The 57,671-nt window shown below is 45.9% G+C and carries 60 protein-coding genes, 1 pseudogene and 1 riboswitch (1 of these 62 running past the window's edge); of the genes and pseudogenes, 27 read left to right on the top strand and 34 right to left on the bottom strand.

Translation table 11 applies throughout. From position 1 onward, the window contains the following. Positions 1-340 precede the first annotated feature (340 nt). Positions 341-856 carry a VanZ family protein gene (locus IV64_RS01685; RefSeq protein ID WP_057705435.1) on the top strand — a complete coding sequence of 172 codons (516 nt, stop codon included), beginning with the start codon at positions 341-343 and terminating at the stop codon, positions 854-856. A 241-nt stretch (positions 857-1,097) separates the two neighbouring features. On the opposite strand, the gene IV64_RS01690 is transcribed toward IV64_RS01685, so the two are convergent. After that, the gene (locus IV64_RS01690) at positions 1,098-2,081 is read right to left on the bottom strand and encodes a serine hydrolase domain-containing protein (protein WP_057705437.1); all 984 of its coding nucleotides are present in this window, start codon (positions 2,079-2,081) and stop codon (positions 1,098-1,100) included. Positions 2,082-2,485: 404 nt separating this feature from the next. Here IV64_RS01690 and pflB point away from each other — a divergent pair, with 404 nt between their 5' ends. Both pflB and pflA read left to right on the top strand, forming a co-directional pair. Beyond that, complete coding sequence (pflB, locus tag IV64_RS01695; protein WP_057705438.1) at positions 2,486-4,744, top strand: formate C-acetyltransferase; 2,259 nt, start codon at positions 2,486-2,488, stop codon at positions 4,742-4,744. Between the two features lie 28 nt (positions 4,745-4,772). Then, positions 4,773-5,594: a pyruvate formate-lyase-activating protein gene (gene pflA, locus IV64_RS01700; protein WP_057705439.1), complete on the top strand. Its 822-nt coding sequence runs from the start codon at positions 4,773-4,775 to the stop codon at positions 5,592-5,594. Between the two features lie 395 nt (positions 5,595-5,989). On the opposite strand, the gene IV64_RS01705 is transcribed toward pflA, so the two are convergent. Continuing rightward, positions 5,990-6,301: a metal-sulfur cluster assembly factor gene (locus IV64_RS01705; RefSeq protein ID WP_057705441.1), complete on the bottom strand. Its 312-nt coding sequence runs from the start codon at positions 6,299-6,301 to the stop codon at positions 5,990-5,992. An 859-nt stretch (positions 6,302-7,160) separates the two neighbouring features. On the opposite strand from IV64_RS01705, the gene IV64_RS01710 reads away from it, so the two are divergent. After that, positions 7,161-8,081 (top strand): aldo/keto reductase, encoded by a 921-nt coding sequence (locus IV64_RS01710; RefSeq protein ID WP_057705442.1) that lies wholly within the window; start codon positions 7,161-7,163, stop codon positions 8,079-8,081. 97 nt (positions 8,082-8,178) lie between these two features. On the opposite strand, the gene IV64_RS01715 is transcribed toward IV64_RS01710, so the two are convergent. Then, positions 8,179-8,475, bottom strand: coding sequence for a hypothetical protein (locus IV64_RS01715; protein ID WP_157060976.1), 297 nt, complete (start codon positions 8,473-8,475; stop codon positions 8,179-8,181). Between the two features lie 14 nt (positions 8,476-8,489). Continuing rightward, entirely contained in the window at positions 8,490-8,732 is a 243-nt protein-coding gene (locus tag IV64_RS01720; RefSeq protein ID WP_057705446.1) for a YdeI/OmpD-associated family protein, read from the bottom strand. A gap of 189 nt (positions 8,733-8,921) precedes the next feature. Between IV64_RS01720 and IV64_RS01725 the strand changes: the two genes are divergently transcribed. Then, on the top strand, positions 8,922-9,350 hold the full coding sequence (locus IV64_RS01725) for a hypothetical protein (RefSeq protein ID WP_057705447.1): 429 nt from the start codon (positions 8,922-8,924) through the stop codon (positions 9,348-9,350). Positions 9,351-9,424: 74 nt separating this feature from the next. Here IV64_RS01725 and IV64_RS01730 read toward each other — a convergent pair whose 3' ends face one another. After that, positions 9,425-9,754 (bottom strand): LPXTG cell wall anchor domain-containing protein, encoded by a 330-nt coding sequence (locus tag IV64_RS01730; protein WP_057705449.1) that lies wholly within the window; start codon positions 9,752-9,754, stop codon positions 9,425-9,427. A 417-nt stretch (positions 9,755-10,171) separates the two neighbouring features. Continuing rightward, entirely contained in the window at positions 10,172-11,839 is a 1,668-nt protein-coding gene (locus IV64_RS01735) for a BCCT family transporter (RefSeq protein ID WP_057705514.1), read from the bottom strand. Positions 11,840-12,657: 818 nt separating this feature from the next. On the opposite strand from IV64_RS01735, the gene IV64_RS01740 reads away from it, so the two are divergent. The 3 genes from IV64_RS01740 (at position 12,658) to IV64_RS14730 (ending at position 15,109) form a co-directional block, all read left to right on the top strand. Next, positions 12,658-14,496, top strand: coding sequence for a heavy metal translocating P-type ATPase (locus IV64_RS01740; RefSeq protein ID WP_057705450.1), 1,839 nt, complete (start codon positions 12,658-12,660; stop codon positions 14,494-14,496). Positions 14,497-14,517: 21 nt separating this feature from the next. Next, entirely contained in the window at positions 14,518-14,700 is a 183-nt protein-coding gene (locus IV64_RS01745) for a hypothetical protein (RefSeq protein ID WP_057705452.1), read from the top strand. Between the two features lie 286 nt (positions 14,701-14,986). Then, complete coding sequence (locus tag IV64_RS14730) at positions 14,987-15,109, top strand: hypothetical protein (RefSeq protein WP_272946834.1); 123 nt, start codon at positions 14,987-14,989, stop codon at positions 15,107-15,109. Positions 15,110-15,172: 63 nt separating this feature from the next. Here IV64_RS14730 and ade read toward each other — a convergent pair whose 3' ends face one another. Continuing rightward, positions 15,173-16,852, bottom strand: a complete 1,680-nt coding sequence (ade, locus tag IV64_RS01750) for an adenine deaminase (RefSeq protein ID WP_057705454.1) — start codon at positions 16,850-16,852, stop codon at positions 15,173-15,175. A 69-nt stretch (positions 16,853-16,921) separates the two neighbouring features. Continuing rightward, a riboswitch (purine riboswitch) is annotated at positions 16,922-17,020 on the bottom strand. A gap of 152 nt (positions 17,021-17,172) precedes the next feature. Between ade and IV64_RS14610 the strand changes: the two genes are divergently transcribed. Together IV64_RS14610 and IV64_RS01755 are read left to right on the top strand one after the other, a co-directional pair. Beyond that, complete coding sequence (locus IV64_RS14610) at positions 17,173-17,538, top strand: hypothetical protein (protein ID WP_237757295.1); 366 nt, start codon at positions 17,173-17,175, stop codon at positions 17,536-17,538. Continuing rightward, positions 17,484-18,275: a glutamine--fructose-6-phosphate aminotransferase gene (locus IV64_RS01755; RefSeq protein WP_237757296.1), complete on the top strand. Its 792-nt coding sequence runs from the start codon at positions 17,484-17,486 to the stop codon at positions 18,273-18,275. Before IV64_RS14610 ends, IV64_RS01755 begins: the two co-directional genes overlap by 55 nt. A 534-nt stretch (positions 18,276-18,809) precedes the next feature. Here the strand turns inward: IV64_RS01755 and nhaC are convergent. Both nhaC and IV64_RS01765 read right to left on the bottom strand, forming a co-directional pair. Further along, complete coding sequence (gene nhaC, locus IV64_RS01760) at positions 18,810-20,243, bottom strand: Na+/H+ antiporter NhaC (RefSeq protein ID WP_057705455.1); 1,434 nt, start codon at positions 20,241-20,243, stop codon at positions 18,810-18,812. A gap of 585 nt (positions 20,244-20,828) precedes the next feature. Continuing rightward, positions 20,829-21,725, bottom strand: coding sequence for an alpha/beta hydrolase (locus IV64_RS01765; protein WP_057705457.1), 897 nt, complete (start codon positions 21,723-21,725; stop codon positions 20,829-20,831). 223 nt (positions 21,726-21,948) lie between these two features. On the opposite strand from IV64_RS01765, the gene IV64_RS01770 reads away from it, so the two are divergent. Next, complete coding sequence (locus IV64_RS01770; protein ID WP_057705459.1) at positions 21,949-22,449, top strand: phosphatidylglycerophosphatase A family protein; 501 nt, start codon at positions 21,949-21,951, stop codon at positions 22,447-22,449. A 121-nt stretch (positions 22,450-22,570) separates the two neighbouring features. Here IV64_RS01770 and IV64_RS01775 read toward each other — a convergent pair whose 3' ends face one another. Further along, positions 22,571-22,975 carry a Spx/MgsR family RNA polymerase-binding regulatory protein gene (locus IV64_RS01775; RefSeq protein WP_057705461.1) on the bottom strand — a complete coding sequence of 135 codons (405 nt, stop codon included), beginning with the start codon at positions 22,973-22,975 and terminating at the stop codon, positions 22,571-22,573. A 211-nt stretch (positions 22,976-23,186) separates the two neighbouring features. Next, complete coding sequence (locus tag IV64_RS01780) at positions 23,187-23,561, bottom strand: DUF488 domain-containing protein (protein ID WP_057705463.1); 375 nt, start codon at positions 23,559-23,561, stop codon at positions 23,187-23,189. Between the two features lie 39 nt (positions 23,562-23,600). Between IV64_RS01780 and IV64_RS01785 the strand changes: the two genes are divergently transcribed. After that, the gene (locus IV64_RS01785; RefSeq protein ID WP_057705465.1) at positions 23,601-24,239 is read left to right on the top strand and encodes a DNA-3-methyladenine glycosylase; all 639 of its coding nucleotides are present in this window, start codon (positions 23,601-23,603) and stop codon (positions 24,237-24,239) included. A 129-nt stretch (positions 24,240-24,368) separates the two neighbouring features. On the opposite strand, the gene IV64_RS01790 is transcribed toward IV64_RS01785, so the two are convergent. The 7 genes from IV64_RS01790 to IV64_RS14530 all read right to left on the bottom strand — a co-directional run bounded on the left by IV64_RS01790 (position 24,369) and on the right by IV64_RS14530 (position 28,257). Then, positions 24,369-24,692: a hypothetical protein gene (locus IV64_RS01790; protein WP_057705467.1), complete on the bottom strand. Its 324-nt coding sequence runs from the start codon at positions 24,690-24,692 to the stop codon at positions 24,369-24,371. 90 nt (positions 24,693-24,782) lie between these two features. Then, positions 24,783-25,883, bottom strand: coding sequence for an A/G-specific adenine glycosylase (gene mutY / locus IV64_RS01795; protein WP_057705468.1), 1,101 nt, complete (start codon positions 25,881-25,883; stop codon positions 24,783-24,785). Between the two features lie 70 nt (positions 25,884-25,953). Then, complete coding sequence (locus tag IV64_RS01800) at positions 25,954-26,322, bottom strand: hypothetical protein (protein WP_057705469.1); 369 nt, start codon at positions 26,320-26,322, stop codon at positions 25,954-25,956. Positions 26,323-26,355: 33 nt separating this feature from the next. Next, complete coding sequence (locus IV64_RS01805; RefSeq protein ID WP_057705470.1) at positions 26,356-26,862, bottom strand: putative immunity protein; 507 nt, start codon at positions 26,860-26,862, stop codon at positions 26,356-26,358. Between the two features lie 230 nt (positions 26,863-27,092). Then, positions 27,093-27,536 (bottom strand): Hsp20/alpha crystallin family protein, encoded by a 444-nt coding sequence (locus IV64_RS01810; RefSeq protein ID WP_057705471.1) that lies wholly within the window; start codon positions 27,534-27,536, stop codon positions 27,093-27,095. A 99-nt stretch (positions 27,537-27,635) separates the two neighbouring features. After that, on the bottom strand, positions 27,636-27,974 hold the full coding sequence (locus IV64_RS01815) for a hypothetical protein (RefSeq protein WP_057705472.1): 339 nt from the start codon (positions 27,972-27,974) through the stop codon (positions 27,636-27,638). A gap of 139 nt (positions 27,975-28,113) precedes the next feature. Further along, the gene (locus tag IV64_RS14530; RefSeq protein ID WP_003642964.1) at positions 28,114-28,257 is read right to left on the bottom strand and encodes a hypothetical protein; all 144 of its coding nucleotides are present in this window, start codon (positions 28,255-28,257) and stop codon (positions 28,114-28,116) included. A gap of 167 nt (positions 28,258-28,424) precedes the next feature. Between IV64_RS14530 and IV64_RS01820 the strand changes: the two genes are divergently transcribed. Next, positions 28,425-29,063, top strand: coding sequence for an SDR family oxidoreductase (locus IV64_RS01820; RefSeq protein ID WP_057705473.1), 639 nt, complete (start codon positions 28,425-28,427; stop codon positions 29,061-29,063). Positions 29,064-29,277: 214 nt separating this feature from the next. Next, entirely contained in the window at positions 29,278-29,736 is a 459-nt protein-coding gene (locus IV64_RS01825; RefSeq protein ID WP_057705474.1) for a GNAT family N-acetyltransferase, read from the top strand. 74 nt (positions 29,737-29,810) lie between these two features. On the opposite strand, the gene IV64_RS01830 is transcribed toward IV64_RS01825, so the two are convergent. The 8 genes from IV64_RS01830 to IV64_RS01865 form a co-directional block, all read right to left on the bottom strand. Further along, on the bottom strand, positions 29,811-30,458 hold the full coding sequence (locus IV64_RS01830) for a uracil-DNA glycosylase (RefSeq protein ID WP_237757297.1): 648 nt from the start codon (positions 30,456-30,458) through the stop codon (positions 29,811-29,813). A 135-nt stretch (positions 30,459-30,593) separates the two neighbouring features. Then, a complete protein-coding gene (locus IV64_RS01835; RefSeq protein WP_157060982.1) occupies positions 30,594-31,502 on the bottom strand; it encodes a DMT family transporter in 909 nt (302 codons plus the stop codon). Between the two features lie 158 nt (positions 31,503-31,660). Next, complete coding sequence (locus tag IV64_RS01840) at positions 31,661-32,359, bottom strand: VIT1/CCC1 transporter family protein (protein ID WP_057705475.1); 699 nt, start codon at positions 32,357-32,359, stop codon at positions 31,661-31,663. Positions 32,360-32,386: 27 nt separating this feature from the next. Next, the gene (locus tag IV64_RS01845) at positions 32,387-33,064 is read right to left on the bottom strand and encodes a VIT1/CCC1 transporter family protein (RefSeq protein ID WP_057705476.1); all 678 of its coding nucleotides are present in this window, start codon (positions 33,062-33,064) and stop codon (positions 32,387-32,389) included. A gap of 297 nt (positions 33,065-33,361) precedes the next feature. Then, complete coding sequence (locus IV64_RS01850) at positions 33,362-34,348, bottom strand: choloylglycine hydrolase family protein (RefSeq protein WP_057705477.1); 987 nt, start codon at positions 34,346-34,348, stop codon at positions 33,362-33,364. A 647-nt stretch (positions 34,349-34,995) separates the two neighbouring features. Next, a complete protein-coding gene (locus IV64_RS01855; RefSeq protein ID WP_057705517.1) occupies positions 34,996-37,047 on the bottom strand; it encodes a heavy metal translocating P-type ATPase in 2,052 nt (683 codons plus the stop codon). A 193-nt stretch (positions 37,048-37,240) separates the two neighbouring features. Continuing rightward, the gene (locus IV64_RS01860) at positions 37,241-37,669 is read right to left on the bottom strand and encodes a CopY/TcrY family copper transport repressor (RefSeq protein WP_057705478.1); all 429 of its coding nucleotides are present in this window, start codon (positions 37,667-37,669) and stop codon (positions 37,241-37,243) included. A gap of 223 nt (positions 37,670-37,892) precedes the next feature. Then, a complete protein-coding gene (locus IV64_RS01865; RefSeq protein ID WP_057705479.1) occupies positions 37,893-38,168 on the bottom strand; it encodes a hypothetical protein in 276 nt (91 codons plus the stop codon). Between the two features lie 137 nt (positions 38,169-38,305). Between IV64_RS01865 and IV64_RS01870 the strand changes: the two genes are divergently transcribed. From IV64_RS01870 to IV64_RS01890, 5 genes are all read left to right on the top strand, one after another. Continuing rightward, on the top strand, positions 38,306-38,722 hold the full coding sequence (locus tag IV64_RS01870) for a zinc ribbon domain-containing protein (protein WP_057705480.1): 417 nt from the start codon (positions 38,306-38,308) through the stop codon (positions 38,720-38,722). A gap of 115 nt (positions 38,723-38,837) precedes the next feature. Further along, positions 38,838-40,280, top strand: coding sequence for a DHA2 family efflux MFS transporter permease subunit (locus IV64_RS01875; protein WP_057705481.1), 1,443 nt, complete (start codon positions 38,838-38,840; stop codon positions 40,278-40,280). 140 nt (positions 40,281-40,420) lie between these two features. Further along, positions 40,421-40,612: a hypothetical protein gene (locus IV64_RS01880; protein ID WP_057705482.1), complete on the top strand. Its 192-nt coding sequence runs from the start codon at positions 40,421-40,423 to the stop codon at positions 40,610-40,612. Between the two features lie 10 nt (positions 40,613-40,622). Beyond that, positions 40,623-40,916 carry a hypothetical protein gene (locus IV64_RS01885; RefSeq protein WP_057705483.1) on the top strand — a complete coding sequence of 98 codons (294 nt, stop codon included), beginning with the start codon at positions 40,623-40,625 and terminating at the stop codon, positions 40,914-40,916. 160 nt (positions 40,917-41,076) lie between these two features. Further along, positions 41,077-41,850, top strand: a complete 774-nt coding sequence (locus IV64_RS01890) for a CPBP family intramembrane glutamic endopeptidase (protein ID WP_057705484.1) — start codon at positions 41,077-41,079, stop codon at positions 41,848-41,850. A gap of 191 nt (positions 41,851-42,041) precedes the next feature. Here IV64_RS01890 and IV64_RS01895 read toward each other — a convergent pair whose 3' ends face one another. Continuing rightward, a complete protein-coding gene (locus IV64_RS01895) occupies positions 42,042-42,425 on the bottom strand; it encodes a DUF1398 family protein (protein ID WP_057705485.1) in 384 nt (127 codons plus the stop codon). A 51-nt stretch (positions 42,426-42,476) separates the two neighbouring features. Beyond that, a complete protein-coding gene (locus IV64_RS01900) occupies positions 42,477-43,844 on the bottom strand; it encodes a cytosine permease (RefSeq protein WP_057705486.1) in 1,368 nt (455 codons plus the stop codon). A gap of 146 nt (positions 43,845-43,990) precedes the next feature. Here IV64_RS01900 and IV64_RS01905 point away from each other — a divergent pair, with 146 nt between their 5' ends. Then, complete coding sequence (locus IV64_RS01905) at positions 43,991-45,208, top strand: MFS transporter (RefSeq protein ID WP_157060977.1); 1,218 nt, start codon at positions 43,991-43,993, stop codon at positions 45,206-45,208. A gap of 70 nt (positions 45,209-45,278) precedes the next feature. Here the strand turns inward: IV64_RS01905 and IV64_RS01910 are convergent, their stop codons facing one another. Both IV64_RS01910 and IV64_RS01915 read right to left on the bottom strand, forming a co-directional pair. Further along, positions 45,279-46,217, bottom strand: coding sequence for an alpha/beta hydrolase (locus tag IV64_RS01910; protein WP_057705488.1), 939 nt, complete (start codon positions 46,215-46,217; stop codon positions 45,279-45,281). Between the two features lie 26 nt (positions 46,218-46,243). Beyond that, positions 46,244-46,699: a DUF1836 domain-containing protein gene (locus tag IV64_RS01915; RefSeq protein ID WP_057705489.1), complete on the bottom strand. Its 456-nt coding sequence runs from the start codon at positions 46,697-46,699 to the stop codon at positions 46,244-46,246. Between the two features lie 201 nt (positions 46,700-46,900). Here IV64_RS01915 and IV64_RS01920 point away from each other — a divergent pair, with 201 nt between their 5' ends. The 4 genes and pseudogenes from IV64_RS01920 (at position 46,901) to IV64_RS01930 (ending at position 48,790) form a co-directional block, all read left to right on the top strand. Continuing rightward, positions 46,901-47,374, top strand: coding sequence for a nucleoside 2-deoxyribosyltransferase (locus tag IV64_RS01920; RefSeq protein WP_057705490.1), 474 nt, complete (start codon positions 46,901-46,903; stop codon positions 47,372-47,374). Between the two features lie 87 nt (positions 47,375-47,461). After that, positions 47,462-47,680 (top strand): annotated as a pseudogene (locus IV64_RS14825) (IS982 family transposase); the annotation flags it as partial. A gap of 38 nt (positions 47,681-47,718) precedes the next feature. Continuing rightward, complete coding sequence (locus tag IV64_RS01925; protein WP_057705491.1) at positions 47,719-48,036, top strand: AbrB/MazE/SpoVT family DNA-binding domain-containing protein; 318 nt, start codon at positions 47,719-47,721, stop codon at positions 48,034-48,036. A gap of 82 nt (positions 48,037-48,118) precedes the next feature. Next, positions 48,119-48,790, top strand: coding sequence for a Fic family protein (locus IV64_RS01930; protein ID WP_057705492.1), 672 nt, complete (start codon positions 48,119-48,121; stop codon positions 48,788-48,790). A 238-nt stretch (positions 48,791-49,028) separates the two neighbouring features. Here the strand turns inward: IV64_RS01930 and IV64_RS01935 are convergent, their stop codons facing one another. Beyond that, positions 49,029-51,635, bottom strand: a complete 2,607-nt coding sequence (locus tag IV64_RS01935) for a cation-translocating P-type ATPase (protein ID WP_057705493.1) — start codon at positions 51,633-51,635, stop codon at positions 49,029-49,031. Positions 51,636-51,876: 241 nt separating this feature from the next. Here IV64_RS01935 and IV64_RS01940 point away from each other — a divergent pair, with 241 nt between their 5' ends. After that, on the top strand, positions 51,877-53,427 hold the full coding sequence (locus IV64_RS01940; protein ID WP_057705494.1) for a bifunctional metallophosphatase/5'-nucleotidase: 1,551 nt from the start codon (positions 51,877-51,879) through the stop codon (positions 53,425-53,427). A gap of 460 nt (positions 53,428-53,887) precedes the next feature. On the opposite strand, the gene IV64_RS01945 is transcribed toward IV64_RS01940, so the two are convergent. Then, positions 53,888-54,748, bottom strand: a complete 861-nt coding sequence (locus IV64_RS01945; protein ID WP_057705495.1) for an aldo/keto reductase — start codon at positions 54,746-54,748, stop codon at positions 53,888-53,890. A gap of 190 nt (positions 54,749-54,938) precedes the next feature. On the opposite strand from IV64_RS01945, the gene IV64_RS01950 reads away from it, so the two are divergent. Continuing rightward, positions 54,939-55,691 carry a threonine/serine exporter family protein gene (locus tag IV64_RS01950; protein WP_157060978.1) on the top strand — a complete coding sequence of 251 codons (753 nt, stop codon included), beginning with the start codon at positions 54,939-54,941 and terminating at the stop codon, positions 55,689-55,691. A gap of 13 nt (positions 55,692-55,704) precedes the next feature. Continuing rightward, positions 55,705-56,169 carry a threonine/serine exporter family protein gene (locus IV64_RS01955; RefSeq protein WP_057705496.1) on the top strand — a complete coding sequence of 155 codons (465 nt, stop codon included), beginning with the start codon at positions 55,705-55,707 and terminating at the stop codon, positions 56,167-56,169. Between the two features lie 110 nt (positions 56,170-56,279). Here the strand turns inward: IV64_RS01955 and IV64_RS01960 are convergent, their stop codons facing one another. Both IV64_RS01960 and IV64_RS01965 read right to left on the bottom strand, forming a co-directional pair. Beyond that, the gene (locus tag IV64_RS01960; RefSeq protein ID WP_057705497.1) at positions 56,280-57,113 is read right to left on the bottom strand and encodes an undecaprenyl-diphosphate phosphatase; all 834 of its coding nucleotides are present in this window, start codon (positions 57,111-57,113) and stop codon (positions 56,280-56,282) included. 144 nt (positions 57,114-57,257) lie between these two features. Continuing rightward, positions 57,258-57,671 carry the 3' portion of an O-acetyl-ADP-ribose deacetylase gene (locus IV64_RS01965; protein WP_057705498.1) on the bottom strand. Its footprint extends 105 nt past the window's final position, so the window shows 414 of its 519 coding nt (coding positions 106-519); its start codon lies beyond the right edge, outside the window; the stop codon is at positions 57,258-57,260.

A 57,671-nucleotide genomic window follows, 5' to 3' on the forward strand; every position in this document is an offset into this window, starting at 1 on the left:
TTTGTTCAGTTTTCAAAGGTCTAATTCGTTACGTTAATTCCTTAACGCAACTTAATTATCATAACATCTCAAGTATTTCATGTCAACGATTAATTTCTCAACCGTGATTAACTTATTTGTTATGGCTGCCATTGCGACAACAGAATATATCATATCAATTTTCGAAATCATTTGCAACAACTTTTTAAATTAATTTGAATTGAAATTCCGTTCCCCGTAACAACAACGTTTACTAATATATCAATTCAAATTGAAAGTGTCAACGATTTTTTCACTCTTTTTTCAAACGTGACACACCCCTACACTTATTACTATAATATTAACCAAAGGAGTGATCTATTTGCTAGCTTGGCTACCCTTCATCCTAATCACCATTATCTGCGGTTACCTCGCCAACCGTCTATGGCGGTCAGCGTCTAACCCCTGGTTACGTTTCAAGCGACTAGGACTACTCGGATTCATCTGGGTTCTGACCGCCTTTTGCTATACACCAACCGCCTATAACTTCAGTGGCGACATCATTCTGCACTACATCCAATGGGGACCCGTTAAACTCAATCCCGTTCCGTTTCAGCAACTCGATACCGAATTCTGGTTAAACGTACTACTTACGGTGCCACTCGGTGCCTTGCTTGGCTGGAATTTCCCCCACTGGTCCTGGCGCCAGATTATCCTGGCCGGTCTACTCACCGGGCTCTGTCTTGAAAGCGGCCAATTCATTCTTGATTGGCTCGTCCATATCAGTCGCTGGGTCGAAACCGACGACGTCCTTACCAACTGGGCAGGTGTCCTCTTAGGATACACCGCCTATCGCCTGTTTCGTCACGTTCCAGGATTTAAATGGCTTCAAAATTAAAGGAGTTCTTTCTATATAGTATGTTTAGCCAATTGCAAAGCTAATGCTCATAGTCATCAGACTAATCTTTTCGGTATTATAAACATTGTTTCTAGCTAACATTCAGATTTCACTTGAAGCGCTTAAACTAAAAAACAACGGAAAGCTCAAAACGGCTGCCATAGCCGTTAAAGTTTTCCGTTGTTTTCGTTTTATCCGTGTAAGCTAACGCTTTGTTTCATCACTAACACGTGTCATTGAGTTACTTTTCAAAAAACAGGTCAAAAATGTGGCTCCGGTCCTGATTCCACACTTGATTATCGCTCGTTGGATAGACCCGGTTCGTCAACACGACCATCCCAACTTGCCGATCCAAGTCAAACGCAATCGCCGGACCAGTGTAGCCAGTATGAAAATACTGGTGCTGCCCATCACGTCGTTCCCAGCCTAACGTCCGACCATGCTCATCAAACTGGCCTAACCAATCAAACACATTCTCATCTAAAACTCGTTTACCTTGGTATTCGCCAAAGTTTAACATCATTTCAATAAAAACTGATAGGTCCGTTAACGTGGAGAACAGTCCCGCATGGCCACTTTCACCATTTAACAAGAACGCCTTGTAATCATGAACTTGGCCTTGAATTTGGCCTCGCCGGGGATCAAACTCTGTCGGTACAAACCGAACCTTGGGACGATTCAAGTTATAACCAGTATTGGTCATCGCAAGTGGATAACAAACGTGATCCTGAATACTCCTCGCTAACGAACCATCAACCGTCCGAATGATCCAGCCTAATAAAATATAGCCTAAATCAGAATAAAGATACTGTTCACCCGGCTTACTGAGTAATTTTGATTCATACACCGCCCGAATTAAATCTTCGCGGTTCATCTCCGACACATTTTCAATGTCAGCTGGTAAGCCACTATTATGTAGCAATAAGTTTTGAATCGTAATCTCAGGATGCGCAAAACCCGGTAAAAATCTTGCAACCGAATCTTCTAGCCGGACTGTGTGGTCTGAAAGCAGCTGAAAAATTCGTGTCGTCGTCGCAACGACCTTAGTGACTGAAGCCAAATCGTAGATCATCGACGCGTCCAGGCCAACCGCAAACTGGTCGTGGCCCTGCTTTCCGTGATAATACTGGTTAATTCCACGTGGCGTAATCAAGCTAAACGACGCACCATAGATGTCACCCGCCTCAATACAACTATCAATATACTGTTCAATTTTTTCGAGCATAGACGTGCCCCCTACCTTTCGTCATTGGACATCCCATAACGGGACGCTTACCGACTTTAGTACCCCTTAATGATAACGGACTTCCCCGTAAAATCAATAACTTGCCTTTAAATCGTTGAGTCGCTCACAGTATATCGTGTCAAATTAAGTTATGCACAATATGTCCGATATACGAATGGAATATCGCAATCATTTTGAGCCCTATTTTATTTAAGATACTTTACGTTCCGAATTCTATATCCTTCAAAGCTTACAAGTGCCTTGGTTCAGGCATTATGAGATTACTTCTCGTTTCTTAATCAAAAAATTATAATTAATCTTCGTGAAAACGTTTACATATTACGCGAATATTGGTATCATTTTAGACATACAAGGATTGCACATAAATTATGGAGGCGACTCAAATGATTACAGTTGATAAAACCGAAACTCCTAAAGCTTGGAAAGGTTTTAAGGGTGGCCATTGGCAGGAAGAAATCAATATCCGCGATTTCATTCAAAATAATTTTACGCAGTACAACGGGGACGAAAGTTTCTTAGCAGGTCCTACGGAAGCAACTAAGATTTTAAATGATAAAGTCTTGGCTTTGAAGAAGAAGGAACGTGAAGCCGGCGGTGTCCTTGACGCTGACACAAGTGTTGTTTCAACCATTACTTCTCATGCACCTGGTTATATTGACAAAGATTTGGAAAAAATCGTTGGTTTGCAAACTGATAAACCTTTGAAACGTGCATTCATGCCATTTGGTGGTATCCGGATGGCCGATGACGCTTTGAAGTCATACGGTTACAAACTTGATCCTGAACAGGACAAGATTTTTACTGAATACCGTAAAACTCATAACCAAGGGGTCTTCGATGTTTATACTCCTGAAATGCGTAAAGCACGTCACTACAAGATCATCACTGGTCTTCCAGATGCTTACGCACGTGGCCGGATTATTCCAGACCTCCCACGGGTTGCTGTTTATGGTATCGATCGTTTGATGAAAGACAAAGCTAACGACTTTGAACACATTGGCGACGGTGAATTAACTGATGAAGTTATCCGCCTCCGTGAAGAAGTTTCTGACCAATACAGAGCTTTGAAAGACATGAAAGACATGGCCGCAAGCTATGGCTACGACATCAGCCGTCCTGCTGAAACTGCTCAAGAAGCCGTTCAATGGATGTACTTTGGCTACTTAGCAGCTATCAAGACTCAAAACGGTGCCGCAATGTCCGTTGGTCGGATTGATACCACGATGGATATCTTCATCCAACGTGACTTGGACAACGGTGTTATTGACGAAGACCAAGCCCAAGAAATTATTGACCAATTCGTTATGAAACTACGGATGGTTCGCTTCATCCGTACTGAAGAATACAACTCACTGTTCTCTGGTGACCCAATCTGGGCAACCTTATCCATGTGTGGATTCGGCTTAGATGGCCGTCATCACGTTACCAAGACCGCTTTCCGGATCTTGAAGACCTTGGACAACATGGGTGCCGCACCAGAACCAAACATCACCATTTTATGGGGCGACCGTCTGCCAGAAGACTTCAAGCGTTATGCAACGCAAGTTTCTATCGACAGCTCAACGATCCAATACGAAAATGATGACTTAATGCGGGTACAATGGGGTACCGACTACTACGGCATTGCTTGCTGTGTTTCTGCACAACCAGTTGCTGATGGTATCCAGTACTTCGGTGCACGGGCAAACTTAGCCAAAGCAATCCTCTACGCCATCAACGGTGGCCGTGACGAAATTGCTGGCGATCAAGTTGGCCCTGCCTACGAACCAATTAAATCAGAATACATCGACTACGATGAATTCATGAAGAAATTTGACAAGCAAATGGACTGGTTAGCTGACACTTACGTTAACTCACTGAACGCTATCCACTACATGCATGACAAGTATTACTACGAAGCAGCTGAATTAGCTTTGAAGGACACCGATCTTAACCGGACCTTCGCTACTGGGATCTCTGGCTTATCACACGCCGCAGACTCACTTTCAGCAATCAAGTACGGCCATGTTAAAGTTATCCGTGACGAACGTGGTATCGCCGTTGACTTCAAAGCCGACAACGACTTCCCTCGCTACGGGAACAACGATGACCGTGCTGATGACATCGCAAAGTGGTTAGTCAAGGAACTCTACACGAAGATGAACACTCATCACCTATACCGTGGTGCTAAACTTTCAACTTCTGTTTTGACCATCACTTCAAACGTTGTTTATGGTAAGAACACTGGGACTACCCCTAACGGCCGTCAAAAAGGCGAACCATTCTCACCAGGTGCTAACCCAGCATACGGCGCTGAAAAGAGCGGTGCTTTAGCTTCACTTCTTTCAACTGCCAAATTACCATACCGTTACGCAACTGACGGGATTTCCAATACCTTTGGTGTAACACCAAACACGTTAGGCCATGATATGGAATCACGTAAGGATACGTTGGTTAACATGTTGGATGGTTACATGACCAATGATGGGATGCATTTGAACATCAACGTCTTCAATAAAGACACCTTAATTGATGCTCAAAAGCACCCAGAAAACTACCCAACCTTGACTGTTCGGGTTTCTGGCTACTGTGTATACTTCGCAGACTTAACCAAGGAACAACAAGACGACGTTATTTCACGTACGTTCTTCGACAAGATGTAATTAATTAGAAGTTAAGAGGCGAAGGCTCATGGCAAACAGCAAAGTTTCAACAACTGAACAATCGACAAAGGAGCCTTTGATTGGCTACGTCCATTCCATTGAAACGTTCGGGTCAGTTGATGGTCCTGGTATCCGCTACGTGGCATTCTTGCAAGGTTGCCATATGCGCTGTCAGTACTGTCACAACCCTGACACTTGGAAACTCAACGTCGGCGATCAAATGACGGCTGATGAGATTCTGGAAGACGCGCAGAAGTACCGGGCTTTCTGGGGCAAAACTGGTGGACTCACCGTTAGTGGTGGCGAATCACTAGTCCAGATCGACTTCATTCTGGAACTGTTTGAAAAGGCTAAGGCCATGGATATCAGTACTTGTTTGGACACTTCGGGACAACCGTTTACGCGGGAACAACCGTTTTTCGACAAGTTTGAACGTTTGATGGCCGTTACCGATATCTCACTTGTAGATATCAAGCACATCAACTCCGCAGAACATAAGAAGTTGACGCAATATGGTAACGAAAATATATTGGATATGATTCAATATATGGCCGCACACCATCACGACATGTGGATTCGTCACGTGCTCGTGCCGCAACGGACTGATAATGACAAATATTTAGCTGAACTTGGCGACTACATCGCTAAGATTCCTAATAACGTTGTCCAAAAAGTCGAAGTGCTACCGTACCATACTTTGGGTGTTAAAAAGTATCACGAAATGAAGATCAAGTATCGGCTTGAAGGAATCGAATCACCGACTCCCGACCGGGTTGCTAATGCTGAAAAGCTATTGCACACCAAAGACTATACTGGTTACAAGACGTGGATGCCACTTCCAAAGATTTAACTCAAGTCCTTTCATGACTGAGAAGTCGCTGACAATTGTCGGCGGCTTCTTTTTTGGTCCAAAAAAATACAATTTATACTTTCATCTGTTCCAGTGGACCCTGCTAACATGTGGTCGTGGGGCCGGGGCCAACTTCCGAGCAAATAACAATAGTAAAACAGTTTTAGCGAAGTCAGGCAGAGTTGGGAGATGCTGTGTCGGCAAGATTGGCAGATGTTCCTTAACTGCCAATCTTGCGGGGCAATTCAGAGACGCGGGTTATCGGCTTTGAATTGAGGTTCCAGACCGCACCATGGCTGGAACCGTCCCCCATAGCACCCCAGCTCTGCCTGACGAAGCGGTTTACAGCACAAAAAAAGGAGCCGTACGTTAAGTACCAGCTCCCATGCTTGATATTAATGCAAGCCTAACTGCAGCTTGGCTTCCCGGCTCATCATGCTTTCGTTCCAGGCCGGTTCAAACGTGATTTCAACTTCAATCGATTTGACCCCGGGTACCTTCATTAAGGCATCGTGGATGGATCCCGCTAACCATTCCGTTAAGGGACACCCGACAATCGTCAGGGTCATCGTCACGTTCGCAACCCCTTCAGGACTTAGTGTCACGTCATAAATCAATCCCAAGTTGACTAGATCCACCCCTAATTCTGGATCAATGACCGTCCCTAATGCTGCGAAGGCCTGTTCTTTAAACGATTGCTCACTCATATTTACCGTCCCCTCTAAGCGCTTTCAATTATTAGTTTAATTATACCGGTTGCTGACCTAAATTCAACACGTTTATCGCCCCCTTTCCCATTAAAAAGTCGCCTTACAAATTAATTTTAAAAAAACGACGTTTAGGGTTGCAAGCGCTTACAAAACCTGTTAGTATACTAAGTGAGGAAAGGAATTAATCCTCTTAGCAAAGCTTCTCAACGTAAAGGGGTTGCCGCTTGAAGTTAGGCAACTGGTTCCACCGTTTGGGTCGTTATCGAAACCGTTTTAAGCGTTGAAATGCGTTATCGGTCTAATGAATGTCGCGAGACACGCACTGGATGGCTGAACGTTAACCCTTGAATAAACGATAACCGCAACAGAATTAATTGGCATTAGCACGACTATCAGATTTTAGCTTCTTAGTTAGAAACAGGTGTCACCAATGACCAGTTGAAAGTTCCATTAGTACCAGTTCCATTGTAGACTCAGGTTCCAAATAGTTTAAACGGAGGTGCATGTCTGTTACGAAGACATTCCTAAGTTTTAAACGCGAGATCGACTTTCGTTAAAACCCGTTTGACGAGTCGCAATCAAGTAAATCTTTACTTTCGATCGACTAAAGCAGATAGATACAATAAATACGGGTTAGTCCGTTAGAAGTTGGACACGCGTAAAATTGAATAGCATGAAGGTGTAACGTATTAAAAACACTGAACAATTATTTCTTGCTAATCAGGATTATTCCTCATAAGTAGGACTCGAGTTGAGAAGCCTTGGGTCCTATTTTTTTGCGTTCTTTTTTGTAATCGTTTACACAGCTAGCTGGAACTCGTATACTTAAAGCATTCAAAACGAGGAGGTTTTTATTTTGAAAACCATTAATTTAGGTCACAGCGGCTTACAAGCTTCCGCCGTCGCCCTGGGCATCATGCGTATGGACGCCCTGAACGTCGATCAAGCCACGAAAGTCATCGAAACTGCCGTGAACTTGGGTATTAATTACGTCGACTCTGCCGATATTTATGGCGGTGGCAAATCATCTGAAATTTTCGGTGCGGCCCTAAAGCAATCTAGTGTTAGCCGCGATCAGCTTTACATTCAATCCAAGGGCGGCATCGTCCCTGGCAAACGCTATGATTTCTCCAAACAACATATTTTAGATGCCGTTGACGGTGAATTAAAGCGCCTAGGCGTCGACTACTTAGATAGCTTTCTCCTTCACCGCCCCGACGCTTTAATGGAACCAGAGGATGTCGCAGCTGCCTTTGACAAGCTTCAGGCTAGTGGCAAGGTCCGGCATTTTGGGGTCTCCAACTTCAACCCGGGTCAGGTGGACTTACTTCAAGCCGCGCTCAACCAGCGCCTGATGATCAACCAATTACAATTCGGTATCATGCATACTAACGCCATTGACTTCGGCTTACACACTAACATGCAAGATGACCGTAGCATCGATCATGATGGCGGCGTGATTGAATACGCCCGCTTACACAAGATGACGATCCAAGCATGGTCCCCTTATCAATACGGAAACTTCGCCGGGATCTTCTTAGATAATCCTAAGTTTCCTAAGTTAAACGCAGCTATGCAGGACCTTGCTGACGAAAAGCACACCAGTAAGAGTGCCATTGCAACGGCCTGGATTTTACGCCATCCCGCTAAGTTCCAAGTTATCTTAGGCACAATGAATCCAACCCACCTCGCTGAAAATGCGGCGGGTGCGGATATCAATTTGACCCGGCAAGAATGGTATGACATTTACTTCGCTGCTGGGAACGATTTACCGTAAGCCTAACTAGGCACGGACTCGATATTCGATTCTAGCTAAAACGTCCTTCAGAAAGTCTCAACTTTTGAAGGACGTTTTTATTTGTCATCGTGGTGTCTTAATGAAGCTGCCACGTTGCCACCATGATTGCACCACTAATAATGAAGCTGATAACGTATCCAGCAACGATCCACCACTGATAACCGGCCAACTGTCGTGGTTGTGCCTGCTGATACAGCCAGCCATAGAAAATCAAGCACCCCAGACTGATGGGCACCATGAAAACTAGCCCCAGGATAACGTCGACCCAGCCATCCGGTGTGAGTAAACCATAGCTAATCAACAATACGGGCCCCGCAACTAACAACACATTCACTAGCCATTCAAATAAGTGATACCGCTCTGAAAAGCGCAATTTGCCCATCTCCACTACTTTTTACGGCTGTCATAAGCCCGTTTAGACTTATACCCTGATCTAAACACGGTCTTCATGACATCGACGTGCCGCTGCTTAGTTGCCTCGGCCTTGGCTCCAAAAATGAACCGCGCCCATTCCCGCTGATAGCCAGGCGTCAGCTGGTCAAAGAAACTGGCTAATTGTGCGTCAGTCGTTAACAACTCACTAACACGTGGAATATCTTTTTCGTAAAAACTCAATGGTTGAGTCGTCATCATCAATCCCTCCTCGTCGTTTATTTAATTTTAACGTAAGAAACTAAAATTCCCCAACAATTTAAGTTTTAATATTTCGAATTTCAGTAAAAATGCGCTATCATTAATAGTGTGAGTGTTTAAGCCACAACTAATAACATCTAAAACCACTAACTATCATGACACGTTATCATCAAGGGGAGCCCTGCTATGTCAAAATTCGATATTACACTCATCACTGCCGACCGCGCTAAAGGCATGCTGACTGAGTATAAAGACCAACGTAAAAATTCCGTTCCACATTTAGCGCATCCCGGGCGTTACATATTACCTGATTACAAGTTAACCCGGCGACGGGCCGCATTCAAGATCGTCAAACACACCTTCTTAACGCCCCACTATAAGTCATACGTTGCTATGGACTCCGACAACGGTCACACGCTGTGGTTTCACAACTTTGGCTCTCTAACCGAGGCCTTATTTTGGTTAGAGACCGGGTTAAAAATCAGCGATACTGACTCCCATTCTAATTACAAGGAATGGGTAACCAAGCACACGGACAACATCACTGCGTTTAAAGATCTTTTACGTGAAACTAAAAAGGCCCAACCTAAGAAAAAAAAAGCGAACCACAAATAGGCGAAAAGCAGGTTACGACTAAACGAGAGTACCTCTCTAATTTAGTCGTAACCTGCTTTTTTATTATTTATTGATTACTGACGGCGGCCGTCAAATAGATTCCAACGCGACAAGATACTCAATCCTAGTAACACCAAACCTAAGAGAACGACTTTAAGCGGATTGGTCTCGTCGGTTTGCGGGAGTTGTCGCTTTACCTTCCCCACAGCTGCCGCTTGTGCGGGGCGGATGACCGGTCTAAGTTGTGGCGGTTGTTGCGATAAATGAGTTAGCACCTGCTCACTAGCATTGACCCGACCCGTGACTGCGAGGCGCTCCGCCCGTCCCGTTATCCCACTGAGTCCCATTAGAAGGCCCATTGTTGCCACGATGCCAGTCACTAATTTCGTCAATTGCTTCATCATTAAAAGTCCCCTTTTATTAACAGAATTTTGATTCAACTGCCCTTAAAAAGTTGCTACTTAGTATGATGCTTAAACTGCTAGTGTGGGGTACTAACTGACCGCCACAACTTCAGTATATAAAATCAATGTAAAGCTTATGCCACGCTTTAGTAAATATCCGTTAAAAAGCTAGTAAACATCACCACTTTGCAATTGATTCCAAAAGAATGTGCGACAAAACTCAAAAAGCCATTCAGAAATATCAACTATTTCTGAATGGCCTCCCTTATTACTATGGTCGAAACGTGTGACAAAAGGCAATTTGTTCCGCTTAACCCAAAATCAGCGACCATTCCAAGCCCGGGAATAATCGCTGATTTTACGTTAATGCTCACAAACTGACCGCCTTTTGTCCCACTCTCTGAATTTCATTTTTAATTAATCTGTTTCTTGCGCTGACTTTCGAGAGGCACGCCGTTCGCGCGCATAGTCCGAATTGGTCGAGATTTCGATATCACGAGCCAACCGCTTGCGCCGAGCCAATTCGGCCGCCTTGGCATTTGCCTTAGCCGCTTCCTTGACCGGATCCGTCGTCAAGTCGTGATGAATCGAATATAGCAAGATAAGCGCAACAATCGTCAGTGGGAACCCCGACATCGCACAGATCGCCTGAATTGATTCAAAACCACCGACCGTCACTAACCCTAATGAGAACAAGAGGAAAATAACGACCCAGCTCATCCGATTAAAGCGACTTGGTTGTTGACCAGGTGCCAATTGCTTACTAGTAAATGACGACGTGATGAAGGCAAACGACGAAACCGTCGTGGCCAAGAACACGAAGCATGATAGGCAGTACAAGGCTAACATGATCATCTTCAATGGCAAGGTCGATAATACCGCTGCAATCACGGCCGCTTGTCCCTGCGTATTTAGGATGTGAACCAAGTTAACCGCACCCGTCCGTTGTAAGAACAAGGCGTAACCACCTAAGACCGCGTAAAAGCTGACACAGCCTAGGGAGCCCCATAGCAGCATTCCGCCTAAGACCTGACGAATTGTCCGCCCACGTGAAATCCGTGCAATGAACAGCCCCATAACGGGCATAAATGATAACCACCAGCCCCAATAGAAGATGGTCTGGCGTTGCATGGCCGTTGCATGACCATTAGGTGCCGTGTTCGTGCTTAAGCTGACAAACTTATTGATAAACAATCCGATACTGTTAGTTTCGGAGTTTAAAATGTATAAGGTTGGGCCTACGACTAAAACTAGGACTAGGAAACCAATGGCTAACCAAATATGAGCTGAGCTCAACCGGCCAATTCCTTTTTTCAAACCGTTGAAAACGGCGATCGCGAAGATCACAAATAACAAGGCGAATAAGCCTAGTTTCAAGCCCATGTTATCAGGAATCCCAGTTGCAGTGCTGAGGACTTTAGAAATAACTGGGATTTCCATCCCGACAGACGTCCCAACACCACCCATAATCCCGATGATGACTAAAAGGTCAATGGTATTTCGAGCAATCCGCTTAGCCATACCAGGGCCTGCTAAAACGGTAATAGCCGCACTCAAGCGTTGAACCTTGACGTGCTTGACATACATCGCATAAGCAATCGCAATGGTTGCGGGTGCAAACATCATCCACGCCATTGGGCCCCAATTAAATTGGCCTAACATATGCGCGTAATTATACGCTGAAGTTGAGAATGGCTTAACGCCAAAGGAAGGGCTCTGTAAGTAACGCAATGGATCGACGATACTCAACATTAAAATGCTGGCATCGATCCCGGTCGCGTAGACCATACTACCCCAATGAAACGTTGAAAATTCGGGTTTGTCCTTGGGATCGCCTAGCTTGGTCTTCCCAAGTTTGCTGAATCCTAAGTAAATAAAGAAAAGAAAAGTAATGACGTATACTGACATGTATAACCAACTCATGTTGTTCGTTAACCAGTTCAAAACCCCGGTTAAACTCGTTTCTAATGAGTGACCACCTCTCAACAAAATGATTGAAGCCACCGCAAAGAGACCAATTGTTGGTAAATAAACCCACCAATCAATATTCTTACTTTTTAAAATAATAAACCTGCTACTGAATATATACTCTCTATATATCAATATAATTCGTGGTTCTTCCTACCTATATACCCCGGTAGTCCCCACGCGTAAATTTCCGACTAGCAATCGGTACATTCCCTCGAGTTACTCCTCGAAGCACTCAGTACCCTGACTGAATCAGGTTTAATCGGCTTTGTCATCTGAACTCTGTTTGTGCTAACTCAAAATCAGTAGCAGAATTTCCTTCTTTCCGTTGGTTGAGTTCCGATAACGCCATACTGAAAATTGTATGATTAATTGCATAATCGCGTTGGTGTTGATCTATATTTTAGCGCTGATTAGTGTTTCTACTTGTGCTCGTCTCTGTTATCGAGTCGATCACGCTGACACACCACGTAACGATTAATGGTTACATTTATCTTGCTAATGGATAACCCCCTTGATGCATCAGATAAACAAGTCCGCTTTGCCGTCACGCCCAGCAAGTTTAAAATGACGTTCCGTGGTACAAAAAAACACGCGACAAGGGTAACGGATTACCACCTGTACAGCGCGCCTGGGCTTATACAAATGCTGATTTCAGTATTTTTTCTGATATCTGATGTTCATGTATAAGTATACTAGTATTATATTAGAAGTAAAATGAATGACTTGTCAGCGCTTAATCCCTCATATAATAGGGTTAAGACCGCTTTTAAAGCCGAAAAACCGGCTTTTTTTCAGAAAATAGTCATAATTTTTCGAAACCATTAGTTTTTTATTTAGAATCATTCTTAACTGTTGATTTTATTTATTTAAATGTTATGCTTACAACTAGAATAACGAAATCGGTTTCAATAAGCAATAAGGAGGGGTTCATGATGCGGCATTACTACAAATTAACACTTACTGTCAGTGTCGGAATCATTGCGTTAATTTTACAGTTTGGCTTCCATCAACAACTCGCTGCTCAGCTGATCATCACTTTATGGGGATCACTAATGGCACTATCAATGCTAGTTGAAATGATCAAAACACTCCGGTCAGGTAAATACGGGGTGGACCTGCTAGCAATTACCGCCATCGTGGCCACTTTAGCCGTCAGTGAGTACTGGGCCGGACTAGTGGTCCTGATCATGCTGACGGGTGGTGACTCCTTAGAAGATTACGCCGCCAAGCGGGCCAACACCGAACTGAAAGCCCTGCTTGATAATTCACCACGGACCGCGCACCGCCTCATTGATGAAAATTTGACAGACATTGCGGTCGAAGATGCGACGGTTGGCGACCAGCTAGTCGTTAAACCCGGCGAACTTGTCCCCGTTGACGGTCACCTAATTCAAGGGACTGCGCTCTTTGACGAATCTTCCCTGACTGGTGAATCAAAGCCCGTCGAAAAAAATATTGGTGACGACGTCATGTCTGGTGCCGTTAACGGTGATAACGCCGTTACAATGGTCGTCGACAAGTTGGCCATTGATAGTCAGTACCAACAGTTAGTTAAATTGGTTAAAGAATCCGAATCACGGCCCGCAAAGTTCGTTCGCTTAGCTGACCGCTACGCCGTGCCATTTACGCTAGTCGCCTACGTCATTGCAGGGATTGCTTGGGTGATTAGCGGTGACCCCCACCGGTTCGCAGAAGTGCTCGTTGTGGCTTCACCATGTCCGTTGATTTTAGCGGCGCCGGTCGCCCTCGTTTCCGGGATGAGCCGTACTAGCCGAAACGGGATCGTGGTTAAGACCGGGGACATGCTCGAAAAAATGTCGACAGCAAAAACCGCGGCCTTCGATAAAACGGGGACCATTACTAGCGGTCAATTGGCCGTTAACAAAATTGTGCCCCAAGCTGATTTTACCACGGACCAAATTTTACACTTAGCCGCTAGTGCGGAACAAAACTCCAGTCATATCTTAGCCCGGTCGCTGGTCAAGTACGTCAGTGACGCGCCTCTGAGTCCAGCCACGAGTCTGGAAGAAGTTACCGGTAACGGAATCACCGCAACGGTTGATGGTTACGAGGTTAAGGTCGGCAAGCTAAAGTTCGTTGACCCCGACACCCAGCACCAGTCGCTGGCACAAACGGCGATCTACGTCACCATTAACAACGTCTACGCCGGTTACGTGACCTTCATCGATAACGTCCGGCCCGAAGCCGCGGATACGCTTAAAGCGCTCCACGCGGAAGGCGTTAAAAACGTCATGATGCTGACCGGTGACCAACAAGTTATCGCCGACAACATTGCGGAGAAAGTCGGGATCGATACGGTCGCAGCCGACTTACTACCCGCCGATAAGATCAAACATTTAAAGAACGTTCCGGCAGCCGAACGTCCCGTCATCATGGTTGGGGACGGGGTCAACGACGCACCGCCCCTCGCCGTTGCCGACGTTGGGATTGCGATGGGTGCTCACGGTTCAACGGCAGCTAGTGAATCCGCCGACGTTGTCATCTTAAAAGACGACTTGAGCCGAGTTGTCACGGCCATCCAGATTGCTAAGGATACGATGCAAGTCGCCAAGCAAGCCGTCTGGATTGGAATCGCCATCTGTACAATTTTGATGCTGATTGCCAGCACCGGGATTATTCCCGCACTGTTCGGCGCAATGCTACAAGAAGTTGTCGACACGGTTTCAATCCTTTGGGCCTTACGAGCGTTACGTGATCGTTCAGGATCAAACGTTAAACCCGTTGGCTCAACCGAAACGCGTCAAAGTTAACTAAGGATGTGAATTTAATTTATGCCACAATTACCCGAATGGGTGCTTCGGTGGTCACAGAGCGCGTTAACGTTCATTGTGGTCCTAACCCTCGTATCCGTTTTCCTATTACAAATTCCGCTTAAAGAAACAATTCTTGTCGATTTTGCCTACATGCTCCTTACGCTACCAGCTGCTTGGTACCGGGAACATCATAAGGCGTAAAAATAGTGATCAGTTTTGAGAACAATCTCGAAACTGATCACTATTTTTTTGCTTAGTTGCGCTTCGGCGGGGAGAACCAGTGTACTATGGGAGGACGGCCTCAGCCATGGTTCGGTCTGAGGCCTCAATTCAAAGCCGGTAACCCACATCTTTGAATTGCCCCGCAACATTCGTCGGCTAAGAACCGCCGACCAACGTTGCCGACACAGCACACTAGTCCTCCCCGCCTTCGCTAAAATTAATTTTATTACCACTATCGCTATCAAATAGCTGGAGGTTGTCGCTGATGGCATCGGTCGTGAAGGTGGTCTTAACCGGTGATTTTCCGGTCTTAGACCACGGACGGTCCGGGACAATTGCGCACCTTGCAATTGTTCCGGGCGAGGGTCAAGACGTTTCTCAGGCTTGACCCGGTCCCACGACCGCATGTCATCAGCGACAACCGGAACAAATTATAAATAACTGTTTCGTATTAGTCCTTAATTTCGACCGATGTAAAATCAAACTGGTCATAATCGAACAGACCCCGCGCCGTTAACTTTAAAGTTGGAATTACAGGTAACGTCAGAAATGACAACGTAATGAAGGGATCAAATTCAATCGGCTGGTCACAAATCTGGTTATAAGCTTTCTTAATCTCAGTTAACTGCTGTGCGGCCACTTGATATGGTTCGGCTGACAATAAACCGCCAACTGCCAATGACATGTCCGCACAGACTTGCTGGTCGTCACTGACCGCAATTCCACCGTTTGTGCGGGTAATCTGTGCGACGGCTCGCAGAATCGCTAAATCAGATGTACCGACAGCGACAATGTTATGCGCATCGTGCGCAATCGTCCCCGCGACGGCCCCGTGTTTTAATTTAAACCCGTGGACCAGCCCAACACCGACCTTCCCAGTATTACGGTGGCGTTCGATCACGACCATCTTCAAAATGTCTTGCTCTAGGTCCGCTTCAAAGTTAGCCGTGGGTGCGACTTGCTTAACCAAGTGGTCCGTTTCAATGTGATTGGGTTGTACCCCAATGACGTTGACCCGACCGCTAGTTAAAGGCAATTGTAAATCTTTTAATGATGCGTGTTGATGAACCCGGGTCGCAGTAAATGGTAAGGGCTGAGTGGCTGGTTGGGCTTCCGCCACCCACTGGCCGTTTTTCATCGTCTTAGCAATCGTCACGTCATTCGGATCGTCCAAAACAACCAAGTCCGCAATTTTGCCAGCCGTTAAGCTGCCCCGGTCCGTTAAGCGGTGTGCGACCGCCGCGTTCAAACTCGCCAACGTATACGCCAAGGCAGGGCGCATCCCGTTACCAATCGCCAGCTTAACGTTATAGTCGATCGACCCTTCCACCATCAGATCACTGATAGTTTTATCATCGGTACAAAAGGCAAACCGACTAGCATTCGCTTCATTAACTGCGCCCATCGTTGCGAGGACGTCGCGTTCAACGGTGCCTTCCCGCAAAAATACGAACATCCCCGCTTTAACACGATTCAGGGCTTCGATAACCGTCATACATTCATGGTCGGTATCCAAGCCCGCATTGACCATCACATTAAGTTGGTGTGGGTCCAGTCCAGATGCGTGACCATCGGCGTGGTAGCCATACGCGTAGGCATCGCGAATCTTCGCCGTAATATCCGCATCGCCACGTTCAACGGCGCCGTAGTCCATCACTTCGGCCAAGCCGTGAACACCCGGCTGACCATATAACGGACGCAAATCAGCAGCGTGCAGAGTAGCCCCATTGTCATCAAACGGCACACATGGGACCGACGACGGTAACATGAAGAAAACATCTAACGGGGTTTGTTTGGCATCATCAATCAAATACTGGATACCCGCCACCCCGGCGACGTTCGCCAACTCGTGCGGGTCAGTCGCAATGGCCGTAACACCGTGTTGTAACAAGACTTGTCCCAACTCACTCGGTGCCACCATTGAGCTTTCCATATGAACGTGCGCATCAATCATCCCGGGAACGATCCACTGGCCGCTAGCGTCCACGGTTTGTTGTGCATGGTACGGTTCACCTTTTAAGTTGCTAACGACCTTACCATCCTTAATCCATAAGCTCGTCGCTTCAAATTCACGGGTAAACGTGTTTAAAACCTGTGCCCCGGTAATGACCATATCAACTGTTTTCATCACTATTTTTCTCCTTCTGCCTATTGGAGAAAGCAAACGGGCCCGTACGGCAAAAAGAGCAGCTGTACGGACCCGTCGACTCAATTCGCTTATAGTCCAGCATTTACGGTGCTGGGTAGAAACTCGCCATCCTTATCACGGCATTATATAGGCAATTTGTTTTGGTTTTAAGTTGTCGCTTACCTTACCAGAATTTTTTCATAAATGCAACTTCAACTTCTATAATCCTTTTGAGCGATTAATGTTCTCACTCGCCCCTGATTAGGCTAAAATTAAAGTATATAAATAATGATAATTAAATAGCTATAATAGGAGCTGATTTTATGATGATGATGAACAATCCGACCATGTTATCCTATATTCGCCGGGAACAGTCGGTGCTGGGTAACATTGTTGCAGCGTATCCTGAACAAATCACACGGGCCTTGGCAAACGTCCCCCGGTCACAACACTGGTTAATCTTGGCAACGGCGTCCAGCCGCAATGCGGCTAACACCGCCCGGCTATACATGCAAAAGATTGCGGGAATCCACGTAAACGTGCTGGCCACCGACCAGTACCTCACTTACGAAACTGCCGATCAAGACGTTGACGTCATCGTTGCGGTCTCCTTGACCGGTGACGATGAACAACCTTGGCCGCCCTTAAAAAGGCTCACGCAGCAAGTCAGGCCTATACAATTGCCGTAACGGCCCAACCAGATTCCGAGCTGGCTGGTCAGTGTGACGCCACTTGTGACCTACTAACTGGAAAAGAAACGATTCCTTACATCACACTGAGTTTTCAAGCCATCGTTTTGACCCTTATGTTACTCGGCTTGCGTAGCGCCGCCGATCAGGGACGTTTAACGGAATTAGCCGCCAACCAAGAACTTGACGACTTTAGCCTCATTATTGAAAAGATGAACTATACCGTTCAGCAGGCCAACGACTTCTACCGTAAATTTACGATCGACTTCACTAACGCGCCGGAGTTCACCGCCATTGGTGCTAGCGTTTTAGCCGGCACATTAGCCGAGATGCAGACCAAGTTCACGGAAATTATGCGGGTACCATCGCGCGGGTACACCCTCGCCCAATTCACTAAGGGCGGTTATCTGGGTGCCCATGAGACCCACCGTCAATTTTATGTTGAGCTCACGACCAATCCAACCGTCATGGCACAACTACAAGCTGTCAAAGACTACGAGTCACGGTTGACGCCCCACATTTACACCATCAGCTTAACCGGGGAAGCGCCCACTTTAAAGGACGAACAGACGTTACAACTAACGGCCGTAGAAGATCCTTATAAGGCGCCACTACTCGCCATCATTCCGTTCCAAGTGTTGGCCTGGTTCATTGCCAAATCAAAGGGAATCAACCTGAATCACCCAATCTTCACGGATTTCCATGACCAAATCAAAATAGCTGAAACGGGCATTTAAAAAATAACCAACGTCAATTTAAATAGACAAAAATCGTTGTCTTCTAATCTACTTAGACTAGAAGGCAACGATTTTTAATTTTTTTTTACAGGTTGAAAGTCATAAAAGCTAATACCAGCAACATACCAACACTAACAAAGTCGGTAAACTTGCCGCTTCCGGCCGCCCATGATTTCACCTGCCACGGCAGATTCATCATGATCGACCTCCAGCTAAGGTAACCTTTCTATGAAAATTGATTTAGCTTGTTTTTAACCAATCCTAGCGCAGCCGGCAGAACCAGTGGGCAGTGTCGGCCATGTTGCCTGGCGTTGTATGCCATGTGACATGGCGGGTCGTCTTGGAAGACTTGGGCTTTAGGCTTTCAAGCGAGGCGGAAGACCGTACTCTGGCTGCAACCGACCCCACAGCCCACTGGTTCTGTCCGGCGGAGCGATGAAGTATCCTACTTTTTTTGTCATTAACCTTTGATATGACAACGATTATGCCTATTTTAATGTTTTCAACCTTGAGTTTCTTTCAAATATGACCATTTTAATTGATTTCTGCGGCTTGAACACCCTTCTTAGCTTTAGCCGATTTTTCTTGACCAAGGTGTGCAATCCCAATACCAGTAAAACCACTGATAACGGAAATGACTGGGCAAAGTAAACTGAAGAAGGCGAATGGTAAGTAGTCAACCGTTGGAACACCTAACGTCGTGGCTAAGAAGACACCACCAACGCCCCAAGGAACTAAGTAGTTGATGACGGTCCCGCCATCTTCTAAGACCCGTCCTAAGGCTTGGCCAGCTAAGCCGCCATCGTTGAAGGCTTTCCGAAAGGCCCGTCCAGGTAAAATAATGGATAAGAATTGTTCACCAACAAAGACGTTAACGCCGATACAAGTTAAGATTCCGGCTAAAATGAGTTTACCATCACTATTTAAGTGCTTAGCAATTGGTGCCATGATTTGGTTGATCAACCCGAATTTAACCAGTAACCCCCCAAGGGATAACGTGACAATAATCAAGGCAACCATGCTCATCATGCTAACAATGCCACCCCGTGAAAGTAAGGTATCAACACTCGTGTTACCAGTCTTAGAAACAAATCCAGTATTAATAATTGCGGTTAACTTAGTCATCGTGATCTTTGGTTGTTCAAATAAAATCAACCCAGCAGAGACGAAGATGTTTAATAACATGGTTGGAATGGCTGGCATTTTAAAGCCGGCACAGACGAAGACCAAGATGATTGGTAATAAGGCCAAGGCGGATACGTTGAAGTTACCGTTCAAAACGGCGACCGTTTGATTGATTTTAGTTAAGCTGGTGCTGGCGTTATTATGACCTAAAATAGCAAATAAAATTAATGTAATCACACCAGCTGGAACGGTACTCCACATAATATGTTTAATGTGGGCAAATAGGTCCGTGTCAACGACGGCGGAAGCTAAGTTGTTTGTTTCAGATAATGGGGATAGCTTGTCGCCAAAAATCCCACCACTAATGATTGCGCCAGCAACGAGGGCTGGGTTCAAGTTCATGGTTACGCCCATTCCGAAGAAGGCAATCCCGACCGTTGAAGTTACCGTAAAGGCACTCCCAACAGCCGTTCCGACTAAGGTGCAAACGATGAAGACGGATGGTAAGAACCACTGGATATTAATTAGTTTGAAACCAATAACCATTAAAGTTGGGATGGTCCCAGCGGCGATCCAAGTTGAAATCATCGCACCGATTAGAATGAAAATAAAGATGGGAACAATTCCTTTATCGATACCTTCCTTGATGCCGGCGTTAACGGCTGGCCAAGGGAAGCCACGAAACATCGCCCAAGCAGTGACAACGCCCATCGCTAATAAGACTGGTACTTGTGGTGATAAGTGGAACCCAATGACACCTAAACTCATAATTCCTAAAACAACTAACAAAACGATTGCTGCTTCTAACGTACTAACTTTAGGCGTATCTTTTGTTTTTTTCATATTAAAACTCCTCTTTTGACTGAATAAGCATTAAACAACTTCATTCAGTACTAATATCGAGCAAGTCCGCCGCATCGCTTTATTTCCATCCTCGTCATCCTCTTCTCTCATCATTTTTAATCACATTCAAATAAAAAAATCGTCCCCGCTGTTCATTAAGAACAACAGGGACGATTAGACTAGTCGCGGTACCACCCAGGTTGCGTTTGGATCCACTGACCCAATACGCCACTCACTAGAAGATAACGGTTCTAGTTATTACCCGTCCAACTGAAACTCGGTTACCGTATTTCAACTACAATTCCTGATCGGTTCGCAGCAACCACCGACTTCCTGACACTCAGAATTGCACCTACTTGATGTAACGTTTAACGTTCGTTTATTAACTTGTGTCTAACAATACCATCATCATTTCTAATCGTCAAGTCATTATTTTAATCTTTTTGCCATAAATTGATTTAAGACCCTCAAAAGAGTCCGGATAAAACGCAAGAACCCGTTCAGAAATATCGAATATTTCTGAACGGGTTCTCCTATTATGATGGTTGAAACGTGCGACAAAAGGCACTTTGTTCCGCTCTTGAATTACCACAGAAATTCAATCATTGATTGTGCGACCTTTGGATTTTGATTTAACGCACAGTGGGCCGCCTTCGCCCCACTATAAAATTCTTCGTGGTAGCCCGCAAGTCGATCCCGTAATAAGTAGCTGACCGAGCGTGCAGACGCCACCCCAACGTAACCGTCGTTGTTATAACCGTTATTCGTATCCCCAACCACGTTGAGCAATTGAACATTCTTAGGGAAATTCTTACGATACTTCAACATTTCCGAAAAATGCCGTGTAAACCGCACCGGCTTGGCAGCGAGCTGCTTAACGCGCCCTTCCGTCTCTGCGTTTAAATAACCCGTCAGCCCATCAAACGGTCCAGCAATCGTGACAACCTTATTCAACGTCGGTAAGCGGTGATCATGCCCATACTTTAACGCTTGGTTCACAATATCATTTGAGCCGAGTGAGTGGCCCACTGCGTTGTACTTGGTCACACCATACTTAGACTTAAGCTGGACTAAAACCTGATGTAACCAGTAAACCTGTGTTTTTTGTGAAGCGTGACTATCTTGAAAGACAATTTGGACCATCGGGTTTTTCATTGATTTTTCCCAGTAGCCTTTAAAGCCCATCACGCCATTTTTATAAACGTGGACGACCAATGCTTTCTGCGCCGCACCGGCCTTTTCTGCCTTATTAATTAAATAATTCGTAGAATATGCCCCACCATTATAACCGTGTAAAAATACGGTCGCCGTATCCGATTTCTGATACTGGTTACGCAACGTTTTCGCACGGTGTGGGACTAATTGACTCGTCACTTTTGTAATCTTAGTGCTCCCGCCACCGGCACCAATCAGTACCACGGTTGCACCAATCACAAAAGCTAGGAGCAAAAATTGAATGACTATTCGAACTCGTTTTACCAAAACTAACCGTACCCTTCATTATGTCTAACATGATTCATTTTACCCGTTTGATTGAAAATAACAATTAATCGTTTTGGCCTTTTTCATTTAAATTCTGATTATCATCGTAATTATTTTCAATTCCAAAATCGTATTAATATTCTTTTCCTATCAAGACCACTATAATTAGAATGATGGTTAGTTGACTGAACTAGCCGTGACTTTAACTCACGGAGGGATAGCGTTGGACGATCAAACATTCAAGTATCCGGATAAAGCGGCGTACGAATTTGTTAGCCATGCTTTAGCTCATAAGGGTATTACCTATAAAGAAATTGCAGAAATCACCTATAATTTACAAATTAAGTACGTGCCTCAGCTCACGGTGGCGGAATGTGAAGCTGAAACTAAAGAAGTTCTCCATAAACGCGAACTGTTGAACAATGCGATGGTTGCCTTAGAATTAGACCGCCTCGCCACCGAGGGACAACTCAAAGAACCGCTTCAATCAATTGTCGCTAACGATGCCGGCGTTTTCGGCGTTGACGAAGGCCTCGCACTCAACATGGCTAATATTTACGGCACAATTGGTGTGACAAATTACGGCTACGTCGACAAAGTTAAGGAAGGCATCATCAAAAAACTCGACGAAGATAAATCGGGCGTTGTTAATACGTTCATTGATGACCTCGTTGGCGCGATTGCAGCGGCCGTTGCTGCTAAGATTGCGCATAAGTACGCATAGATTAACAAAAAATAAAATAAAGCATCTACCTGTGCACATCAGTTTCTGACGACAGGTAGACGCTTTATTTTATTTTTTGATTTTCCCCAAAACTACGGCAGCAACTCTCAAGCCAGTAGCTTTAAGCCATCTGATGCTTAGCCATTGCTTGCATCTTCAAGACGCGTTGATCCCGTGGAATAAACATCCGGATCTCATCTTGGTTGAACCCACATAGTAACCGATGATCATCAAAGATAATTGGTCGTCTTAACAACTGTGGTGTTTCACTCAACACTTTAACGGCTTCACTCAACGGCATATCCTCAATCGGTGTCGTTTTGCTGAGCTGCTGATAAGCATTGGACTTTGTACTAATTAAATCATCAATTCCATCATACGTATACTGCAACAGGTGCTTGATTTCGGTTTCCGTCAATGGTTGAGCATTCATATTCCGTTCGTGAAACGGGATTCGATGTTCTAACAACCAACGATGGGCTTTGCGACAACTTGCGGTACTTGGTAACACACATAAGTTAATCATAATATTATCCCCAATCTTGCTTACCTAACAATGCAACCCCCATTATTGTGCACTGTAATAGTTGACGTCATTAATTAACAACATAATCATAGCAAAAGTCAGGGAAAAATGCTACCGTTTTCAGGGAAATAAATAAATTAATTTGATGACCGCAGTTTATTATTGACGATATACGGATTTTATCTATACCAATTATGATATTTTTTGTTTTTTATTCGGTTGGTAATTGACCGCTTGCCAGTAAATAATCTCGCAGTACAACGGCTTGATTGTGTTCTTCATCCTTAGCGCCGTATAATAGAATTACGTTGGACTGTTTTAATTGCGTTGCAACTTGCTTGATAAAGTCCGCCGTAATCGGGTTTTCATCCAATTCCGCGCGATACTTTTGAACAAATTCTGGGTACTTAGCTACGTCGTGATTGAACCATTTTCGTAACTCCGTTGACGGGCCGATCTCTTTGACCCAATCGTCCAAATGCGCGTTGACCTTGGATATACCACGCGGCCACAAACGATCAACTAACAAACGGTAACCTTCCAAATCAACTGGTTTTGTATAAATGCGTTCAAGTTTCAATAACATTTTGCCATCTTCAATCTTTTAGAATTCGAGGAATCTATTTTGACAACACCATCATTTGCAACGGCCGACTTCTTTAACGGCCGTCCCACTACTGAAATTGCTAAAACCCTCTTGGGTACAACTTTATTATATCGCACTGGCAACAATTTGACTGGCGGACGCATCGTTGAGACCGAAGCTTATCTGGGCACTCATGATACTGCGGCACACGCGTACAACGGTCGGCGCAGTAAATTCACCGAGCCCCTCTACCATGAAGCTGGTACGCTTTACATATACCAATTGCGAGCTAACCTCCTGTTCGACATTGTCACCCAACCAAAAGGCGTCCCTGAAGGAGTTTTAATTCGGGCACTCGAGCCTACTCACGACATAGACCAGATGCTTGTGAACCGTGGAAAGAGTGGGGTGCAAATCACAAACGGCCCCGGAAAATTAGCCCAGGCACTGGGAATCACTGATCAAAAAGATAATCTCCGTTTAATTGACGACAGTCCATTCTCAATTAGCCTTGCGGAGTCCCGTGAGCCTGGTCACATTCAGGCCGTTCCTCGCGTCGGCGTTAACCCTAACGCGGCTAGCGGGCAACTCCCCCTTCGGTTCATCGTGGCTGGTAATCCTTATATCAGTGATAGTCGCAAACGCGATTGGCGCGAAGATCACGGGTGGCAAGCCTAACTAGCGATTATTACGTCTAAGAAAAACAAACCGCTTCTAAGAAATCTTAAAATTCCTGAGAAGCGGTTTTCATTTTATTTAAGTATTAAAATTCAGTCGTCCTAGCCGTTCGTAAACAAACTGTGGGAACTAGCCCTCACCGACAATGACTTCAACTTGGCCCCGTTTAGGCACAAAGTTGATATTATAAATCGGTTCGCGTAAGACCTTTTCGTATTCTTCCAAAACATCTGATGGAAGCGGCGTGTGTTCACTCAATTCGCGCATCAAGTCATCAACGGAGTACACTTCATTCATATCAACGAAGATACGCATGTTGCTGACCACGTCATTGAGTAGTTCCGTTAAGATTGCGTTGGGCTTACCATTGCCGTCCGTCACGACGATCTGGTTACTATCAATTTCCTTATGATCGATTTTGGTTAGCTTTACAATGTCAAATATGTTTAACATTTCAATCCGTCCTCCGTTAATTTCTTAAGTTTGCTATATTTTACCACACCGTTTACAAGCAGGCAGGCTAAATGCTACCGGTTAACCTGTCTAGTGAACGTTCGCCCGATTAAAAATTTTTTCTTGGACTTTAGGCATCGGCAGCTGGTCCAATTCGGCGAGTAAAACACCTTTTCCGGCAAAATAAGCAAGGTCGGCTGGTTGCACTTGTCCACCAATCAGTTGGATCGTCCACTTTTGATGGGTAAACGTGTGGGTGACCGGCCGCAACTTCAGCATCTTTGCGGTAAGTATTAGTCGGTACTCCCGCTTGAAATAGGCCGTCACGGCAGCCAACAAATCAGCGGTTGACGCATCCTCTTCCAAATCCAGCTCATCCACTTTAATCAACGGAACCGTCCATAAATTTCCTAGCATCCCGGTACTTGGCCGCTGGACCATCAACCACTGATCACCCATTTGTGCCAAAACCGCAACGTACGCCACTGGTTTTGGCCGTGGCTTTTTAGTTTTGACTGGATACGCCAATTCCTGACCATCTAGGTAAGCTTGGTTAAAACGTTTGACCGGTGAATGGGCCGTATCCGGTTGTCGCGCCGTCATATAGCTGGACCCGAGATCCATAATGGCTTGGTTGAAATCACCGGGACGATCATGGGGCATAATTCGGGTAATAGCCTGCTCAAAAACTTGGCGGGTCTGCGGCTTAGCAATGTCATCGTCGATTTTTAACAGGCGGCTAAAGACCCGGTAGGCATTTCCATCAACGGCCGGGACCGGCTGATTGAACGCGATGCTGGCAATTGCCCCAGCCGTATACGGCCCAATTCCCACGAGGGCTTCTAAACCCGCAGCAGTCTGGGGCCACTGCCCATCGTAATCGGCAAGTAGCTGTTGCGCACAGCGTTGCATATTACGTACCCGGGAATAGTAGCCCAACCCTTCCCACGCCTTTAAAAGGCGCGCTTCTGGCGCATTCGCCAAGTCAGCCACTGTCGGAAACCAATCCATGAAACGCTCGTAATACGGGATTACCGTTTGAACCTGGGTCTGTTGCAACATAATTTCGGAGACCCAGACGTGGTAAGGTTCGTGGTCGTGACGCCACGGCAAGTCCCGCCCTTCCTGGTCATACCAGTCCAAAAGCGTGTGTTGAAAATCTTTAATCGTGGCGGCGTTCCATTCTATCATTTAAAAATTCTCCTTCTAAAAACGCCACGCAACTCCAATTGGAGTCCGTGGCGTCAATTGTTTCAGTGACTTAATCTAAGGTACCCGCAAGATCGACCAACGTTTTTTCGTAATGGTCAATCACGCTTTCATCTTGAAAATCAGCGTTAAAAACTGCTAACGTCAAGTATTCTGGATACTTTAAGATGACTGTCGCTAAACGGTCATTCGTTTCAGGGTACTTTTGATCTTCATTATTTAAAATATCTAAACTTGCTTGATAACAAACGTTCGCTAAGAATAAGTAATCAACAAAGTAGTTAAATCCTGGCTCGTTTTTTAATTTAAAATGCGCCCCAACATCTACCGTTTCCGTAATATTGTTTAAATACTTCGAAACAATTTCTTGGTACTGACGTAGTAACTCCACTTTAGCTTTTGCATGTCCATCTTCTGCCATGTAAAATCCCCACCTAACTTGTATCTGTGAGAATTATAACATATGCCGCAGACCCTGTTGAATGTTCTGGGCTAACCCAGCCAACTGGTCATACTGCCACTGCCGTTCAGCAGTGATAGCCGCCGCATCATTGGGCTTCGTTAGGTTAATCAGTTTAACCGCCTGATCGGAGGCCCGCAGTGCGTTTTCGTCCGCATCTGCCGACGCAACCGCCCAGCGAATGCAATCAATGGCCGCCGCACCGATCGAACTCGTACTGTTTGAGTTCAACGCCGATACTCTAGCCAAGGCTTGCCGTACCTGATAAACACTAACCAAATTAACTTGCCATAGTTCATTGGCATCGATGGCTAACCGAAGTTGCCGATCATAACGTTGCTGATCATCCACGTAATATAATGCTTTTTTAGCGATAATCAACGCCCATTTTGCCAACTGCTGTTGTGAGAGTTCACCCGTCAAGGCTTCGATTTGGGCCCGTATTCCAGGGTCATCGTCAATCGATACTTTAGGGTGACTCGGTCTAAAACCTTCCGTCATCACGCATTCCTACTTTCTTCATAAATCCTACAACGATCCGGACTCACTCTTTCGAGCCCGTCCAGCTAATTATGTGCTGGTAACTACAGATTGTAACAGAAATCGCCAAACTTTGCGCCATCAAAACTTGTAAATTTCTGTAATTTTTTTGTATCTGATTCTTTACTACTTAGGGTATAAAAAGGTCGGTAACCAGGTGCCTCGCACCCAATTGCCGGCCCTAACAAACACTATTGAATTTCAATGTGGTGCGTATCCGCAGCGGCTTTCTTTGGCAAGGTCAATGACAAAACCCCGTGTTCATACCGTGCTTCAATCTTGTCAACATCGACATCTGGTAATGAGTACTGACGCCCAAAGCGACCGGATTGACGTTCACTCGCGATAATATTACCGTCGTGATCACTTTCATCACTAATGCTATCACGCTTAACCGCAATCGATAACGTGCCGTCACGGTATTTCAAAGCGATGTCCTTCTTATCGATTCCGGGAACGTCGACTTTCATCGTATACTGTTCGTCATTCTCTTTAATATCGGTTTTTAATACCGAGCCATTGCTTGTCACATTCATGAAGGAACGCCCCAACCCATTGACCAGGTCATCCATCTTTGTTAAATCGTTAAAACGATCAAATAAATCATTGTGCCAATTCATCATATCATTAGCCATGTGCAATCACCCTTTCAACTTATTACATCTTTATGATAGTCGCTTGATAACTAAATGCAACGATTTAGCACTAAATATAGTCGAGTGCTAAATCGACTTCTATTCGACACGGTACGCTTCCATATCTACGGGAATGACCCGCACGACCTTGTAAGGCGTAATGGTTCGATTCTTCGTCGTTGTTGTCAGTGGCCACTGATCATGGGGCCGATCAGCGAGTTCCAGCCCAATTAACATCCGAATACGGTCCAAAATATCAGCTACCCCAAACGCGTTGTCACCCTGATTAAACGAGGTTTGTAACATCTTAATCTCCACGTGTAGTCGGTGACTAGCAAAACTAAAGGTAACCGGGACGTACACGACTTCGTGCGTTGTCGCCGGCTGCGCTGCCAGAACCTGATCTAGCTGAGCAATAAAGGTTGTAAATTGATCCATCGATACCACCCCCATCGATTTATCATTATTATACTGCAAGCGCTGTCAAAATCAAAAATAGCCCAGCAAAACTAGTGTAAACAAAAAAGACTAGCCATCGTCACCGACAGTTAGTCTCGCTTTAAAAGTGTGTTCGAAATTAGTTATTGGATAATTTCTTAGCATCTTCGTCGATCGTTTCAAAACCGGAAACGCCGCTCTTCTTCTTTGGGTGCTTTGCACGTTCTTCTTCAGCTTTTTGAATCATAGCCTTTTTTTGTTCCTTGCTAAGCTTTTGTGCCATGATTATCGCCTCTTTTATCTTGGGGTAGCGAAGACATTCTTCGTTACAATCCCTATTATAGGTCTAATTTCAAAAAGTGGCACAAATTTGCATTAATTTTTTGAAACCCCTTGCTTGCATTCTGTAATTATTAGATTTACAGTTAAGATGTTCAGGAGGGATCAAAGATGAAAAAAGTATTAATTTTAGGTGCTGCGGGTCAAATCGCCCGTTTAGCCGAACAACAATTTTTAGCAGATGACGATTTTGAACTCACACTTTACTTACGCAACGCGCAACGCGTTAGCGACCTCAAATCTGACCGGGTCACCATTATTGATGGCGACGTCACGGATCAAGCAAAGTTGACCAAAGCTATGGTGGGACAAGACGTTGTTTACGCTAACCTCGCTGGTCAAAACATTAAGGTCCAGGCCGAAACCGTCGTTAACGCCATGCACGCCACGAATCTGAAGCGGATCATTTGGATTTCAACTTTAGGGATTTACAATGAAGTTCCCGGCAAGTTTGGGGAATGGAACAATGCGACCCTTGGAAGTTACCTCACCCGTTACTTCGATGCTGCCAAGGTCCTCGAAGATTCCGATTTGGATTACACAATTATTCGTCCCGCTTGGCTGACCAACCACGATGAAATCGACTACGAAACGACCCAAAAGGGCGAACCTTTCAAGGGTACCGAAGTTTCACGGAAGAGTATTGCGGCGTTAGTTGTTAAGCTTGCTAAGACACCAACTGACAGTGTTCGGACTTCACTCGGGGTTAACAAACCTAATACCGACGGCGACAAGCCTGCTTGGTATTAAAACGATTCTCATATAAATAAATTTGTTTAAAGCGGCTTACTGACTAAAATCAGGGCCGCTTTTTTAATGGCGTTTTCATTTTTAGTCCTATTAAATCAAGGTTTTAAATTCGTGGACCTTTCGGGTTGACGCTCCAAAATCACGGTGTTAAATTGTAGACTCAATTTGAAAATGACCGGGATATTTTAGCCCAGTTTTCAAGGAGGATTTTGCTTTGAACTTAAAATGGTACGTAAAGAAATTTAACGGTCTAACGACCACGCAACTACACGATATTTATCAGCTCCGCGCCAAAACGTTCGTCAAAGAACAGGCCCGTTCCTGCCAAGACCCCGACGACGCTGACTTTGATGCCCGACACATTTTTGCTTACGATCAGGGAAAACTCGTCGCTTACGCCCGCATTTACGAGCACGATGGTGTCGTTTTCTTCGGTCGCATCACGACTGACAGTCGTTATCGCGGGACCGGTCTCGGCAAGAAGTTAATGAACCACGTCATGGCAATCTTAAAAGTCCATTATCACGACGCCACGATTGAAATTGACGCGCAGACGCACGTTCAGAAATTTTACGAAAAATTTGGGCTAACCGCCGCCGGGGACCCTTATATTGACCTCGGCGCCGAGGTCATCAAGATGCAAGCACCCGCACGTCAGTTGGTGTTAGCGTAGCGCTCAACTCATCATTAAACTTAATGGCTAACTAAACTGATCAATTATCAGCCTAGTTAGCCATTTCCTATTTCTTAATCTGATTGTTGCTTTAGTAAATACGCTGCCAGTTGCCGTAAATCCTGATCAACAACTGGTTGATACTTCTTAAAGCGCTTCGAATACGACGGATGATAAAGCGGAAATAACGTGTAGTTGGTCGCTGTTAAATCAAAACGCTGCTGAGCCGCATCCCAATACCGAATCGGCAGCGTCAGCAACTGACCATGCACGGCACTGATCTTATACTTGTTCCCTAGCAACCGCTGAAGTCCCGTATTTCCAAGCGGGACGATGATTGAACCACGCAACGCCGCCAATTCAGCATCCAGTAATGGAGCACTTGCTTCTACTTCCATACGGGTGGGCCGCCGATCGCGTTTCTTTCCCGTTTGACCAATTGAATAAGGCCGTGAACGGACAGCCCCAGTTAAGTAAATCTGATCACGGGTTAAATTGAGCTGGCTTAACCACCGATTCAATTCCGTTCCAGCCGGTCCTTGAAACGGGTGGCCCACCTGAGCTTCAGTTCTTCCCGGCGCTTCTGAAACCATTACCAGCGTGGGCGTCAAACTTCCTTCACCAGGAACAAAGCCTTCCAAATGATCAAATTGCGTTAGTAGTGCGCGGCCTTGAGCTTGCTGTTTTGCTGTCAATAACGTTGCCAACTTTTCCATCTCCATTCAATACTTACCATCATTCTAGATTCTAGCAAAGAATCGTGGAAAGCAATAACAATGTACTTATTCAATCCATTGCAAACAAAAAACACTGTGAAGAAATTTTCCACAGTGTCGCTAATTCTTTTTAAAATGGATTTAAACACTCTCAGGATCACTCCGGAAACGTTGCAAAACGTAAATTGCAATGATGACCAGAACGGAACCTAAAATTTCGACCCATGACACCGTTAACCCCAAGAAAATAATGCTAAGGATAAACGTTACGACGGGTTGAACCGCATCCACAATGCTGACCACCGCGGAAGGCGCGTATTGCAAGCTGTGTAGCAGGGAACCGAACGCAAAGATGGTCCCGATTAACACGATTGCACCAATTGAGATCACCAAAGTTGGTGTTATCTTCGGTGCTCCAACCCAAACCGGGTGATATAAGTTAAACAGAATACCCGCAATCAGTGTTCCCCAACCTAGGACTACTACTGGCGAGTTTTCAGCCACAATGTGCCGTGGTAACACGACGTACAACGCAGCGGTGACCCCGGAAAGGATTCCCCAAACTAGCGCATCCATCGGAATTGCTAATTCATGAATATTTCCCTTCGTAATGGCTAGAAAGACCCCTAATAATGAGATTCCGAATGCAACTAAGTCTGTGCGCATTGGCAACTCACGCTTAAAGACCAGCGTTCCTAGAACGATGAACAATGGACTTAAGTATTGCAAGATCGTCGCTGCCGCCGCAGTTCCCCTTTCAATACTAATGTAGAACGTATACATATTCGCCATTAAGCCCACGGTTGCGTATGCGACTAATTGGCCCACGGACGCCCAGGATTTAAATACGTTAAAAATCTTCGTTCCCTGCTGAAAGAACCCAATTGCTAGCAGGATCACCCCAGCAGACAATGTCCGCACGGATAAAAACCAGTCGGCCGGAATTGCTTGGTTTTGAGAGACAAACTGCATCACCGTACCTGAAATTCCCCATAACGTTGAAGCCAACATGGCCCACATAATGCCCTTCATGTAGCGGCTAGTTGTGATATTTTTCAAATCTTCATTACCCCAATTTAATTGATGGCAACATTATACCGGGGCATAATTAAAACTCACTGATAATTCCATGCTAATTTTACATATAAAAAAAACGTCATCACCAGCATTTGGCACCAACATTTTCATTAGAAAATTGATATTTATTTCTAGAATAATTTACCGACATAAAAGTGAATAAACATCGTAATAATACCAACAATCACGTTCCGAATAACCGCCGTTTTCACGTTTCCTTTACCCAATAGTGCGGATAAATAACCGGTCAACGCAACCGCAACCGACACTGCAATAATTGTCGCTGGCCACTGAAAACCAGTGGGAGCAAACGTCATCGCAACTAACGGAAAGACACCACCAGCCGACGCTGAAAATAGTGAGGCAAACGCGGCATCCCAAGGGTTCATATAGTGGCCTAATTCCATGTCGTACTTCACACTGACCACCGTTTCCAACGGCTTCTTGGATAACAAGTCCTTCGCAATTTCTAACGACGTCTCTTCCGTCACACCAAGTACCATGTAGTGCCGCTTAACCGCCGCTAATTCACTGGCGTAGTCCGTCTTAAGTAGCTGACGTTCTCGTTCAACGACCGCCTTTTCGGTATCCTTTTGGGTGCTAACTGAAGCGTACTCCCCGGATGCCATTGAAAAGGCGCAGGCTAACAAGTCGGATAGACCAGCAATGAAGATCGTAAACTGGTTGGTCGTCGCCGCTGCAACACTGAATAACACACCGACAACGGTCAGAATACCATCGTTGGAACCAAGGACGCCGGCCCGCAATGAATTCAGCTTTTCATCCATCGTCTGTTTAGCTTTTTTAGGTTTTACTTTTGAAATCTGCATATCTTCGCTCCCCTTGACCTAATTTACTCAGGCAAATAAGTGGCCAATAAAATACGTGACCAGCATCGTCAACAGCCCGGAAACAACGTTACGAAAAATCCCGTGACGCCGGTTCGCATTCCCCAAAATAGCTGCGACGTACCCGGTAATTGCTAATGCGATGGCCACTGAAATGACCGTTGCAACCACTTTAATTTGGGGTGGGAAGAAGGTAATTGAGACCAGTGGTAAAATCGACCCGGTCGGAAACGAAATCATGGACGCAATCCCCGCCGCGTATGGACTGATAAATTCGCTCGGATTAAAGCCATAATGCTCACGGACCGTCGTGACTAACGCATCCTCATTCATCATTTCACGCGTTGCTTTACGCGCCAACGGTTCACTGATGCCTTGATCGACGTATTTTTGAGCGACCCAGTCGGATTCCCCCTCATAGTTTTCAGCCAGCGCCTGTTTCTGATGCGCAATCGCCATTTTTTGCGAATCTTTTTGCGTATTAACGGAGACATACTCGCCCATTGCCATTGAAATCGTTCCGGCCAACATGCCCGCTAACCCGGAAATTAAAATTGAAAAACTATTCGTAGTCGCCCCAGCGACCCCCACAACAATTCCGGCAACGGATAAAATACCATCATTCGCGCCCATAACACTGGCACGTAAAACATTAACCCGCTGCGCTAAAGTCATTTTCTTTTTCATATGGCGATGCCCCTTCGTCTACTTTATAATCATTATTACTTAGTAGATATTATATCTTTTCGAAAATAAATGCAAGTCCTCGTTTTAATTCGTTGACAATTAAAGTTATGCTCACCTAAACCATAAGCTAGTGTAACATCAATTTAACCTTAATGTTAGTCATGGCAAATTGAATCATCAGTAAATTCAGTCATAAAACGCACTAAAAAACGATGCTTCGAAAGTTACACGCTTCCTGAAGCATCGTTTATTAAGTGACCAGTCACAGCTAAGTGGAATGGTCCCATTTTGAAAGCTTTAGTTAACGGCGTTGAACTGCTGCGTCTCACTTAAAGCATATTCTGTCGGATGATCTGCTTTCATCAAATCATCCGTTAGTGCCACCCGCGTAATCGTTTGGTCCCCATAAGGTTGGATGTAAAATGCAGGTTCATCCATACTCATGTAAGCACGGTACTGGGTATAATCCGCACTACCATCCGCCTTGATCTTGACACCCTTAGGAATTTCGACCGAGTTTAACATGTGTGATAACGCGTTGACCGCCTCTGCATCGGTATCTACCGCAGTTGTGTTCTGACGCATGTAAACGGTCCGCACAAACCGAGAGACGGACGTGTAATCACCCGGCATACCGAGCGCACCTGAACCAGGGCCAAACGCTTTGACCGTAGTGTCACCGTATTGGCGATCTGGGTGTGGCGTTGGTTGTAACGCAACGTAATTGCTTAAGTTTTTCATATGCCATTCAAAATCTGGGGTGTTCGTCATGACACCAACCGGATTCTTTAAGTAGTGTAAACCGTCTTCTTCAGGTTCCAAGACGTAGGTTGCCCCACTGCGATCACTAATGATCCAATGTAGTGGAACGACTATATTAAGTAACGGTGCAGCTGCATTGACGATATTGATTTCACTCAAGCGTTCGCCCAGTTCCGCCGTACTCTTCACGTTACCTAAGACCCACATTAGTACGTCATGGGGCGCAAGGTTAATGGCGCCCTCAGTTGGCTGGTCATTATAGTGAGCCTGGCCCGCGAAGTACAGGGCAGCTGCGCTGACGCCGTATTCATTGACCCCGTCGATCAGCACGTAACCATTTAAATTACGACCAGTACCAACAAAACTATACGGTGCATCGAACCCGTCATCGTTAACCGCACCGGTAAAGTGATGGTCCCGTGGAATTGCAACGGGACGACCCTCGAGTTCAAACCCAAAATCCATTGTCCGAGCTAAAAATTGATCACCCATCGTTGTCTGATACGTTAAACTTGTACACATCGCTCTCACATCCTCGAATTAAGTAACTCTATTTTATCATCTAATCCCAATTAAAACCGTTTTCACAAAATTTATTTTACTCTTATCAGTTTAGCCTTTCATTATCAGTTTTATTTATAGTCTTCAAGTTATCACATTAAATAAAGACCAGACTCTTATAAACTAATCCGGCTGGCGCTGATAGCATGCAGTCGTGGGACCGAGCCTAGCCTGGGAAGCGGTCAAAAGCCACCTTCACGACTGATACTATCAGCGCCAACCTCCGAACATTCAACAAATTTAGAACATCAATAATAGAAAAGTTATATTTAGCGCAGGCGGGTAGGATTGGTGTGCTGTGTCGGCAATATCAGATAGCGTTTTGTGCTGTCTGATATTGCGGGGCAATTCAAAGACGTGGGCTATCGGCTTTAAATTGAGGGTCCAGACCGTACTTCGGCTGGGCCCGTCCCCATAGCACCCAATTCTACCCGCCGGAGCGGTCCACTATTACAACGTTCGTTTATTATTGACAACCACAAAAACCCACAAAGGACTACGACAACCATGAAACGGTATCGTAGTCCTTTGTGGGTTTGATTCAACTATTCGGTGTCACCATCGTACGGCGCAAGTCAAAATTGGGGGTTGCCTTCCGTCGCATCACCTTAATTTTTAAGCCGGAGTGTCATGGCATTGATTGCCACGATGATGGTACTCAATGACATCACGACCGCCCCAACCATTGGGTTCAATAGGAACCCAATCGGTGCCAAGATACCAGCGGCCAATGGGATGGTGATGACGTTGTAACCAGCGCCCCACCAGAGGTTTTGGGTCATCTTTCGCGTGGTCTGCCGTGCTAAGTCCAAGAAGTCCACGACATCATTCGGGTTGCTCTTAACCAGTACAACGTCCGCAGAATCAATTGCAACGTCGGTCCCAGAACCAATCGCTACCCCGACTTCTGCTTGAGCCAAGCTAGGCGCATCGTTCACACCATCACCAATCATCATGACGTGACTGCCATCTGACTGGTACTGCTTAACGAGCTTGGCCTTATCTTCTGGCAATAAACTAGCGTGAACCTCAGTAATTCCAAGCTGCTTAGCAACCACTTGCGCACTCTGCGGGTTATCCCCGGTTAGCATAACTGGTGTGATGTGTTGTGCTTTGAGGCTATCAATTAAGTTTTTAGATTCTGGCTTAATCTGATCCCCTTGCGCGACGTAGCCGAGGACTTGGTCATCGGCCATCAAGTAGCTAACCGAATTACCCGCACTTGCGAGCCGTTCAAAGGTAGCTTGATCATAGGTCAACTTTTGACGATCAAGGTAGGCTGCGGAAACGATTTGATACGTCCGACCAGCCACTTGACCACTCAAACCGACCCCGGTAATCTGATGAACATCATCCGCGTTAACTAGCGCCAACTTGTGTGCCTTCGCCGCCGTTAAAATCCCGACTGCTAACGGGTGACTGGACCCCGTTTCCAAGCTAGCCATGATTTTCAAAACATCGTCAGCTTTAAGTTCGGCATCGCTACTTTGATAATCCGCAACCTTAAAGTTACCCGCCGTTAACGTCCCGGTTTTATCCATCAACGCATAGTTCAATTTTTTAACTTGTTCCATCGCATCCCGGTTACGAATCAACAGTCCGTGGCCGGCCGCAATCGCGGTACTCCGTGCAACAACTAATGGAATCGCCAATCCCAAAGCGTGGGGGCAGGCAATAACCAGTACCGTAACTGCAATGGAAAGTGCCAAGGCCAAATTACCGACTAACAACCACGTAATAAACGCAACGATTGAAACGGTCAACGCCGCGTAGAAGAGTAGTCCCGCAACCCGGTCGGCCATATTTTCCTGTGAGGACTTTGCGGCTTGCGCATCACTCACCAACTTCATAACTTGTGCCAAGTAGCCGTCTTCACCGGTCCCAGTGACGGTCATTTCAAAGGTCCCTTCACCGTTAACGGAGCCACCAACCACTTGATCTTTGACTTTCTTTTCAACTAACCGTGCTTCACCAGTAACCATCGCTTCATTGACACTAGTTGCACCACTGACGATTTGACCGTCAGCCGGAATTTTTTCACCGGCCCGCACTTGAACTTGATCACCCTTAACTAACTGGGCAACCGTCACGTCCTGCACTTCACCGTCCACAACTTTATGAGCGGTACTTGGTAATAGTTTTGCTAAGTGATCAACGGCAGAACCCGCATTCATCACGGTATTCATTTCGATCCAGTGCCCTAATAACATAATGTCGATTAAGGTTGCGAGTTCCCAGAAGAAGTCGGTCACCATTGGCGTGACGTGCAACATATCATTCGCAATCACCGCGTAAATACTGTAGACATACGCCACGCTGATTCCCATGGTAATTAAGGTCATCATCGCCGGCTTGTGGTTAGCAAGTTCCGCTTTCGCACCACTAAAGAATGGTTGCCCGCCGTAAACGAAGAGAATCGTGCCTAAAACGGCAACTAGGTAATCGGACCACGGCAGGAACGTGAACTGAAATGGTAGCCGTACCCCCATCATTGGACTCATCACAATAATTGGAATCGTGAGTACTAGTGAGACCCAAAACTTTAATTTCAGGTTGCCCATGTGCATCATTTGACCATTGCCCATGTCCATATCATCCATGTTCATATCCATCTTTTTCGAATCCATGCCATCCATCGTCATGCCGTCTGTTTTCTCCATTTTCATCTGAATGACCTCCCTTTGCCTTTTTGGTTTACATTTGTAATTCATGGTCAAAGTTTACAACCGTAAACGAAAAATGTCAAGCTTTCGCCTTCGGAACCTTTTGGTCGCAGAAAAAAAACACCACGGGTTGCAACCGTGGTGCCATCATTATTCAATAAACTAATCATCTTAATAGGTAAATTAGTGGTTAACACTTTGTACCCGGGACGCAATCACAATCAACTTCTTCAGGGGCCGCTTCAGCTTTAGCGGCCAACACCCGTTGCATCTCCGCAATATCTTGCTGACTGAGCGTTAAATTCTTAATCACGTCGGTCAGCGTCTGACCGACCCGCATCTGACACAAGTGGCTGAAGAGCGTATTCACCGCCTCATCCATCGACGGCTGTTCTTCAACCGTTGGGTAATAAGTAAACGCGCGCCCGTTCTTTTCTGCCCGGAGCGCGCCTTTTTTGATCAATCGACCTAACAAGGTTTTAACGGTGGCCGATTTCCACCCCATCTTATCTGCCATGATTTCAGACATTTGACTACTTGTAACGCTGCCTAAGGTCCAAGCGACCCGCATAACTTCCCATTCTGCATCACTGATATCAATTCTGGTTTGAGTTTCCATCGGTTACGCCACCTTTCCATGTATTTTAAGTATAGTTTACAGTCGTAAACACAAAAAAGCAATTAATTTCCCCAATCGTTAACTCAAGCATAAGCCAAATTTTCCAAAATATAAATATACTAATGTTCAATTCTTACTTTGATTGCTTATATTAGGTTATTTATCAAACAAAAGACAAAAATGATTACATTATTATGTGTAATCATCTACATCCTTATTAAAATTAGGCGACTGAATGTGTAAATTCTCCGAGTAACGTCGTCAACGTGGCGACCGTCGCCGGGTAATCTGCAGGGTGTTGTAAAAGATAGCTCGTAACCTTGCTTTGGTACAACACGGTCGTTGCTGATTGACCATTGGTTTGTAATAAAGTCCGTCGAAATTCATTTAATAGTTGTTGAAGCCCCGTTTGTACGGGGTCTTTCAAATCAAGCGTTAACGCGGCTCGACTAATCGCGTCTAAAACCTGGGTTTGTGTGATTTTTGCATGTACTGCCATTTTGGTTCCCCCACTCGTTAGAATAGTTATTAGTATACACCGTTATCATGATTTAACGGTCTTTTTTGTCGTGAATTGTTTCAATGGTCAATGTATGTTAGGATATTCCATTACTTTAAAACGGAGGCCTGGGATATATGAAACCTAGTTCTAAATTCATTCAACGTGTCCAACAATTTATGCGGGGGCGTTATGGCCAAAATGACACCCTCAACCGGTTCCTTACTGATTTGGCGTTGCTCTTAATTGTGATTAGCCTCTTCAGTCGTTCAATCTGGCTAACACCCATCGCCATTTTACTGATTGTTCTAAATTACTGGCGCTTATTTTCAAGAAAAATCTATGTTCAAGTTGCCATCAACCGCGGATTTGAACGGATTTGGCTCCCGCTAATTCGCCCACTGACTAAGTTAAAGTACCAGATCGTACAGCACTGGCGCTACCGGTTCTTTCGTTGTGAAGAATGCCATCAACGCATTCGCATTCCGCGCCACCACGGTCATGTGCGGGTGACTTGTCCCAAGTGTGGGCACCAGTTTGAAGCCCGTACCTAAAGCCTATATTTCAGAAATCTTTAAACTTTTTTCAGAAATTACTTACGAAGCGCGCCTTTTTCTGTTACAGTGACCTATTGTGCCTACTGTACAGACAAAGGAGCGTATTTTTTTCATGAAATCAAAATCATCAACCAATCCAACCCTTATTATGATTGGATTATTACTTGGAGGATTCGTCGTGATGCTTAGCGAAACCGCGCTAAACATTGCCCTCCCCCAACTAGAACAACAATTGCACGTCAATACTGGGACCATCCAGTGGCTAGTCACTGGCTACCTCTTAATGGTCGGAATCGTGCTTCCACTATCCAGTATGCTAACGAAACATTTCACGACTCGCCAAATCATCATCTTCGCTTTAAGCGACTTTATGGTTGGGGCCGTAATTTCAGCGTTATCTAGTAGTTTTGCTCAACTCTTAATCGGTCGGATGATCCAAGGGATTGCCACTGGCCTATTATTACCACTGATTTTTATCGTTTTACTTGCCATCTACCCACCCGAAAAACGGGGCTCCGCCATGGGATTAGTTGGCTTAGTGATCATGTTTGCACCCGCCATTGGGCCAACCCTTGCTGGTATCATTTTAGGAGCGCTCTCATGGCAATGGATTTTCTGGTTATTTGTGCCACTATTAGCGATTGCTTTAATTATTACGATCTTTTTCATGCAAAACGTTTCTGAGTTAACCAAACCTAAAGTCGACGTTCTTTCGATTATTTTATCTTCACTTGGTTTTGGTGGGCTCGTTGTGGGTGCCAGTTTAGCCGGAGATAAAGGTTGGGGTAACCCACTTGTCATCGGTGCACTCGTGGTCGGCATCGTCTGCTTAGCCTTCTACGCTTATCGCCAATTACACTTAGACGCGCCTATTTTAAATCTCCGTGCCTTTGGTTTTAAAAAGTTCAGTGTCGGGACAGCCTTAGTCATGACTGACTTTGGGATTATCATGTCTTCGATGTACCTCCTACCCATGTACTGGCAAAAAGGATTGATGGTTCCGGTCGCTTTAACCGGGGTCTTACTGTTACCAGGTGGGATCGTTAACGCGATCGTATCCGCTACTGCTGGTCGCTTATTCGATGATTACGGCGCCAAATACCTGACCCGGATTGGTTTTGCAATCACCTTTGTTGGGGCTTTAATGTTAATTTTTGTCACGACCCATACCGCGTACTGGTACGTCGTTCTTGCCCACGTCCTTTTAATGATTGGGGCACCGTTAGCAATGTCACCAGCCCAAACTTACGGTTTAAACGCGCTGCGCGGACCCGTTGCAGCTGACGGCAGCACTATTTTGAACACCTTACAACAGATTTTAGGTGCATTGGCGACCGCCATTGCAACCAGTCTGTTAGGTATTGGACAGAGTACTAGCAATGCCGGTGGCGCCACGGCGTTCGTCCACGGCGTTCACTACGGCTTTTGGTTCACGCTGGCCCTATCCGTATTAGGTTTCTGCCTATCCATGATGGTCACAAACCAAAAGGAACCCGCTGAAGATCCATTAGCTCATGATGCTGAATCAGCTGGTCAACCCGTAGATAACAATTAAAAATACTAACGATTGATTGAAAAAGGCTACTCGGAAATTTTTAATTTCTGAGCAGCCTTTTCTCTCACCGATAATGATTGCTTTTTTCTGATTTCTCCCCCACAATCAAAGTGAAGCTTAACGGAGGCGTATCAAAGTTTATGGAAATAACGATTGACCTTATTATCGGTACCAGCATGGTCCTCGCCATTCTCTGTTGGATCTTAGCTGGTTATTATTATCACCAAGTTAAAAAACGGATCGGTAGCAGTTGGCTGGTTGGCGGTCTACTCATGGCCGGGTTAGCCGGCTTCTTCATCTGGACTGCTATTCCGCTATGGACCAGCTTATAGGAGGAGCAAAATGAATCCTGAAGAGATTTTTCAACGCTATCTTGATAAATATCACATTAGCTTACAGCATCCCGAACACGGCATGGTATTACTGACTTCACCGGTCTGGCCTAACCACCCCGACCTTCAACAATCCGTTCAGACGGCCATTCAAGGTCTGAATGGCGTTCAAAGTGTCACCGCTAGTAGCCCCGAGCAATTGATCATGCGCTATGATTCCAGCCAATTACGCAAGCTCAATCCGCTCTCACTATTTAGCACCGAACGCCGGTTAAGCCACCAATATCACCAGGCAGGATACTAATTACAATCAATATCGGTACCAGCGACTCGTTCAGTCACTGGCACCGATATTTTTTAATCAACTAAAAGGATTGCATGCTCCAAAATTACCGTCAATATTTTTAAACTAGTGATAAGCTTAGTTTAAGACTACCTAAAGTTAGTCTAGGGGGGATGTTATCATGTCACAGTCGCGCCATAATGCATGGTTCGCTATTTTATTAATTATTTTAGTTCCGGGATTGTTTTTGCTAGTTCCTTTGCTCACTAGCCGAGTCGTCTCCGTCACTTATTCTGGCATCGTTCAAGATTTGGTCATCTTGGTCGCCATCGGGATCCTTAACCACTATCTATTCAAGATGCCCATCAATTGGTGGCACGCCCAGCACGGTTGGAAACAGGCCCTAGCTTGCTTACCAGCCATCATCATCTTACTCGTGCCTAAAATTCCTAGTGTTTTAAAGTTAGGTCAACTGACTTTCAATCCCATGATTTTCTTTTACGCCGGCTATATCCTATTAATTGGGGTTACGGAAGAATATATCTACCGCGGGGTTTTACTTCCGCTATTAGCCAAGGCCCTGCCGGGAAGAACACTACTGGTCATTATCCTCGACAGTTTAGCCTTTGGTAGTATGCACCTCATTAACCTCACCGGACTGAATCTAAGCTACGTCCTGCCACAAATGCTACTGGCCGCCATAACGGGACTATTACTTTGTGGCGTTTATCTCAAAACCAAAAATCTCATTTGGCCAATTTTGATCCACGCGCTTAGCGATATAAACATGATTGCTTCATTCATGTACCACACGCACAATCGCACCGGCCTAGCTATTCCACGGACAATTTCGTTGGGAGTATCAGCAATTGCTATCATCCTATTTATCCTCGTTGCGGGATTTGTTTATTGGCAAACCCGTCACCTTAACCTCAACAAGCAATTCGCTGATTAATCGGCAGTCAAATTAAACAGATAAAAATTAGCGCCATAAAGCCAAATTTGGTTTTATAACGCTAATTTTTATCCATTTCCGCACGAGTCCATTTCAAATGCGACTTCAGGTCTTTCAACCTTTAACTAACAAAAAAACCGAGCAACCATCAGTCGTAATGACGGTAGTTGCTCGGTACTTTTTGCAGTTAATTAATACTTAATGGCTGCCATGATCTTGCCTTCATCACCGCTAAAGTCAATGATTTGGCGTTTCAGGTTGGCCGTCCATGCTTGGCAACCCGCCGCAGCTAATTGCTTAACGGCGTCAGCTAAGCTCAATTTGCCGGCAACATAACTGGTTGCCACCTTTTCAACCGTGGCCGCGTCTTCTTCACGCGCCACTGAGGTATTTAAGCCGTTAGTCCGGCGTTCAACGATATAACCATTTTCACCGAAGTACGCGGTAGAACCAGTCAGTACGTCGTATTGAAAATGTTGAACACCAAGGTCAGATTCCTTTTTAGCAATCGTTGCAAAGTCCGCGTGGTCACCTAAGTCACTGAGCATTTCATCAATTTCAGTTAATTTAAACATCATGACACCCCTTCAAATTTTACTTACATCACCATTGTAATCCAAATTAGCTTATTTGGCTGGTAACGGATAGAAAATCCGCATGAGACCCATGTAAATCAGCCCAATTAGGATCATATCAATAAAGGTCGCACCAGTGACGTTCGCTACAAAAGCGATATGCTTAATAGCGATATAGAGTCCAACACCAAGTCCCCAACAAATCAGAGCGATGAGGTTGAACCCGTGAAAATACCAATATTGACCCTTAGAACTAGCCAGTTCGTTTACATCGTAATGCTGATGATGACGCCAATAATAATCGACTAACATCACACTGATCATTGGTCCTAGGACCATCCCGATGTAATCAAGAAAAACCGTAAAGGCCGCCAAGAAGCTGCCCATTACTAATGGAATCAAAGTGACGAGGGTCGCTATAATCGTTACGGCCCACAGTGCCGGCCGCAACCGAATCTTCGGAAAAATATTGGAGAGTGCAGAACCCGCAGCTAGCAAATTAACTGCGTTAGCCGTCATACTCGTCAAGACGATTACTAATAACGCCAGCACCCCTAATCCTAAGCGACTAGCAATCGTACTTGGGTCAGAGTTATTTGGATCATAAGTTCCGGCAGTAATTGCGATACTGATGGTCGCTGCCAGTCCAATAAAGGCAAACCAGAATACCCCGGTAAACGCTCCTAAGAACGGCATCCGCGTTGCACCCGAGCGTTTACCCGTGAACCGGGTAAAATCGGCCCCAGCGGTCACCCAGGCAAGGTTGAACGCCGCTAACGTGTCCATCCCGGCACCCGCTGTCATGTGAAAGCGCACTGGCGCGTGCCAATTAAGCATGTCATGAATCGTAACGGTCTTAAATACCACGACCGTTTCCCATAAAACAAACAGGATCACTAAAATAATTCCAATTCGCTCAATCATCTGAACGGAGCGTTGCCCAACCGACACACTCAGCAGGTGCAGGACGCTCATCACAATAATTCCGATGATGATCCCCTTGGCACCACCGGGATGACCATAAACCGGCCACCCCACTAGGTCGTGCAGCAAGTAGCTGACCGATGTCGCCGCAATGAACGTGTTCACTGCGGTCCACCCAACGTACTGCGTTAAGTTAACAAACGACGGCACGTAACTGCCGCGAATCCCGAATGCGCCACGAATCAAACTCATCGTTGCCGCACCCGTCTTATAACCCATAAATCCAACTAACGATAAACATAAGTAAGATAGGGTAGAAGAAGCAATGATAACCTTTAACGCAGTGAGTAAACCACAGGCAGCTAACACGCCACCAACGTACCACGTTCCGTTATTAGCATTCGCCCCGATCCACGTGGCAAACATGTCCCAATTCGACATATGACGGTGTTTTTGCGCCACCACTTCAATTTGATACTTTGATTCCTGCTGCACACCGTTCACCCTCTCTACACAATGCTTCCCATTGTATTTTCATTAGGGAGAATGGTCAAGTTGATTTTACCCCGTTCGTCCATTGCATAACCCATTTATTCGCCGTAAGATAAAATCAGATTAAACTGATGAAGGAAGTGGCGCGTTTGAAAGGGCAAATAGAAGGCTGGCGACGGAACTTAGCCGTTCTCTGGCTAGGAACATTTATTGCGGGAATGGGCTTTTCCGAAGTCATGCCGTTCTTATCGCTATACGTTGGTCAAATGGGTGATTTCACTAAGGGTCAACTCACCATGTACAGCGGCTTAACGTACGCCGTGACTTTCTTTGTGATCGCCATCGTTTCACCGCTGTGGGGTAAACTAGCAGACCGGCGGGGACGTAAATTAATGCTCCTCCGTTCTTCACTAGGGATGGCCGTAGTCATTGGTTTGATGGGCTTCGTTCACAACGTCTGGATTCTCATCTTGCTCCGGTTCCTCCCGGGACTGTGTGCCGGATACATCCCCAACGCTAGTGCCTTAATCGCGACCGAGACGCCAAAGGAAAACAGCGGGACCGCAATTGGTATTTTGACTACCGGTTACGTCTCCGGTAACTTGATTGGCCCAATTCTCGGTGGGGTTTTAGCACAAGTCTTTTCCATTCGGTTTACGTTCATTATTACTGGGATCTTATTACTGATCGTCTTCGTTTTGAGTCTGACACTGGTCCACGAACATTACCAACCCAATCCAGCGGCCGTGGCCCAAAAAAATGGCAGTCTCTTGAGCCAGTTTAAGAATCCGACGTTAATCATTACCCTCCTAGTTTCAACCATGATTATTCAAATGGGGAATAACTCAATCACCCCAATTATCAGTCTCTACGTTCAACAATTGATGCACAACGTCGGTCCAATCACCGTCGTCGCTGGTATTTTAGCCGCATTACCCGGAATCTCAACGTTATTATCCGCCCCGCGCCTAGGTCAACTTGGCGATACCCGTGGGACTGATCGCATCTTAGTCTTTGGGTTTGTCTTTGCCATTCTGATGTATTTCCCACAAGGATTCGTCTCAAGCATTTGGACATTAGGCTTGCTGCGCTTCATGATTGGGATCTCAGATGGGGCACTTTTCCCAACGGTGCAAACCCTGTTATCGAAAAATACGCCCCAACATTTAACGGGAACGATCTTCAGTTGGAACCAATCCTTTCAGGCTATGGGCAGTATGCTCGGCTCACTACTCGGCGGGGTCATCTCAAACTGGTTTGACTACAGTGGCGTCTTCATCTTTACCGCTTTGTCACTCCTGCTAAACTTTATTGTCGTTTTGATTTTTATTCCTAGTATGCGCCATCCATTTGCCAAAAAAGCGTAATCTAATAGCGGATCTTCATCATGATTTTATCTGTCAGGGTGAAGATCCGCTATTTTAATTATTTAAATTATTATTGCATATATTTAGCCATGAACGCTGCAACCTTTTTTTCGTACAATTCAGGATGCAGGGTCATCGATTCCGCGTGCGCCGCATTTGGAACAACCCACAGTTGCTTATCCGGAACCGAAGTTGCCCGGTAATTTTCGTAAACCATCTTCGTAGGCACAAACTTATCACTGCCGCCATGAATAAAGAAGATGGGTAGCCGGTTCTTCTTTAACTGGGCAACTGAACTAGCTTCTAAAAAGTTAAAGTGGGCCTTAGCCCGTGCCACCCAACTGGCGGTATAAAGTAACGGAAATTTTGGTAAATGGTATAACTGTTTCAATTCATACCCCAGTTCATCACTGACACTGGTATAACCACAATCTTCAATAATGGCCTTCACTTGTGATGGTAATTTTTCACCACTCATCATCATGACCGTGGCACCACCCATGGAAACCCCAAATAAGCCAATTTGACTATTGGTCCCATTACGACGAATGACCTGCTTCGTCCACTTCACATAGTCCAAACGGTCCGGCCAACCAAAACCGTAGTAGTTTCCTTCACTCTGCCCGTTACCCCGATCATCTGGTGCCAGCACATTGTAACCTTGCCGGTGCCACAACCGAATATAACTAGCCATCTGTTCCTTATTTCCCATGTAACCGTGTGCGATGACGATTGTCTTGCTGGTTTTAGTTGATGCCGGGATATAGTCCGCGACCAACTTTAACTGATCGGTCGCCGACGTTTCGTGCCACGTCTGCTTAGTGACTCGTTTTAGCCAAGCTTGATTTTTTTGCAGCGTTTGATGACTCTTCTTAGAGCTATGGTGCAAAACTTTAGGTGTGGGTTCAAATGCAAAGTGGTATAAATAAAAGCTCCCACCCGCAACACCCAGTGTGACGACCGTACAGGCTGCGACGATCGCAATTAACCATTTCTTACGGGTTGTCATTTCTTTCAAATCCCCTCTATGTAAACTTAGCCTAATGTTTGAAGTGTTAGCAAGTGGGTACCGACCGTCCGTGCCGCCAGTTGAATCGTTCGTTCCGTCGAATCCGCTGGCTGGTTCAACGTATTTTCCCGCAAAACTCCTTCAAATGCGTGGCTAAACTGCTGGTACCTGAGCTTCACTTGCCGGGTATCGCGAATCGCTAAAATTGCTGACCCAATTTGGGACAACGCAAAGTCCGTTTTTAAAATGGACACGACCAAGACGGCAACCACGTGGTTACGGGTATAACGCCGCCCCGCGGGCCGACTGAAAAGGTGTTGCTTAACGTAACTATTGACCATCGTCTTAGTCACCAGTGGTAAGTCTAACGGCACCATCATCTGATTGACCAACTGTAATAACTGGTCGATATAAAGTGGCATGGTTGGTAAATCGTTCCAGCGGACGAGCTGAAACGTTGCTAATTGATTCTGATCAGTCATTTTAAAATCCTCCAAAGGCATGCTTTAATTTACCTTAATCTGAGTTCAAATTCAAGGAATACTAGTGTATTAATTATGTTATGTAGAATTATAATCTATTTAATTTTTAAGTAAAGTATGAGATGACTTGAAACCCTAGCCCCTTTTCGGATAAAATACGGTTACAATCTTAATTACTGCAGTCCAGAAAGGAAACTTCCCATGAACAACGTTTATTTAGCAGCTCCTTTTTTTGACGACGCGCAAAAACAACGCATTGAACAAGTTAAAGCTGCGTTAAAAGCCAACCCCACCGTCAATTCCGACGGTATCTTCATTCCTGAAGAACATCAATTTGAAGAAGAACCATTCGGTAGTCGTGCTTGGCAGCAATACGTCTACGCTTCCGATATGCGCCAGGTCCACAGAGCCGACATCGTGGTCGCAATTCTCGATTTTGATATGACCAGCGCCACCAACGAACCAGATTCTGGCACCATGTTTGAAGTCGGTGCGGCGGTCGCTGAAAAGACACCCGTCCTGATCGTTCAATTTGATGCCGACAAGGACCTTAACCTGATGATTTCACAAGGACTAACGGCCTACTTCGACGCCAGCAAAAACGGCTTAAAAGAACTCGCCACTTATGATTGTGACGACTTACGTTCCAAGCCCGCCAAACGGCCCGTATTTTAAGGGATTTTACTAAAAGCTGAACGATGTTACGTCGTTGCAGGTGGAATTGGGTATGACCAGCTAGTGCCGCTTCTACTGCTTCCTTAATTAAAGGTTCAGCCAGCTGACTTTTGGGTTCCTAAACGTCGTAATATGCATCGTACGGGGCTTAATGACCGATTATTAAAACAGGATCGACGTCAAATAGAGCGTGTATTTTCACGTTGGGTTAGTCCTTTTAATCCAGAAAAGGATCGTGCACACTTTGCAAAAGGATTTCAGGCAAGACTAGAGCAACGCTTGTTAGTAGATACCATAAATCAACTAGCACCAAGTGTAAGGGACTATATTATGGAGGTGTCATCATGCCTAAAACTATCAAATCAAGTCAGGATGATAAAGTCGTTTACGAAGCAACAGTCACCAGCAAAGGCCAAATCACTTTGCCTACAAAATTTCGACAAGCGAATGGTCTCACTCACGGCGACAAAGTTAAGCTTATCCAAGACACCGCTAGCGGAAATATCCAGCTCGAAATCAGCGCGCCAGAAGATAGCCTAACCTGGGACGAAATTCTGAAAGACATTCCAACTGAAGTCGTCCAATTCAACAAAGACGGCACCGTAAATGCTGAAAAATCTCCAAACTTCGCCGCCTGGATGAAAGAAGATGACGACGATTAACGAACATATCCTAATACAGTCTTCAGCTAAATAGCTAAGGCTGTTTTTTAGCTATACTAGGCTTCAAGGGAGTATTTTAGTAATGACTTATCCAGATAAATATCAAATGACTATTAAGCAGGCCAAATTTTTTGCACATAAAAACCTCGTGAATTTAATCTATGACAACTCAAAATTTGAAGGTACCCAAACAACCTTGCCACAAACCCAAACCATCGTTGATGGTATGAGTGTCGCTGGCGTTTCAACTGATGATGTCGTGACAATCGTTACTTTAAAACGTGCCTGGCAATTCGTCATTGCTAATGCACAACCGTATACCATCGAAATCAGCAATAAAATTAATGCGAAAGTTGCTGCGGCCGATTCTCTCGATCCCGGCAACTTTCGCACCGAAAACGTCAGCATTGATGGAACCGACTACGTCCCGCCAATTTTAAGTACTGAGGAAATCACAACAACGATTCAACAAATTTTATCACCAAAAGATGTTGCCTCTGAATCCATGACTGACAAGCTTTTGAAGCTACTACTAACCATGATGCGAAGCCAATTCTACTGGGATGGAAACAAACGAACGGCATTTTTGACAGTCAATTACTTAGCAATTAATGCTGGCATTGGTCTATTTAATGTCAGTGAGAACCAGCTACCAACTTTTAACACGTTACTTAGTCACTTTTATACGACTAACGAGCCGCACGAATTAATGGATTGGCTTTATCAGAATTGTATTTATGGATTAAAGCTTTAAATGATACTTCATTGACTAGAGTGGGACAAAAGTCGGTTAGCTTGCTAGTAGCATTAACGTGAAAATTGCGATTATTTCTGAGTTTGGGATAGTCGCTGAATCCCAATCACCTCGACACCTCATTACGTCAAAAAGAAAGTGCTACCTAAATGCGTAAAACATTTAGGTAGCACTTTCTAGAATTAAACTACTTTTTCAGTAGCCTCTCATTTCTGAGATACCCTTTTTGCATGCTAATCTATTCAACGACTTCCAATTGTGCGGCTCGTTGCCGACGTTGTTGCCACCGTTTATTAATTTCCAAGACAATGGTTGGGATGAAGACACCAGTTAGCGCAATCACCCAAGCAGACCATGGAAGCACTGCGAGGCTGAAGAACTGCCGCAGCGGTGGCACAACGGCGATGGCCAGTATCACTAAGATTCCTACGACTAGTCCCCGATTCAATAGTGGGTTACGTTTGAACGTTGCCCAGCTCATTGGCCGGCGATCTTTAATCGCGTAAATATCAATCATTGACCCGAGTGCTAACACTAAGAAGACCATCGTCATCCCAATTGACGCTTGGTTAGCGGCTAAGCCAAACCGGCCAATGGCGTAAATGCCTAACGTTAAAATCGTAAACGTTACGGCCCGGACAGCTAATCGTGACCCTAAGCCACGCGCTAAGATGCTTTCATCATTTGCCACCGGTGGCTGTTGCATGGCCAACGGTTCGCCCGGTTCCTGACTGATAAAGAAGCCCGGAATTCCATCAGCTAACACGTTAACAATTAGCAACTGTTCCGCTAGTAGCGGCGCACCCCAACCAAACAGGACAGCCCCGACCATCAAGAAGATTTGGGCAAAGTTAACCCCAACCAAGAACTCAACGGCTTTGATGATGTTTTGATAGACCGTGCGCCCTTCTTTAACGGCCGCAATAATGGTTGCAAAATTATCATCAGTCAAGACCATGTCGGCCGCTTCTTTAGAAACTTCCGTCCCGGTAATCCCCATGGCAATCCCGACGTCGGCGGCTTTCAGCGCCGGCGCGTCATTAACGCCATCCCCGGTCATCGCCACGGTCTTGCCAAGACTTTGCCACGCTTGGACGATGCGAATCTTGTCGCTTGGTGACACCCGTGCGTACACGGCAATCTGGTCAATTTGCGCCCGCAATTCATCATCTGAAAGGGCCCGTAGCTGTTCCCCGCTGATAGCCTTAAACGGCGCCGTTAAAATGCCAATTTCTTCTGCGATGGCACTGGCCGTCACTAAATGGTCCCCCGTAATCATGACCGGCATAATGCCAGCCTGCTTCGCAGCTTGAATAGCGGGGATGACTTCGGGACGCGGCGGATCAATCAACCCAACGAGTCCCGCTAAGTCTAAGTCCCGATTCAGGTTATCCCAATCATCGCTTGCCACCGTGCTTGGCACAATCTTATAACCGACCGCTAAGACCCGTAACGCGTCACGGCCAAAGGCATCGTGGGCTTGTTGGCCGGCCCGTAATCCGGGCGTACCTGCTTTAAATGGAAGCCGGTCCCACGCCCCCTTTACAATGACCAGTTGGCGGTCATCCGCTAACTGGTGAACCGTCGTCATCATCTTTTTAGTCGAGTCAAACGGGTCCTCTGAAAGTCGCGGGGTCTCAGCTTCTAACGTCTGGCGCGTCATTTGGTGCGCCGCCAACCAGCGAACTGCGGCTAACTCAGTCGCATCCCCGATGGCCTGTTCTTCACCATCGACCTGCGTGATTTCGGCATTCGTCGCTAACCCCAAGTACTTCATTAACGTCGTTCCAGCCGGTGAAAGCAGGTCACTCGCCGTTGCGGTCCCACTTTTAGGTGTCCAATACTTCGTAATCGTCATTTGATTTTGGGTCAGTGTGCCGGTTTTATCCGAAGCAATCACATCCACACTACCGATGGTTTCCACCGCGCTGACCCGCCGCATGATGGCGTTGCGGTCAGCCATCCGCCGCACACCGTGTGAGAGGCTGATTGTCACAATGATCGGCAAGGTTTCGGGAACGGCCGCGACCGCTAACGACACGCCAATCATTAAGCTGTCACCAATTCCTTGATTTTGAACCCAGACACTGAGGGCAAAAATAATCGCACCACCTAAAACGGCAAAAGTAGTTAGCCAGCTTGATAGCCGGTTTAACCGGCCTTGAAGTGGTGTTGCCCGTTGTTTAGTCTTATTTAACAGCCCCGCAATTTGGCCTAATTCAGTGCTCATTCCGGTAGTCAGGACTTGAATTAAGCCCGTTCCGGCAGTCACAGCGGTCCCAGCGTATACTTGTTGTTCTTCAGTAACTTCATCAGCAGCGTAAGCAACCTTTTCAACCGGGACGCTTTCACCGGTCAAGACGGCTTCATCAATCGCTAAGTTTGTCCCCGTTAAAACGAGTGCATCAGCAGGCACTTGGTCCCCAGCTTTTAGTACCACTAAGTCACCTGGCACAATTTCGGTAGCGGCAATCGTCTGAATCGTCCCGTTTCGTCGAACGTTAGCAGTCGGGAGACTCATTGATTTTAACGCGGCCAAGGACTTCTCCGCGGAGGCTTCCTGGTACAAACCAATCGCGACGTTAATCACTAAAATGGCGCCAATGACAATGGTTTTCGTCCACCCACCATTTTGGGCAAGGGCTAAATAGGTCGCCAGCCCAACTGCAAAGAGTAACACTAGTGAAGACACGTCACTCATATGTTGCCAAATTTTACGCCACAGTGGAACCGGTCGTGCGGCAACCAATTCGTTAGATCCGAATTGAGTCGTCCGTGACGCGATTTCCGCGGTTGTTAAACCGGAATCGGGGGTCTGTTTGAACGTCTTCTTGTCAAAATTCATAGCATACTCCTCCGTAATTCGATTATCGTTACAATATCCATCACCTTATGATAACGGATACATTTACCCAATCTGCGCCCAAACTATGAATAATATTTGAATCCGTACACCCGTGGCGCGCAGGCAAACCAGCTAGCAAGTCATTTTCTAGGAAAAATTCTATGGTTTACGTTCAGAAATAAGTTAAATGTGATGAATATTGTTATAATAGTAATCAAATACTAATTGGAGGCCCGGGTGCATGCAAATTAAATTAATCTCAACAAGTGACGTGCACGGTTATCTCGCACCGACGGATTATAGTCGGCGCGATCACGTCGCGCCCTTCAGTCTCAGTCGGGCTGCCACTTTAATTGCGCAACTGACCCAGCAAGACGACGACCAAGTGTGGCCAATCGTTATCGACAACGGTGATTACGTTCAGGGCTCACCGCTAACTTACTTTATCGCACGGCGACACCGGGCTCTCGCCCCACTATACTCGCAGTTGGCGAATTGTAACCACGTCGCTGCTGGGGTTCTCGGTAACCACGAATTCAACTACGGGCTTGATTACCTCGACCTGTGTGAATCCAGTCGTCATTACCCCATGCTGACCGCTAACATTCACGATGATCAGCAACGAACGTTATTTTCACAACCCTACACCATTCTCGAACGGTCGGGTGTCAAGGTTGCCATTTTAGGGCTAACCACTCAGTTCGTCAGTCGGTGGGAACAGCCTAAAAACATTGCCGGACTACACTTTGAAGACGTCGTCGAATGTGCAAAACGGTGGGTTCCAAAACTGCACGAACTCGCAGACGTTGTCGTCGTGGCTTACCACGGTGGCTTGGAACGCGATCCCCAAACGAACGCCCCCACGGAACGACTCAACGGTGAAAACCGGGGCTCAGCTTTGCTAGCAGAAGTGCCCGGAATCGATGCCATGATCACGGGACACCAACACCGCAAACTGGCCGTGACAATCAACGGCGTCCCAGTCACCCAACCAGGAATGAAGGGGGCTAACGTCGGCGTGATTACCTTAGACGTCGATGACCAACGCCAAATTATTCGGCGCAAACCTAACGTTATCAGTGTCAAAGAGACCCAACCGAACGCTGACCTAATGACACTTGTTTCACCAATTAACGAACGAATGGAAGATTGGTTAGACACGCCACTAGGGCAAATTAACGGCGATATGCTGGTACATAATCACTTAGATGCCCGCTTGCATAATCACCCGTACATCGACTTTATCAACCGCGTCGAGATGGCCGCCACCGGAACCGACATAGCGGCCACCGCCCTTTTTAACGATGACGTTCCCGGGTTACGACAACACGTGACCATGCGTGAAGTCATGAACAGTTACGTTTATCCAAATAAACTTGCCGTTGAAAAGATTACGGGTGCTGACTTGAAGCGCGCGCTTGAACGCTGTGCCAGTTATTTTCTATTGAAAAATGGCCGGGTCATCGTTAATCCTGAATTTTTAAAGCCTAAATTACGACACTACGTCTACGACATTTACAGTGGCATCGACTATACTTTCGATTTAACTAAGCCCATCGGACAACGACTCGTTCGGTTAGACTATCACGGTCAACCCGTCACGGATGACCAACCACTAACCGTCACGTTAAATCACTACCGCGCTGGTGGTGGGGGAAACTATCCGATGTATGGGACGGCTAAAATTGATCACCAGTTGCCGACCGACATGACGGTATTAATCGCAGACTATTTCGCTGAACATCCGGTTGTGACGGCAAACCAGCCGACCAACTTTAACGTTAAGTACTAATTCTTAAATGGTGGTTTATTGATAAACTAAGTCGGGTCGTCACTGATGGTATGCGGTCGTGGCCTAAGACCGGAAGTTCACCGGTCAAAAGCCACCTTCACGACAGATACTATCAGTGACAACCTCTTAGTATTCAACTAATTTTAAATCATCCACAATAGAAAAAGATCTTAGCGAAGGTGGGCAAAATTGGTGTGCAGTGTCGGCAACATCAGGCAGCGCTTCTTAGCTGGCTGATGTTGCGGGGCGATTCAGAGACGTGGGCTGTCAGCTCTGAATCGAGGTCACAGACCGAACCATGGCTGTGACCGACCCCACAGCACACCGGCTTTGCTCACCGAAGCGGCCATTAATGTTAAAACTAAAGGGACTAATTTTAAGTCTGATGGATTCATCAAACTCAAAATTAGTCCCTTTTTGATTAGATCAGTGTTTATCACTAGTCAGTTACTTTTAAAAATTAGAAATCTACCTTATCTGGATCATTGGCCAAACCAGCGACGCCGTGCATCCCGTCGATTGTCTTCATATCAGCATCGGTTAACTCGAAGTCAAACAATTCTGTATTTTGCGCAATGCGATCAGCATGTACTGATTTTGGCAATGGCAAGAAGCCGTGTTGTAAGGACCAGCGTAAAACGACCTGTGCAACACTCTTATGGTACTTATCAGCAATTGTCTTCAACTCTGGAATACCAAAGATCTTCCCAGTGCCAAGTGGACTGTAAGCTTCGGATAAAATTCCGTGTTCACGGTTATAAGCAACCACTTCGTCTTCCGTATCACTAGGGTTCAAGAAGATTTGGTTAACTGCGGGAATCACTTTAGCCGTCTTTAGCAAGGCATCCAAGTGCTTTGGCCGGAAGTTAGAAACACCAATTGCACGTGCTTTGCGATCAGCGTAAGCTTCTTCCATAGCCCGCCAAGTGTCCGCGTTTAATTGTTCCCAATTGTCACGCATGGCAGCTGGATTTGGCCAGTGAATCAAGTATAAGTCCACGTAGTCTAACCCTAACTTCTTCAAAGAGGTTTCCAAAGCTGCCTTGGCAGCTTCGTAACCGTGGTCCGCATTCCAAAGTTTAGTCGTGACGAATAGGTCTTCACGGGCAACGCCACTATCGGCGATAGCCTTACCAACGCTGTCTTCGTTACCATAGGCTGCGGCCGTATCAATGTGCCGGTAACCGGCCTTTAAAGCAGCCAGCACGGAATCGTATGCAACTTGACCATCGGGCGTTTGCCAAGTTCCAAAGCCAACAATGGGAATCTTTGTTCCGTTATTTAAACTATACGTATCGGTGAGTTTTGTTAAAGCAGTCATCAAAGTGCCTCCTAAGAATAGCGCTAAAAACAACGATGCGTTTTCAGTGCTTCATTAGGTTAATTCTACCCTGAAACTAGGGGGCGCCGTCAAACAATCTGTTCTAATATTAGTGACGATGATTCGATTTCGTGAGAAAATAGTTTTATCTAATTGAACAACACTTTATTTATTGGGGAGGCTGCATATTGTGGAACAAACAAACGTGATGTTGCAAGCCACACTGCTGGCAGGTGCCATTTTACTCGAAAATGGTGCCGAAATTGAACGGGTGGAAGATACCATGCAACGCATCGCAACCAATGCTGGGTACCCCGACGCTCAAATCTTTGTCCTACTGACCGGTATTACAGTCTCCTTACCGGAAGCGGCGACCAGCCAAGTGCGGGCCATTCATCGTCGGGGAATGGACCTTGAAAAGGTGGACCAGGTCAACACTTTGTCACGCCGATTTGCCGCCCACGATATCGACTTAACACAATTTGCAACCCAGTTAGACCAAGTCAATCAAGCCGTACCCACGTTCCCTTTCAGCTGGTTATTAATTGCTTCAGCAGTCGTTAGCGTTCCACTAATGGTCGCCTTTACCGGCCACGCTACCCCGGCTGATTTAGTGACGTGCGCCCTCGCCGGCACCCTCGGCTTTTCCACCTATTATTGGGTCAACCGACTCGGCTCAATTCGCTTCTTAAGTGAATTTATGGGCGCGTTAATTATTGGCCTAATTACGTTGATTGGTGAACACGTCGCCCCTGGCAGCTACCATCCCGACGCCATTATTATTGGTGCAGTTATGCCATTAGTCCCCGGTGTCGCAATTACCAACGCTGTCCGTGACACGATGACGGGCAACTTACTAAGTGGCCCCGCCCGTGCCATTGAAGCAATTTTATCCGCATGCGCCATCGGGGTCGGTATTGCCCTGACGTCATTTTTCTATTAGGAGGGAACTCATTTTGGGACACTGGATTTTAACAACTGGGATCCTCCAACTCGTCTTGGCCTACTTCGCAACGGCCGGCTTCGGCGTTCTCTTGAACATCCCCCGGCGCGCCCTCAATCTCAGTGGTTGGGTCGGCGCTGCGGGTTGGTTGACCTACGAATTTTTGTATTTCTTATTACCAACCAGTATCAACGTCAAACTAGCCGTCGGTAATCTGATTGCTGCGGTGGTTATCGGGGTTGCTAGCGGGTTAGCAGCACATTATAAGCACATGCCCATGATTATTTTCAACATTCCTAGCCTCGTTCCGTTGGTTCCCGGAGGACAGTCTTACCGGGTCGTCCGTAACCTCGTGACTGGTCACCCCCACGTTGCCTCGGAGTACCTCGCACAGGTCGTCATCATCGCCGGCGTTATTGCGATTGGCTTCTTAATCGCTGAATTTATCAACCGAGTGACGTGGCGGCTCATTCATTAAACTCAATAAAATCAAATAGTCTAGACTAAAAAATCCCGTGAATAAGCAACCAATTTAGGTTGTTCATTCACGGGATTCTTTAGTTAATCGTTATTTTGAAAATATTAATGCTACATCAAAGTCTTTACTGCAAAGTAAGCAATCACAACTACCCCAAGGACGATTCGGTACCAACCGAAAATCTTGAAGTCGTTCTTCTTGATGTAATCCAGCAAGAAGCGAATGGCTAAGTAGGCCACAACGAAGGAAACGATGACCCCAACGGCTAAGACAACGCCTTGCAGGCCAGCTAAGGAACCACCGTGGGCGAAGAATTTCACTAACTTCAAGAGTGACGCCCCAAACATCGTTGGAATCGCCATGAAAAAGGAGAATTCAGTCGCAACGTACCGTGACGTTCCAATCAAGATGGCCCCTAAAATGGTTGCCCCAGAACGGGACGTCCCTGGTACCAATGATAAGAGCTGGAAACACCCAATGAATAAAGCTGTCGTATAAGGTAACGTCTTCAAGTCAGCGAACCGTGGTGTTAACGCCTTGTTATGGTTTTCAATCACGATGAAGAGAATCCCATAAACGATCAAGGCAGCGGAAACCACGCCCCAGTTCATTAAATGTTCATCCATCCAGTCATTCAATGGTAACCCAACGATCACCGATGGAATCACGGCAAGGATCACTTTACTCCACAGCACCCACGTATCGCGCTTTTCGGTACGATCTTTACGCGGTGACAACGGGTTCAACTTATGGAAGTACAAGACGACGACCGCCATGATGGCCCCTAATTGAATCACCACGTTGAACATGTCCGTAAATTGCGTGGACTGTTGCATTTTGATGAATTCATCAACTAACACCAAGTGACCCGTCGAACTAATTGGTAAGAATTCAGTAATCCCTTCAACAATCCCCAAGATTACCGCTTTAAAAATATCTAACACAAGCGAATTCCTTTCTTTTTAAAGGCCCGGTTCACTAAAAACCGCGCAGATTAAATTGGCAGCCATTTTGACTGTCAGCTTATTCACATTATAGCAAGCGACTATCCGAGATAATAGCATTCAAGGGTATCTTTTTCGTAAAGATTACTTAGTTAGCGCTGCCAACGCTGATTCAAAGGCGTCTTGAGTTTGGTCGTCAAAACAAACAATCTCAATCAACGTAACACTTTTTGCAGTGCTTGCGGCCGTCTGCTGCAACGTTTGTAAGGCTAAGGGCGCCGCAATCGCTAGTGGAAACCGATAAACTCCGGTGCTGATCGATGGGAATGCCACCGTTTGACACCCTTGCGCAGCCGCGACATTCAAGCTGTTCCGGTAGCTATTGGCTAACAGCGCTACCTCGTTATGCTGACCGCCCCGCCAAATGGGACCGGGCGTATGGACCACGTATTTGGCGGGCAACTGGTAGCCCTTCGTCAGCTTAGCTTCACCCGTTTCACAGCCGTGGAGGGCCCGGCAAGCCGCAAGTAGCTTGGGCCCAGCTGCGCGATGAATGGC

This window comes from Lactiplantibacillus xiangfangensis, from assembly GCF_001438845.1.
Taxonomy (GTDB): Bacteria; Bacillota; Bacilli; order Lactobacillales; family Lactobacillaceae; genus Lactiplantibacillus; species Lactiplantibacillus xiangfangensis.

Bases quoted from the DNA above. Each gene is read 5' to 3' on its own strand.
- IV64_RS01860 (WP_057705478.1), bottom strand. From the start codon at position 37,669: ATGGAAACTCAAACCAGAATTGATATCAGTGATGCAGAATGGGAAGTT.
- IV64_RS01815 (WP_057705472.1), bottom strand. From the start codon at position 27,974: ATGGATCAATTTACAACCTTTATTGCTCAGCTAGATCAGGTTCTGGCA.
- IV64_RS01890 (WP_057705484.1), top strand. From the start codon at position 41,077: ATGTCACAGTCGCGCCATAATGCATGGTTCGCTATTTTATTAATTATT.
- IV64_RS01705 (WP_057705441.1), bottom strand. From the start codon at position 6,301: ATGAGTGAGCAATCGTTTAAAGAACAGGCCTTCGCAGCATTAGGGACG.
- IV64_RS01915 (WP_057705489.1), bottom strand. From the start codon at position 46,699: ATGACTGATCAGAATCAATTAGCAACGTTTCAGCTCGTCCGCTGGAAC.
- IV64_RS01780 (WP_057705463.1), bottom strand. From the start codon at position 23,561: ATGTTATTGAAACTTGAACGCATTTATACAAAACCAGTTGATTTGGAA.
- nhaC (WP_057705455.1), bottom strand. From the start codon at position 20,243: ATGAAAAAAACAAAAGATACGCCTAAAGTTAGTACGTTAGAAGCAGCA.
- IV64_RS01830 (WP_237757297.1), bottom strand. From the start codon at position 30,458: ATGGAGATGGAAAAGTTGGCAACGTTATTGACAGCAAAACAGCAAGCT.
- IV64_RS01895 (WP_057705485.1), bottom strand. From the start codon at position 42,425: ATGTTTAAATTAACTGAAATTGATGAAATGCTCAGTGACTTAGGTGAC.
- IV64_RS01940 (WP_057705494.1), top strand. From the start codon at position 51,877: ATGCAAATTAAATTAATCTCAACAAGTGACGTGCACGGTTATCTCGCA.
- IV64_RS01945 (WP_057705495.1), bottom strand. From the start codon at position 54,748: ATGACTGCTTTAACAAAACTCACCGATACGTATAGTTTAAATAACGGA.
- IV64_RS14730 (WP_272946834.1), top strand. From the start codon at position 14,987: ATGGCATCGGTCGTGAAGGTGGTCTTAACCGGTGATTTTCCGGTCTTA.
- IV64_RS01730 (WP_057705449.1), bottom strand. From the start codon at position 9,754: ATGATGAAGCAATTGACGAAATTAGTGACTGGCATCGTGGCAACAATG.
- IV64_RS01885 (WP_057705483.1), top strand. From the start codon at position 40,623: ATGAATCCTGAAGAGATTTTTCAACGCTATCTTGATAAATATCACATT.
- IV64_RS01810 (WP_057705471.1), bottom strand. From the start codon at position 27,536: ATGGCTAATGATATGATGAATTGGCACAATGATTTATTTGATCGTTTT.
- IV64_RS01690 (WP_057705437.1), bottom strand. From the start codon at position 2,081: ATGCTCGAAAAAATTGAACAGTATATTGATAGTTGTATTGAGGCGGGT.
- pflB (WP_057705438.1), top strand. From the start codon at position 2,486: ATGATTACAGTTGATAAAACCGAAACTCCTAAAGCTTGGAAAGGTTTT.
- IV64_RS01875 (WP_057705481.1), top strand. From the start codon at position 38,838: ATGAAATCAAAATCATCAACCAATCCAACCCTTATTATGATTGGATTA.
- IV64_RS01805 (WP_057705470.1), bottom strand. From the start codon at position 26,862: ATGACGGAAGGTTTTAGACCGAGTCACCCTAAAGTATCGATTGACGAT.
- IV64_RS01775 (WP_057705461.1), bottom strand. From the start codon at position 22,975: ATGATTAACTTATGTGTGTTACCAAGTACCGCAAGTTGTCGCAAAGCC.
- IV64_RS01800 (WP_057705469.1), bottom strand. From the start codon at position 26,322: ATGGCAGAAGATGGACATGCAAAAGCTAAAGTGGAGTTACTACGTCAG.
- IV64_RS01820 (WP_057705473.1), top strand. From the start codon at position 28,425: ATGAAAAAAGTATTAATTTTAGGTGCTGCGGGTCAAATCGCCCGTTTA.
- IV64_RS01880 (WP_057705482.1), top strand. From the start codon at position 40,421: ATGGAAATAACGATTGACCTTATTATCGGTACCAGCATGGTCCTCGCC.
- IV64_RS01855 (WP_057705517.1), bottom strand. From the start codon at position 37,047: ATGGAGAAAACAGACGGCATGACGATGGATGGCATGGATTCGAAAAAG.
- IV64_RS01930 (WP_057705492.1), top strand. From the start codon at position 48,119: ATGACTTATCCAGATAAATATCAAATGACTATTAAGCAGGCCAAATTT.
- IV64_RS01910 (WP_057705488.1), bottom strand. From the start codon at position 46,217: ATGACAACCCGTAAGAAATGGTTAATTGCGATCGTCGCAGCCTGTACG.
- IV64_RS01745 (WP_057705452.1), top strand. From the start codon at position 14,518: ATGCCACAATTACCCGAATGGGTGCTTCGGTGGTCACAGAGCGCGTTA.
- mutY (WP_057705468.1), bottom strand. From the start codon at position 25,883: ATGATAGAATGGAACGCCGCCACGATTAAAGATTTTCAACACACGCTT.
- IV64_RS01725 (WP_057705447.1), top strand. From the start codon at position 8,922: ATGTCAAAATTCGATATTACACTCATCACTGCCGACCGCGCTAAAGGC.
- IV64_RS14610 (WP_237757295.1), top strand. From the start codon at position 17,173: ATGATGATGATGAACAATCCGACCATGTTATCCTATATTCGCCGGGAA.
- IV64_RS01790 (WP_057705467.1), bottom strand. From the start codon at position 24,692: ATGTTAAACATATTTGACATTGTAAAGCTAACCAAAATCGATCATAAG.
- IV64_RS01870 (WP_057705480.1), top strand. From the start codon at position 38,306: ATGAAACCTAGTTCTAAATTCATTCAACGTGTCCAACAATTTATGCGG.
- IV64_RS01845 (WP_057705476.1), bottom strand. From the start codon at position 33,064: ATGAAAAAGAAAATGACTTTAGCGCAGCGGGTTAATGTTTTACGTGCC.
- pflA (WP_057705439.1), top strand. From the start codon at position 4,773: ATGGCAAACAGCAAAGTTTCAACAACTGAACAATCGACAAAGGAGCCT.
- IV64_RS01840 (WP_057705475.1), bottom strand. From the start codon at position 32,359: ATGCAGATTTCAAAAGTAAAACCTAAAAAAGCTAAACAGACGATGGAT.
- IV64_RS01935 (WP_057705493.1), bottom strand. From the start codon at position 51,635: ATGAATTTTGACAAGAAGACGTTCAAACAGACCCCCGATTCCGGTTTA.
- IV64_RS01740 (WP_057705450.1), top strand. From the start codon at position 12,658: ATGCGGCATTACTACAAATTAACACTTACTGTCAGTGTCGGAATCATT.
- IV64_RS01850 (WP_057705477.1), bottom strand. From the start codon at position 34,348: ATGTGTACAAGTTTAACGTATCAGACAACGATGGGTGATCAATTTTTA.
- IV64_RS01925 (WP_057705491.1), top strand. From the start codon at position 47,719: ATGCCTAAAACTATCAAATCAAGTCAGGATGATAAAGTCGTTTACGAA.
- IV64_RS01865 (WP_057705479.1), bottom strand. From the start codon at position 38,168: ATGGCAGTACATGCAAAAATCACACAAACCCAGGTTTTAGACGCGATT.
- IV64_RS01920 (WP_057705490.1), top strand. From the start codon at position 46,901: ATGAACAACGTTTATTTAGCAGCTCCTTTTTTTGACGACGCGCAAAAA.
- IV64_RS01720 (WP_057705446.1), bottom strand. From the start codon at position 8,732: ATGACGACTCAACCATTGAGTTTTTACGAAAAAGATATTCCACGTGTT.
- IV64_RS14530 (WP_003642964.1), bottom strand. From the start codon at position 28,257: ATGGCACAAAAGCTTAGCAAGGAACAAAAAAAGGCTATGATTCAAAAA.